A 57,671-nucleotide genomic window follows, 5' to 3' on the forward strand; every position below is an offset into this window, starting at 1 on the left:
ATGGGGAGTTTCAGATATTGACATACAATCCGCCAGCTTAGAAGATACGTTCCTAAGTCTTACCGGTACACATAAACCAACGGTGATACGATAAAAAACATTTTTAGGAGGAAAACAGCTATGTTACATATGTTCGTTGCCCAGACCAAAGCAGAAAGTATTCGAATTGTCCGCAGTCCATTTTTCTTACTCTTCTCCATTGCGATGCCGCTTGCTTTCTACTTCTTATTTGCGAGTATGAATGGGGTAGATCAATCGATTCAATCGACAACTTGGGGCGTCTTTTCATTGATGTCGATGACGGCATTCAGTTTGATTGGTACGGCCGTATCCCAATTCGGTATCCGTCTATCGTTCGAGCATCAAGACGGGTGGGTGCGTCTGGTGAAGCTGACTCCGCTATCTCCCGCAGTCTGGATCGCCAGCAAAATTGTATCGCAAATGGCTGTTCACTTGATCGTCATTGTTGTTATCTTTTTATCTGCCGGCCTCGTTCATGATATACAATTGACAGCCGGGCAATGGATTGCATGCGGATTATGGTTATGGATTGGAAGCATATCTTTTCTGGCGCTTGGTGCCTTGTTAGGAACGCTTAAAAACGCGAATACCTCGGTTGCCATCGGAAATGTGTTACAGATGGGGCTTGCCATTGTGGGGGGGCTTTGGATGCCGCTGAGCACTTTGCCAAGTTGGATGGGCTCGGTCGGGGAATGGCTTCCATCTCACCGTTATGCCAATGGGGCTTGGAATATGATCGCCGGAAAAAATCCAGCAAGTATCGATTTCATAATTTTGACAGGATGCGGTCTCTTCTTTATGCTAGTATCAATCTATATCTATAATCGACGGGATGCGGTCTAATTGAATAGAGAAAAGTGGCGCCTCTTTCCAAAATCGGAAGGAGTCGCTCCTTATATTTTGTTAACAAATGTAATGATACCCATGTACTTTTTGCTTTATGAGCCATCAAGTCTACAGTGGTTTGGCTTTGTTCTGTTAGGCCTATTCGTTCTATCGTTTCGACAATCTTACTTTTATGCAAAGTGGGCCATGCCAATATTGATCGTTCAGGTGGGTATATTTTTAATTTTAGCAGCTGTATTTCACCCTATGTATACGTTTATGGGTTTTATGATCGCTGCTCCGCTGAGCAAACAAAAGCTGCCGATATTACTCTCTATAACGGTCGTTTTTACGGTAGCTATGGGATTTATCGCCGTTCCTTACTTGGACCGGATGGGCAGCCTAGTATGGATAGGGCTGGTGCCTATGTTTGGCATCTGTATTCTGCCGTATATTATTCGAACTTCGACCAGGTTTCAACAGAAGTCTGCGCGGCTGCGGGCAGAAACGGCAGAACGAATGGCACAGCAGGAGGAGCGCCAGCGGATCGCACGTGAACTCCATGATACATTGGGACATACGCTGTCATTAATCGCACTAAAAGGGGAGGTCGTTGAGAAATTGGTCCATCGTAATCCCGAGAGAGCGATCGAAGAGGCTCGTGAAATACGGGAAACGGCACGCGCGGCCTTAAAACAAATGCGAGAATTGGTTACGGAGATGAAAGTTACATATCTCGCTGATGAATATAAGCATGCGGTATCGTTATGTTCCGCTGCGGGCATACCGCTAATATTTCAATATCAATCGATTTCAGATCCCAGACCTTCGAATGTAGGAACGGAAGATGCTTTAGCGAACAATCCGCTTCCGTTGACACCCTTGCAGGAGACGATTTTGGCGATGTGTTTCCGCGAGACGATTACGAATGTGGTTCGGCATAGCCGGGCAACAAAATGCATCGTTCATCTAGACATTCAGGAAGGGGAAGTTCGTGTATCTGTACGTGATGACGGTATTGGGGCAGATCCGGAGCAACTTAATACGAGCAGTAATGGCCTCGCCGGATTGCGGCAGCGGTTGGTTATGATCGACGGGCGTATGTCGCTGTCCTCATCTTCAGGCAAGGGGACGGAGGTCACCTTACATATACCTAGGGTAATACGAAATGAAAAGGTAGGTAGCGCTTAGATGATTCGTATTGTTTTGGCAGAAGATCAAAAGTTATTAAGGGGAGCGCTGGCGACGTTACTCTCGCTAGAAGATGATATCGAAGTCGTCGGTCAAGCCGAAAATGGGGAAGAAGTGATGTCCATGATTCAGCAGTATGAACCCGATGTAGCTGTTCTGGATATTGAGATGCCGCTGAAAACGGGGTTAGATATTGCGGAATGGGTTCAAAAAAACAAATCCGCGTGTCGTGTCATCATCTTGACGACATTCGCGCGTCCCGGATATTTCCAGCGGGCGATGCAGGCAGGAGTTTATGGATATCTTCTTAAAGATACGGGCAGCGATGAACTGGCTGATGCGATTCGTCGGGTCTATGACGGGAAACGTGTCATCAATGCAGAATTGTCGCTCGCGGTATGGGATGATCCATGTCCATTATCACCCAGGGAGCGGGAAGTCATGAAGTTGGCTGCTCAAGGCTTAGTTCTTCAAGATATTGGAGCACAGCTGTTTCTATCCTATGGAACGGTGCGGAACTATATGTCAGAGGCGATGGGGAAGCTCGGGGCAAATACACGGATCGAGGCAATAGACATCGCACGCAGTAAGGGATGGTTGGATTAGGGAGAATTAGGGAGAACTCTGAGAAATTCTGAAAAAGCGGGTCAATTTTAATAGGATTTTACTGAGTCCATATGAACTTCTCTTTTTCCGATGTGATCGTATTCGCAGGGTTTATCGTTGCGTTACTGACCTATATCGACCGAAATAAGAAGTAACCCACTCTTTAAGGTTGGCAAACCGGGGGTTACTTCTCTGGACTAGCATTACCCTGGAGGGAATCCCCACTCAAGAGGTTGTGCTGAGGACGGACTGCCATCCGTCCTTATTTCTACTTTTATCCTATCATACCCGGTTTTAGTCCTCAAGGATCAGCATTAATGAAGGTCCCCCGTATAGTCCAGTGAATAAGTTCATCTGAGCCAGGCCGATTCCTAGTCTTAAGTCTAGGTTCAGACCCCCCCTAAGACGGTTATGTCAGCCCAACAAGGCGGTTATAATGAATTTAAATAACTCGCTGATACGTGATATAGGAAGCCAAAAGGGGTGTTTGAATTTGAACGCAGAAGTGACGAACACGGCACGGGCAGGTAAGGTGAAATGGGTCCTTTTTAATCCAAAAACCTACGCAACGATCCTCTATTTATTGCTATCCCTTCCGTTAGGGATTATTTATTTTGCAGTAGCGATAACAGGACTAGCATTATCGATCGGATTAACTCCCATATTTATCGGAATACCGCTGTTCTTTGGCGTAGCAAAGCTGTTGAACGGGATTGTGCTTTTTGAACAAAGCATGATTAGACAAATTTTAGGTTTGCCTGCTCCTTCCGTTTCGTATTCCTACCATCAACAGCCTGAAACTGGGCAGAACTGGTTTATGCGAATGGTGCGAGGTTTCGAGGGTGGACTATTCATTCGAAATCTGCTGCTCGTATTCTTAAGACTTGTTACTGGCATCGTATTCTTTGTTATTATGGTTACCGTGATTTCGCTGGGACTCGGATTGATTGCTCTTCCGGTCGTGCATATCATACTGATGAATGAAATCCAGCTTGATATTCTAGAGAATAGCTTGTTTAGTTATTTTCATATCGATTGGACTTATAATCAGCAATATCTGCTGTACGTGGGCGTTGGCCTTGTCCTGTTCTGGGTCGCGCTGCGCGTCGTGAATGGGCTCATGCAAATTCAGCGCAGAATCATGTATGTGGATGAGCCATATCAGCAGCCGTCAGTGCCGCCAATGGAAGAACAAATACATGCGTCCGTTCAGTCGCGATATTATGAGTACCAAGAGGATCACCCCTCTCAAGGGATGATGCAGCCAGCCCATAGAGAGCTTTAGAAGCTCTCTTTTTTTTATGACCACTACTTGGCGAACCGTGGATTTACCAAGCCGCTGTTTTTCGCCTTTAAGCATCACACAGGAAAGTTTATGCGGTGTCGTACTTCAGAATGAGGCGAAGGCAATAAAATCGAAACAAATTCAAAACAAACTTGTAAATCAACTCCAGGTGTGTTATAGTTGATTTATTAGAATTTGAACCTGAGATCACATATTGTAGAGGGTTAGATTTTGATTATGTAGCCTTGTACAATATGTGATTTTTTTTTTAAATTCAAAGATCATGTAAAAATAAAATGATGGAGGTAATTGACCATGACACAAGGAACAGTAAAATGGTTTAATGCAGACAAAGGATTTGGTTTTATCGAGGTTGAAGGCGGAGACGACGTATTTGTGCACTTCAGTGCCATCGTTGGCGACGGCTTCAAATCTTTGGACGAAGGTCAAAGAGTCGAATTTAATGTCGTTCAAGGCAATCGCGGCCCGCAGGCTGAGAATGTCGTTAAACTGTAAAACTGTAGTTTGGAAGGTCCCGCACTTCGTGTCGGGGCCTTTTTTTCGCTCATGATTCCAGAAGAGAAAGAGGGATGCTGCTTGTACGATTCACGGAAAAGACTGATGATGGAACTACTTCCAGAGGAAATGACAACGATATGGTCATGCACGAATGAAAAGTGCAACGGATGGATGAGGGATAACTTTGTTTTTTTGATTCAACCGATTTGTGTCCAATGCCATTCCTTCATGGAGAAAAGCGAGAAAATGCTGCCTGTTTTAGAAAATACAAGTCCTAATCAGACGAAGCACTGAATCAAGCGAGGGCCGGTGACACCACAATGGTCGTCAAAAACTATATAAAAGGGCAGTCAGGAGGTATCTTGGCTGACCTTTTATTTTTTTAGGTTCGCATCTAAAGGAGTCATAGGTTATGAAATCTGACCGTATAAAATTCCCGTCGGGATTTTGGGCGGGACTACAACAATTAGGAATTGCCCCGCATGAAGTAGCGAGCAAAGCGCAACTGCCGCTCAGCATGATGACAGAATCGGCTGCCGTCACCGCGGCCCAATATTTTAAAATCTGGCAAGCTTACGCCGATCTCGTTGGTGACATTGCCGTTGGAATCATCAAACTTGCAACCGTGTTTGAAACGGCACAGTACCCGCCGCCCGTCTTGGCGACCTATCATGCGCATGATTATCGCGACGCTCTTTACCGAATGGCCAGGTACAAACAACTGTGCCCTCCGGAAAGCTTGCGTATAACCGAAGAGGGCGAGGTCTGTACGATCGAATTGGAATGGATGCACGGAGAGCAACCCGGACCGCCCGTGCTGGTTGGAGCTACGCTGGCCCTTCTTCTGGAGCTTGGTCGACGGGGCACCGGTTTGCCTTTGACTGCACGGTCCATAGAATTTTCTCACCCGATGGGGGATGTAACGGCCCTTGAGTCATACTTCGGGTGCTCGGTCCGAGCGGGAACAACCGCTAACCGATTGACGCTGCATCGAAGAGACCTGGATCGCCCCTTTATTTCGCATAATAAAGAGTTGCTGGAGATCTTGACTCCTGTATTGGACCAATCATTGGAGGAAGATCGCAACCGTTCAATCGCTGAGATCGTCAGACGGATCCTGAAGCGCAGTTTAATCGGAGGGGGCCTGGACATTCGGGCTGTGGCGAACGAGCTTTGCATGAGCGAGCGTACCTTGCAGCGCCGTCTTACTGACGAAGGTACAACTTTCAAGCGGTTGCTGACACAGGTTCGGCATGAACAGGCTCGGGAATACTTGGCAGAACCCAAGCTTAATATCAAAGAAGTGGCTTATTTAATTGGATATGAAGACCAGAACTCGTTTTACCGCGCCTTTCGCCTTTGGGAAGGCGATACTCCTTCCAATTGGCGTTCCGAATATTTAAGGGCAAATCCAACGTCATAAAATCCCGGCCTAACTCGCTCCTAACATGGCTGGCATTTTCCGGGCTTCATTATATTTGGCGGGTTAAACAAGAAATTCGGCGTTTCACGCTAGTTACCAGGCGGTCCAGACAAAGTAACATAATCCCTATCCGGAGCACAAGGATGTTCCAAGAATAATTGCTAATCAGCTTGCTGCGAATGACAACAAAGGAGACATCTAAGTTATGGATATGGGATTAAAGAACAAGACGGCTTTGGTAACCGGATCGACGAAAGGTATAGGGAAAGCCATTGCCATTGAACTTGCCAGAGAAGGCGTCAATGTTCTCGTTAACGGACGGAAGCATGAAGAGGTAGAACGAACCGTAAATGAATTGAAGTCGGAGTTCCCGGCTACTTCTCCTCAGAATGCAACGGCGGATCTTGTGGATCTGCAGCAAAGAGAAGCGTTGCTCGAGAAATATCCCCACGTCGATATTCTGGTGAACAATATGGGGGTTTATGAAATCATGCAATATGAGGACGTTGACGATGAAATATGGGAAAAATACTTCCGAACGAATGTCCTTGCCGCGAACGGATTATCTAAATTTTATTTGCCTAAAATGTTGAATCACAATGACGGGCGAATCATCTTTATTGCAAGTGAAGAAGCGGTTATGCCATCAGGGCAAATGCCTCAGTATGGTATGACCAAATCCATGTTATTATCGCTGTCCAAAAGCTTATCTAAACTAACGGCAGGAACGGAAGTCACCTCCAATACGATTATGCCTGGACCAACGCTTTCTGAAAACGTATATCAGATCATTGAGAGTATGTTTCCTGATGATATGTCATTTTCGGAAAAAGAGAAAAAATTTATGGCTGCAAACCTGCCCCAATCCGAAATTCAGCGTTTTATCAAGCCTTTTGAAATAGGCAGGCTCGTTGCATTTGTCTGCAGTCCCTATGCATCCGCATTCAAAGGTTCTCCGATCCGTATGGACGGGGGCATGGTGCCTACGATTTTTTAACATCATATGCAGTCTTTAAGAAAGGCCGCTTTCCGAATCAATCGGAGGGCAGTCTTTTTTCTATTAGATCCGGACAGTGTACTTAAGCCACTATCTTTTGAAACGTCCTATAGAGAGCGATATGCCTGTTACAAGCGAACCTATTCATTCAGATACAATTTGAGTCAAAGAACGGCGCTTGACCAAGCTTTAAAAAGCGCCATCAGTATTGTCGAGGGCCCTCCTGGGACAGGTAGGACCCAGACGATCTTAAACATTCTGGCGGATCTGGCGATTATGGAACGGACCTGAGGTTCTCAGTCCGAAAGCACCGATGACGCGTGCAGAGGTGACGGCGCTGATCGCAAGAATGCTGAAGGCGACCGACCTGATCGATAAATAATTCAATATCCGCGGGACAACCATTGTCGACCGATTTCCAGGTCGATGGTGGTTGTCTTTTTTTGTCCATGAACCTTGCAAAACCTAACGTTTGTTGACTACTTTATCATGTTTGTTATCTGGATGAAAGCGCTCTATTTCTTATAAAATTGACTTACAACAAAGCAATATAGGATGACGGAAGAGGTGACAGACATGAGCACTAAGACGAAAGGTAAGCGCTTACGAACGCGATGGCGCAAGCAAGATGCCGAGCTGACGCTTTTGGCGCTGCCGACGACCATATGGTACATTCTTTTCTGCTTCTTACCCATGTTCGGCATCATCATCGCCTTTAAGAACTTTAGAATAAGCGGCGGATTTCTAAGCAACGTCATTAACAGTCCATGGGCAGGGTTCAAGAACTTCGAATTTTTGTTCAAATCCAACGATGCCTGGATCATTATTCGAAATACGCTGGGATACAACATCGTTTTTATCGTCCTTGGCATTGTCATCCCCGTTGCTTTAGCCCTGATGGTCGGCATGCTGCACAATCGGAGGGCGGGCAAAGTGTATCAAACCATGATGTTTTTGCCCTATTTTCTGTCATGGGTCGTCGTTTCGGCGGTAGGCTGGGCATTTTTGAGCTTTGACAAAGGGATTGTCAATCAAATGCTGGTTAGTATGGGCGGCGAGCCGATCAACTGGTATATGGAGTCGAAATACTGGCCTTACCTTTTGATCTTCATGCATGTTTGGAAAAGCGTAGGTTACGGCATGGTCGTTTACTTGGCGACAATCACCGGCATTGATAAAACCTACTATGAGGCGGCCGTCATTGATGGCGCTTCCATCTGGCAGCAGACGCGATTCATTACCCTACCGTTGATGAAACTGGTGATCGTCATGATGTTTATCTTGGCCGTGGGCCGCATCTTCTACACGGATTTCGGATTGTTCTTCCAGGTACCGCGGGATTCGAATTCCTTGTTTAACGTGACCACCACCATTGATGTATTGGTTTATAAGCAACTCAAAACGGCCACTGTCGGCATGGCTTCCGCGGCCGCATTCGTGCAATCCGTGCTGGGTTGTATCACGATTCTAACGGCAAACTGGATCGTTCGCAGAATAGATCCGGATAGCGCGATGATGTAGGGGGTGCGTTTTATGGCAGCAAGAACGGTTTATGAAAGCGGGTTGGATAAATTCAACCGCCCGAGCAAAGGCGTCAACATCGTGTTCAATCTCATCTTTATTTTGCTCGCGTTAGTGTGCGTGGTGCCGATGCTGGTTGTGCTTTCCATATCCTTATCCAGCGAGGATTCCATCCGTCAGACGGGATATCACATCATTCCAACCGCGTTTTCCGGCGATGCCTACAGTTATATAGCACAGCAAGGGACGATGATTCTGCGTGCGCTCGGCATATCGGTATTGGTCACGATTGTGGGCACGGTACTGGGCGTGCTGCTGACCGCCTCCATGGGCTACGTCATCTCCCGGCCGAATTATAAGCTCAAGGGGCTGCTGACCTGGATCGTATTTATTCCGATGATCTTCAATGGCGGTTTGGTTTCCAGCTATTACATCAACGCCAATTTGCTTGGACTTAAGGATACGGTTTGGGCGCTGATTTTACCGCTGGCGGTTTCGTCCTTCAACGTCATTATTTGCAAAACGTTCTTTAAGAGCACGATTCCGGACGGCCTGATCGAATCCGCGGAAATCGACGGCGCGGGCCAGCTGCGTATTTTCTTCTCGATCGTTCTGCCGATTTCCTTGCCGGTTATTGCGACCATCGGACTGTTCCTGTGCTTTGCTTACTGGAATGACTGGTTCCAATCGATGCTGTACATCAACAACCAGGATCTGTATTCCTTGCAGGCGCTGCTGAACAACTTGATGAGCAACGTGGATGCTCTCGCGAAAAATGCCGCCAGTATGGGCGTCAGCTACGCGGTGCTTGCGGCAACGATGCCGAAAGAATCCGCGCGGATGGCGGTGGCGATCATTATCGTGCTCCCTGTAGCTTTTGCTTACCCGTTCTTCCAGCGGTACTTCATTTCCGGCCTGACGATCGGCGCCGTCAAGGGATAAGACGTCGCCCGAAGGCTAAGCATTGGGGAAAAGGTTCCGCTAAAAGCGGTCTGTCTACTTAGAGAATCCGTCGAAAGACGTTTTCTTTTATACATCGCCGTTCTGATCATCACCAACTTGTATACAAAAATTTCAAAACGGCGCAAGAACAACATTTATAAGGGGGAAATACTTATGAAAAAGCCTTTGAAGCTCCTTTCTACTGCTTGCGTTCTGACGCTTCTGATGTCAGCGCTTGCAGCTTGCGGCTCGAAGTCGGATACATCCGCTTCCGATCCGAAGGCTTCCGATGCTTCCAAAACTTCTTCATCTTCCACTGATGTGCCTACTTTGGTATGGTGGACGATCGGCGGCCAGGTTCCGATCAACTTTGACAAGGCTGTCGCAGCGATGAATGAATACACAGCCGAGAAAATCGGCGTCAAAGTGGATATCAAAGTGGCCAGCTGGGGCGAATGGGATACGAAGATCAACACGATCGTAAATACGGGCGAACCTTTCGATATCATGTTCACGAACGGTTCCAAGTACAATCAGCAAGTTGCCATGGGCGCCTTTGCCGATCTCACGGATCTCGTGCAAAGCGAAACGCCGGATCTGTATAAGCTTATTCCCGAGAAGGTATGGGATGGCTCGAAAGTCGGCGGCAAAATTTACTCCGTACCTACGTACAAGGACTCGTCCCTAACCCAGTATTGGGTATTCGATCATAAGTATGTTGAGAAATACGGCATTGACGTGCCAAACATGAAAACGCTGAAGGATCTCGATAAACCTTTCCATGACATGAAAGCAGGAGAAGGAAAAAGCTTCTATCCGCTTCCGATGACGCAAAGCGAAGGCTTGAACGGATTCTTTAACGAATACGACGATATGGCCCTTGGACTCGCTCCGATCGGCGTAAAGGCGGATGATGCTTCGCGTAAGGTCGTATCTGTTCTGGAGCAGCCGGACGTGATGGAGAATTTGAAAATGCTGCATCAATGGTATCAAGACGGCATTATCAATCCGGACGCGCCAACCAAGCCTGAACCGGATAAAGGCAAACCGTTCATGAGCGCTCAAGGGTTCCCTGGCGCGGAAGTGGGCTGGCAAGTCAACAATGGCGTTGAAAAGTACGATATGGTGCAGAATTACGGACCGATCTACACGACGACGACGATCCAAGGTTCTTTGAATGCAATTTCCGCCAACTCGAAATATAAAAAAGAAGCTCTGAAATACCTGGAACTGGTCAATACCGATCCGAAGCTGCGCAACATGCTCGCTTTTGGTGAAGAGGGTGTGGATTACAAGAAAGTGGATGGCGAGAAGGTTGTTGAGCGCACGACAGATACATGGCCGCTCGCTGCCTACACGCAAGGCACATTCTTTGACATGGCAACACAGAAGGATGCCCCTGCAGATCAATGGGAACAGGTTAAAAAGCTGAATGAGCAAGCGTTTGCGTCTTCGCTGCTGGGCTTCTCCATGGATATTTCCAATCTCTCTACAGAGGTGGCGAATACCAAGGCGGTGTGGGACAAATACCGTTATGAATTGCTCACGGGCGCATCCGATCCGGAGAAAATGGTGCCGAAGATCGTGTCCGAACTCAAAGCGGCAGGCATGGATACCCTCATGAAAGCCGCCCAAGAGCAGATTGATGCTTTCTTTAAGTGAGTCATAAAAGCCAACGCCCGACTTGGAAGCCCGAACGGAAGGATCACTTGCCCGTTCGGGCTTCCTTATTTGCCAGAATCCCAATGTCGAAACGGATCGAATTTTGCATCCTCCTGATCCAGGAAAACAGGATATAATGAAATTGCTTTCGTGAAATGGAGTGTTCACCGTTCAGGATTTTGCAAAATCCTCCGTTAAAACCTGATGCAAAGGAGGCGTCGCATGGGTTCTTTTCTGCAGATTAAGATATACCGCGGCAAATTCATTGCGTATACGGTATTTGTGGTGACTTTAGGGTTGGCGCTTGGCATTCTGACTTGTGCGATACTGCTGTATCAATGGATCGAAAACGCCCGAACCGAGGCTGTCAGCGCCTTTGCCCGCATCGAAAACGAGCTTCAGTATGATGCGGACCGCATCGAGGCATACATGCAGCGAATATACTCCAACAATCGGCTGATGACCGATGCCAGATACTTTTTGGGCAACAGCGCGGAGGGGTATCTGACGAACAGGCTGAAAAACAGCCACTTTAACGAACCGCTCGTCTCCTTTCCCGACGACATGAAAGCTTTTTTGTACAGCTCCGGGCAGGGAGACATTACGCAAATCAGCCTCCATACCGCGTCGCGGGGCAATGCGGTTCGCTTTGACAGCAGCGGCAATGACAGCTTTGCGTTCCGCCTGCCGAACACGGATGAAACCTTTCGCGAGACGATCCAAAAGGGATTCGTATACCGCAAAAAGTTATCCGACCCGAACCAGATTTCCCGCCAGATCGGGGAGTTCCGTTTCTTGATCAGCAGCGAGCAGCTGTTCAAAAAAATAAACAGCTACAAATTGGACACGGCTGCAGCCGTAAGCGCTTCCGGCGAGGTGTACATGATCTTAGGCGGGAACCGCCATGCCGGGGAACGGGTCCTTCGAGCGGCGGAAGATGGACGAAACAGCGGCTATCTTTCATTAGGCGGGTTGAATAGCACGTATTTTATGACCTTTTCTTCCACCAAATTTGATTTCCGCTTCGTCGTTCTTGTCGACCTGCCGATGCTTATGCGTCAAAATACCGGCATTATTGCGGCGGTGTTATTCATCATATTGCTGGCGATGATCAGCGTATTGCTTATTATTGTTTACAATCTGCGTGACGACGCGCGATTCCTTCAGCGCATCATCTATTCCATCAAACGCGTGAAAACCGCGGACTTTACGTCGAATTCTCCGGCCCGTTACAGGCGGAACGAATACGGCATGATTGCCCGGGAACTGGATGACATGGTTCTTCAGCTTGATAAACATATCCGCACCGAATATTTGCTGAAACTCAAACAGCAGGAGACCGAAATGAAGGCGCTTCAACATCAGATTAATCCCCACTTCCTGTACAACACGTTAGAGGCCATTCGCTCTACCGCTTTGGTGAACCGCGACGTCGACACCGCCGATGCCATCGCGACCTTAGGCGCTTTATACCGGGATATCGTGAAGAAAGAAAATATTATAGCCATCGGCAGCGAGCTGGAGCTTTTGCAAAAGTATTTGAAAATCATGGAGTTGAAGTACCCGGGGCGGTTTTATTATCAGCTGAATGTGGATGAGGCGCTATGGAACGTGTCTACCGTGAAATTTTGGATGCAGCCTCTGGAGGAGAATTTTTTCGTTCATGGCTTCGATCCGGGCAACGAATTTAATTTGCTGGTCGTCAACGGCTGGGAAACGGATCGGCGCTTCGTGCTCGAATTTGTCGACAACGGAAAAGGAATCTCCAGGGAACGTTTGGACGAAGTAAAGCGGAATCTTTCTAGCCGTGATGATGCTCCTGTCAAGAGCATTGGCCTGCGCAACGTGTATACCCGGCTGCATTTTTTCTATGGAGAGGGCTTTTCCATGGAGGTCGATAACAACGAGGAGGCAGGTGTCAAGATTACCGTAACGATCGCAAAGGAGTGATCAGGCATGTACAAACTTCTTATCGTGGATGATGAACCGCAGATTCTGGAGGGCATGAAGCGGAGTCTGGATTGGGCAAGCTACGGTTTTCACCGGATCGAGACGAGCGAAACCGGAGAGGGCGCATTGTCCAAGGCGGTAGAGCTGCTGCCGGATATCGCCATTTTTGATGTGTGCATAGGGACGGAGCGCGGCTATGAAATCATCGGCAAGCTTAAAGAGATGCGCCTTCCCACCCAATATATTATTATGAGCGGCTATAGCGAATTCGAATACGCCCGGGAGGCGATCCGCTGCGGGGTGAAGGATTATTTGCTCAAGCCCGTCGAACGTTCCAAGCTGCAGCAGGTGATCGAAAAAATCATCGTGGAAGATTTGCACGGCACCCTGGACGGCGCAAGCGGCGAAGATCCGAACACCGATCCGATTTTGGGAATTCCGTACGATCAATTATCGAAGCTGACCAACCGCATCTTGATGATGGTGAAGGCCGAATATGCCCAGAACATCACGCTGAAATCGGTGGCGGAGCGTTTTCGGATGAACAGTACGTATCTTGGACAGCTGTTTTTGAAGGAAGCGCATATGAAGTTTTCGGAATATTTGATGGCCTATCGAATGCTTCACGCGCGGGAACTCATTTTAACGACCAGCGAGAAAATTTCCAGCATCGCGCTTTCCGTGGGATATCCGAATCTGAATTATTTTTACACCCATTTTCAAAGCTATTTCGGCAAGTCGCCTTCGGAAATGAGAAAAAAGAGCCTGGTTTAACGCGGCAAGGGAGGCCTTTGTATGCAGCAACCCACTTTTTGGGGTCGTATCATCCTATATGTTGCCTTAACCGTCATGTTGGCGCTGGCGGGGACGGGGTGTTCCTCTTCTTCGAGCGAAGATGAGGGGAAGCCCGGCGGCGCCATGGTGAATCTCATCTACTACACGATCGGCGAGCCGGATAAGGATTTGAAGCTGGTGAACGACAAAATCAATGAGATCCTGGCCAAAAAGATCGGCGTTTACATCACCTACGTCAAGGTAGGCTGGCAAGAGTATGAAGACCGGTTGAACACGATGATCTCGGCGGGAACCCCTTTTGATGTCGCTTTTGCCCAGGACTTCACGGGTTATGCCAAACGTGGCGCATGGCTGCGGCTGGATGACTATCTCTCTACCGTAGGCAAGGAAATGTACAAGGTCATCGATCCCGTTTTTTGGCAGGGGGTGCGTATGGACGACGGCGGCATTTACGGCATCCCTACCAATAAAGAACTCGCGGTGCGCCAACAGTGGACGTATCCGGATGAACTGGTGAAGAAGTACGATATCGATATTACAAAATACAACACGCTGGAATCGCTTGAACCTTTGCTGCGGATGATCAAACAAAAGGAGCCGGATTATTTGCCCATGGAGCTGGACAAGGACTCGCAGAACTTCTTTGCCTTGGACGGCTACGAATACGTCATAGACAAGAAGCTGCCTTTGATGGTGAAGTCCTTAGATCCAAACGCCCCCGTGGTGAATATATTCGAAACGAAAGAAGCACGGCAAGTGCTGAATACGCTGCGGCGTTATTATAAGGCCGGCTACATCAACGAAGACGCTGCTTTACGGGAGAATCAAAAGCTGAAGAGAGGTTCGAAGTTGTTCTGGAAAGCCTCCGACGGCGGCCCTCTTGCGGTAAACAGCTGGAGCAAGGACCGCGGCTACAAAGTGGTGGCGAACGCCGTAACGCCGGAGCTTGTCACGACGGAATCTTTGCGGGGCGGCATTATGGCGGTCAGCGCAGAAACCAAGCACCCCGTAGAGTCCATTAAATTTTTGAATTTGCTCAATACGGACCCCGAAGTCCGCAATTTGTTCAATTATGGGATAGAGGGCGTGCATTACAGCTTGGACGAGAATGGCCAAGTCGTGCCTATTCCTCCGAAGGACGCCAGCGGGAATCCCATCCCGGATGAAACGCCCGGTTACACGGGGGTCACGTATACTCAGGGCAACTGGTTCATTTTGAAGACGATGGGCGGCGAGTTTCCGGACCCTCTGAATAAATGGGATCAGTTCCGTTCTTCCAACGCAAGAGTCGTTAAATCCAGCATGCTGGGTTTTACGCCCGATCTATCCATGATGCCGATCCAGATGCAGAACATCGAGATGGTATGGCAAAAATATTACCCGAGCCTGATGACAGGCAGCGTGGATATCGATACCGAACTGCCGAAGTTCAACCAAGAGCTGAAGCAGGCCGGTCTGAACGAGGTTCGTGCCGAAGTGCAAAAGCAGCTCGACGCTTGGCGTATGGCGCACAAGCAGCGGCTCTGACCATCCGACCGGATCCATGAAATTTGGTACAGTCCTACGCACTTCCATTCGTAACCCAAACGGGTGCTAAACCGTCTCTTAGATGAAGACTTTCCATTAGGAGCTTATCAATCAGGGCAGTTCATTTTTAGTCATGAGGATGCGGGGAGTCATTTCATCTAAAAATAGGAAAAAGAGGTGCGATGGTGGTGCTCAAACGTTTGGTTCTATCCATGCTGTTATCGTCCGTGTTATGGTCGGCTTGTTCTGCGTATGCATTGGCTGAGGGGGCCGTGCCTCGGGCGAATGTCGCTGGAATCTCCATTTATCCGTATGAAAAAGGAGTCGATGCCGAATTTTATATCCGCTATGGTGATTCGGGCCAAGAGTCCATCGGCAAAGATTTTGTAGGATTATTTATCAACGGCTCCATTATCAAAAATGCGAATGTGGTGACGGAAAATAACAGAACGCTGCTGCCGGTTCGAATTGTGGCCGAACATTTGGGGGCCCAATTCAAGTGGGATTCGAAAGCCCAAAAAGTCACGATTGCCGATGGCGGCCAAACGGTCGAATTATTCATGCACTCCACGCATGCCAAGGTAAACGGCAAAAAAGTCGAAATGACTGTCGCGCCAAAAATCATACACCGTAGCACCTACGTGCCTGCGAGATTTGTGGCCGAAGCTTTGCGCGCCAAAGTGGATTATTTTAATGGAAAAGACCTCTCGCAGCCGCATATGGTTCCCAGACTGCCGCATGTAATGATCAGCCGGTATCCAAGCGATGCCAAGATCCTTTCCAAAGAGGCTGCCATCGACAAAGCCAAAAAGGAATTGGTTACCGCGTATGAATCAAAATTCGGCCCATTGGTTCCGCTTGCCGCGAACGAGAAACCGGGTAGGGAAGATGACAAGGCCATTTTGAGGGATGTCATTACACTTTTGAAAGTCGAATCGGAGAACGACAGGTATTACGTCATCCCTGTGATGTATGATTTTTGGGTCGATAAGTATACGGGAGATGTGTATACCTTTTATAACGGATTGACGATGTCGATTAACAAATTTGATCCGTATGCCGAAAATGCGTTGTCTTTTCCGGGGTGATGGCGTATGAAGGCCCCTTCGCCAGCGGACCAAACTGGCGAACAGTCTGGCAACAAGCTGCCTAACACGGCAACGAACGTTTACAACCTAGGGTTCCTCGGAATAATCATTCTGTTCACAGGATTGATCATTTGGATAAAACGTAAGGTATAATCGTTATATCTGATATGAAGAAAACACTTTTCTGCGCGAAAGGTGTTTTCTTCTATATGAATGCAGTTCACGAAGGTTGTGTTTTTTTTTGTGCTTGCTCCATTTTGCCGAGCCTGTGTCTTTCATGAAAACAGGATAGAGGAGATGTTTACATGCAAACCCTGGAGCAGAAAAATGCGGCTCTCGTCAGCGAATTCATTGAATCCTTTTGGAATCGGAGCGACATGGAAAGCGTGGACCGGTTTTTGTCGGACGATTATCGTGAACTCAGCTACCAATCCAGGGAGGGATTGAAGCAGTTTGCGATGAAAATCCTTGGTGCTTTCCCGGATAAACGCTACATGGTGGAGGAAATGGTCGCCCAAGGCGACAAGGTTCTCGTTCGAATGGCCGTGAAAGGCACGCATGAGGGCATGTTTTTTGGCACAGCGCCGACAGGCCGTCAGATCGATGTGACGTTGTACCGTCAGTATCGCGTGTCGGATGGGCGGATTGCCGAACATCGCGGCTGGATCGATATGGTTACGATGTGGAGCCAGATCCGCGGCACCGCAGCCCAAGGATAATGCCACCCACGGATCAATGAAAAAGCCCTCACGCAGACAGGGAATACCGCTTCATCCGTCTGCTTGAGGGTGCTTCCTAACCTATTTCCATGTCAATTGAACAATGTGCCTACAGACGACATATTTAAAATACTCTCCCGCCGTCTATCTCCTCTGCTCCGAATCCGTCCCCGATTCATGGATCATCGCATGTTCTTCATGCCACCACAGTGCTTCTTCCGGTTCTTTCAGCAGCTCCTTGATTTCGTGCTTCTCCTCGACGGCCGGCGGGGAGCCGCGCAGCGATTTGCCCGAAGTGTCGGTAAACCAAAACGTGACGACGACCAGTCCGATGATCGATGTGGCGATCAAAAAATAAGCCGGAACGAGATTGTTTTGGGTCAAATTGATCAGCCAGGCCATCACAAGGGGGGTTGTGCCGCCGAACAGGGACGCCGAGATATTGTACGTGATCGCCAGCAGGCCGTACCGGACATCGGTAAAAAACAGCGCGGGCAGCACGGAAGGCATCGTCCCTTCGAAGCAGGTCAGGAATACCGCTAGGATCAGCAATCCGAGGAATACGAGCCCGAGCTTGCCGCTGCTGATCCACATGAAAGCCGGGAGGGACAGGACGAGCAGGCCGGCCAGGCCGATCTGCATGATCCTTTTGTTGCCGATCCGGTCGCTGAAATAACCCATGGCCAGCACGATCGGAATCATGATGAACATGACGATCAGGATCAGGAGCAGCCCTTCCGCTTCCCCGTAACCCAGTACGGCGGTCAGGTGTGACGGCATATAAGAAAGCACCATGTAATCGACGACGTTAAAGAAAAAGACGAGCACGGTACAAATCAGGATGACTTTCCAATGCCTCGAGAACAGTTCCCTGAGCGGCGTTTTCGGTTTATCCTCATCCTTGGCCTGCTCCATTGCTTCAAAAGCCGGCGTTTCCTCCAAATGGCCGCGGAGATACAGTCCGACCAAGCCGATCGGCGCCGCGATGAAAAACGGAATCCTCCAGCCCCAAGCAAGCATTTGCTCGGAACCGAGGAGATAGGTCAGCAGCGTGACCAAACCCGAGCCGGCAATATAACCGATCAAGGTGCCCACTTCCAGTCCGCTGGATAAAAAGCCTCTTTTTTTGTCGGGCGTCGATTCGGCGATAAAGGTCATTGCCCCCGAGTATTCCCCTCCGGTGGAGAATCCCTGTACCAGCCGTGCAAGCAAAAGCAGCACCGAAGCCGTCGTTCCGATGGAAGCATAACTCGGGATGAGGCCGATGCAAAGCGTCGAGATGGCCATCATCAAAAGCGTGATGGTAAGCACTTTTTTACGGCCCCAACGGTCGCCGAGACGCCCGAAAAACAATCCGCCGAAAGGTCTCACGATAAACGCGATGGAAAAAGTGGCGAACGTATAGACGAGCTGCACCGAACCGCTCATTTCCGGAAAAAACACTTTCCCGATGACGACCGCAAGATAAGAATAGATCCCGAAATCGAACCACTCCATCGCGTTCCCGAGAGCCGTGGCAATCACGGCCTTTTTCGCCATTTGTGCATCGACGATCGTAATGTCGTCTTTGTGCAGCTTGGGCCCCGAGCGTTTGCCGATCAGCGGCCATTTATGCTTTGGCTTATCATGACTGTTCATCGTTCCCGATCTCCTAACGAAAAATTGGTCATTTCGCTGTTAGTATTCGCTGGAAATGGGAGGATGATGCGCGAAAGCGGGATATGCCGAAGTTTTTTGGTTCATTGATGGCTTCACTTGCCGGACGGGAGACGGATGTTAAATGTATCGGCCAGAACCCTTTCGAAGTCTCCGGGCCTGATCGATTCTTTGGTTTTCAGTTCGTTTTGAACGACCGTCAACGAATGATCATGCAGCGTGACGCGCCCTTGCTCGGTCAGGATCATCGCCACCGGCACTTTGTTGAACCTGGACTCCTCGCCGTATTGGGTCATGATGAATACATCGTAAAAATCGGTCAGTTGTTTCGCTGCGGCCGGATCGAATTGATATAACGTATCCCATTCCGATCCTTCACGTCTCTCAAGGACAACCGTACCCTCCCGGTCACTACAGAGGCGAAGCCGGTAGGAGCCTCCGTCCGCATCATGCACCTCCTCGCCGGTCAGCGGCACCGGCTGTCTTGGAGTTCTTCCGCCGAATCCGACGTCGACCAAATAATTGGAGCCGTCGACCCGTACCATGTTGATGGCATGGGAGCCTGTCACAAACCATCCATCCTCCGTTTTGACGGTAGCGGCGGTCAGCGACACGCTGAAACCGAGCTCCCGGAGCAGCGAATGAAACAAGCCGTTTAACTCGTAACAGACGCCGCCCCTTTTGCGCGACACGATTTTGTCGAACTGCTTGTCGGCTTCCAGGGAAAGGGGGACCCCGCCGACGATATCCAAATTCTCGAACGGAATGCGCGTGACATGGCCGTGCTGAAGCCGCCGGAGAAAATCCAAGGATGCCTGGCGGGGACCGTCGATGCCCAATCGTTCCAAATATGCGTTTATATTCATAGAGTCAGCTCCTTTTATCGTTCCATTCATTGATACAACACCCGGCATCTCAAAAGTACGATAAATCAGGCGAACCCACCATGCCGTTTTAAAACAACTGTATCGGTACAGTTCAAAATTCAGGTATACTATGTACCACAGCATGCCCTATGCTGAAATGGAGGAATGGATCGTGAAAAAATATGCTGCCATTTTGGCGGATATCGAAGAGAAAATCGAGCTGGGGCAGTTTGCTCCGGGCCAAAAGCTCGCTTCCGTCCGTGCCGCGGCCGCGCATTACGGATGCAGCGTCAGCACGGTGACCCGCGCCTACGCCGAGCTTGAAAAACGCCACGTTATTTACGCCGCCCCGCAAAGCGGATTCTATGTCGTGGACAAACCGGCGAAAGAAGGGGACGGTCGGGACGACGGCGTCCTGGATTTGGCCTCGGCATTGCCGGATATCGACTTGTTCCCGTACCTGGATTTCCAGCATTGCCTGAACAAGGCGATTGATACATACAAACATGATCTGTTTACCTATGGCAGCCACCAAGGGATGGAGAGTCTTCGCCGTACGCTGGTGAACCATTTGGCCGATGATCAGGTGTTTGCCAAAGCCGAACAGATTTTTATTGCCTCCGGCGTCCAGCAGACGCTGGAAATGCTTGCGAGAATGCCGTTTCCGAACGGAAAAGAGGTTATTTTGGTGGAGCAGCCGAGTTATGACATCTATTTGCGTTTTCTTGAAACGGAAGGCCTGCCGGTCCGGGGAATTGCTCGTACCGCAGACGGCATCGATCTCGCGGAATTGGAGGAGACGTTTCAAAGCGGAGGAATCAAATTTTTTTACACCATGTCCCGGTACCACAACCCGTTGGGCACGTCGTATACGGTTCGGGAGCGGGAAGCGATCGCCAGGCTGGCGGACAAATACGATGTTTACGTCGTGGAAGACGACTATATGGCGGACCTCGGGGAGGAGCGCTGTTTTGATCCGATTTTTGCCTACAGCCGGAAAGGGCATGCCATTTATTTGAAGAGTTTTTCGAAAATCATTTTTCCCGGCCTTCGCTTGGGGGCTGCCGTCTTGCCTCTGCATCTTGTGGAAACATTTCACGGGTACAAAAGTTATCCGGACACTTCGCTGCTTTCCCAAGCGGCGCTAGAAATTTATATCAAAAACGGCATGTATGAGCGCCACAAGCGTCACATTTGCAGCCAGTACGCCGCGCGGATCCGGGCCGTGAACGAAGCCATTCGAAGGCATAACCGGGAGGGGCTCGTCGAAGCTTCCAACGTCAATTCAGGGATTTATATCCAGCTGAAGGTGCAGCCTACGGTCAATTTGGAACGCCTCATTGCGCGGCTTGAGGAGCGGGGCATTCGGGTCGTGTCCGGCAAAAGGCATTACCTGTCGGATTTCCGGGAGCGCGAAAAATTTATCCGGATCAGTATCTCCCGGGCCCTCCCGGAGCGGATCGACGAAGGCATACGCGCCATTATTGAAGAGATCAAGCGGGGTGGAAGTTGGTAGGCCGTTAATACCGCCCCGGCAAACCGCAAACAGCGCAGCCTGTAAGCAGGGTGCTCTGTCTTGGTTTTAGCGGAGTTCGTTCAAAATTTGATTTTAAGGCTGTCGCCTTCGACGTATACGCCCTCCGAACGGTTGATCGGCAGCTTCTGTTCGGCGCTGAAGCCGATCGTTTCCCCGTCTTTCAAAGTCACGTTGTGTTCGATGACATAACCGCTGATGTCGATCAGGAAATCGCGCAGGTCGGAGGGGGAGGCTTGGGTGTCCAGCACCTCGATTTCGTCCTTGCCGAAGGATTTCAATCCCAAGGTGTAGCCGCTGACGCCATTCTCCGAACGGACAAGGCCAAAATGCACCAGGTTCAGCAGCGGGAACATGTCATCGTCCGTTTTCATCAATTCCGCAAAATCCACGAACAGCCCGGGGTGAAAGACGGTGCCGGAGGAATACAACCCGACCGCGTTCGGGAGCTTCAAGCAGCTGGAAGCCAGCTTCGCGTATAGCTTGCCGCTGTCGAGCGGGGAACCGGAGCGGGTAAATACGGCCAGGATGATTTGAGCCACATGGGTTTTCGTTTTTTCCACGGCGTCTTTCCAGAGGTAGTTCCACTGAGCGTTGCGTTCGGCTTCTTCATCCGGGACGGGAGCATTGACAAAGCTTAACGCCACGGTGAAGCCTTCCGTTTCGAAGACGAGAATGCCTTCCTTTTCTTCCTTGGAGCGTTCCTCGCTTTCTTGCGAGCAGGAGATATTCCAATCCTCCCATAGATTCTTTTTGATCTGCTCCATGTCGCATTCCGGGGAATCCAGCAGCACGAACCCGTTAAACAGACCCCCATTGTCATTTTGAGTTGCTCCCTGAGGTTCTTCATTTTGCTCCGCCTCGAGCGCCGCCGCCTGCTTCATCCAGAACTCGCGGATCATTTCTACCATGACGATGGCCTCCTGTTGGGCCGTGGCAGGATCATAGGGCTCCATTTCGCTGAACACATGGCCGCAATGTTCGGTATCCAAGTCATGTTCATAGCCGCCGCACACGCCGAGCAGCCATTTTCCGAGCAGGGTCTTTTTATACTTGAATATGTAATAGCGCATACCGTGCAAATCAAATTCTCCCGCAAGTTCGATTTTGCTAGGCTCCCGTCCTAGTTCGCGTTCATCCGCCAACCAGTCGATCATGGACTGCATGGCTGCTTGCCGTTGGGTCGTCATTATTTCCGCTCCTTTATCGAAATTAGTCTTTAAAGGTACATTCTACCAACCGCAGGAGCCGAATTCAAATTCATAGATTGGGGCGTGAAAGCTTGATCAGGCGCGCGTTTTCTCTAACATCTTGTGAAGTATGTCATAGGAGGCGGGAAAGTAGATTTTGAATAATAAGGGGAGAGGCTTGGCCTGGAAGAAATGGAGTATAGTTACGGGAGAGGGGGAAAACCGATGTCAGCCGGATGTGAGCAGGATTATATGATCGAGCGCGTAAGCGAGGCTTTTGCGTGCAGGGTGTTGTGGTGCGAAGGGCGTCCATGTGTGGAGTACGGCAGCAGAGAGGAGCTGGACCGCATATCCGCTTACGTCAAAACCGAGTTCGGCAAAGAATTGCTGGACGTGTTTTTTACGGCCGTTGAAAGCCTTCCGCCGGAATCTTGAACTACTGGTTCGATAACCCTGAGCCGTAAGAGAGACGTTTAGTGTAAGAAAAAACTCATCATGCTGTCGGAATGACTCAGAGAGGAATAGATAGAACCGGCCCGGTTGGCTGGTTCTTTTGACTTTAGGGCGTTATTTCACGTTTGCCTTCCGTATGGTACCTCGAGCAGGATTACAGTTATATTTTACAACTAGTTTTTTGTGAAAATTAGTATATATTTATTCTGCTATCGTCGAACGAACCCAATATCTACCAAACGGCAGGGAAACGCCGGTCACTGATGCCCAGGAGTGATTATGATGAAATTCCACTATTATCGCAATCTAAATAAAAATGAGAGATACGCTACTACTAGACGGCATCGTTAACAGCCAAATACTACTTAATATCAAACAGTGGATTCAAGCACAAATGAACAAACCGGATACCTCCATTTTAGGCGTTGAACAACTTATTGTAGAGTGGAATGGCAAAGAACATTTGGTTCATAAGGTAAGGTTCTTATAGAATCGTTTCTAAAAGGAACAATATTTTCGAAAAGAGCGATAATATTAAAAAGTGAGTGTATGAAATTATATGAAAATTATGCAAACAAGAACTGGATTAAGAGTAAGAAGCCTTCCGGGTGTTCATCCTGAGGTTAGAAGAGCATGCTTGGAGTTTGCAAGCTGGATTAGGGGCAATATGGAATTTCCAATTAGAGTTGTTGTCTATCTAAGAAAAGACTACTATATAATGACTATGCTAAAAGAGAAAGTTTCAGAATTCAATGAAGTTAGGCAAACGTCCCCGCCATCGCTTGACCCATCGGCCCCAGTCCGATGACGGTTACCCCTTTGTGATGTCCAGTTTCCAACGTCAAAACCCCTTTCGGAATGAAATTACATCCATCATAAAGGGTGACGCTAGTGGTAAAGTCAACGCCCAAAATAGCAAAAAGACGCCTTCGGAGCGCAATCGAAATCACGATCCTTGGACGTCCTGAAAAGGTTATTTTTTTCGGCGCACCGTATTTGCGATTTGTTTTTCCAAAAGCCCCTTCCATTGCTGCAGAGCTTCGATTTGACCGTTTACGTTGCGGAGCTTCTCGTGATAGGTCGCCAACATTTCCTCGCAATATTCGTATTCGTCGGGCTCGGCTACTTCCGTCTTAAACAATGTCCCGATTTCTTCGGTCGTGAGTCCTAAACGCAAATACAGCCGAATGGCGTTGACCCGTTCTACGGCCGATTCGCTGAACTCCCTGTAGCCGTTCTCCAACCTCCGGGCCTCTAGCAGGCCTTGATTTTCATAATGCCGAATCGACCGTATGCTGACTTGGCTCAAGCTTGCAAGTTCGCTGATTTTCAAGGCGGGTGACCTCCTTATGGGGAAGACGATATCATTTCTCGATAATAAGAGGTTATCTGAAAATCGCCAAAAAAGAAAGCATCGCGCATCGGTGCTCGAAAATATATGTTCGGCGTCTTTTCGAATAGCAGGGGGCCAAAAGTACGGCACAACTTTGGTAGGAACCGCTGCGGCGGCCATTGCGGCCAAACGCTAGGCGAAAAGAATCGTTTTTCCGGGACATTCCGCGAAATGGGTTGTGCGCCGGGCGATGTTTATATACGATCAGGCCAAGTCTTTTTTCGTTAAAACGACTAAGCATCAGAACATGACGGAAAACGGAGGGAAAACATGAAATTGTCAAAGGCCATGATGGCAGCGGTGATGTTGGGAGGCATTTGTTTGTTGGGCACCGGTTTTTCGAACCAGGAATCGGACAAAGCAGTGACGCTTGGGCAATCCGGGCAGAACGGCGGCGAAATTCGTATCCCGCACAATGAACGGCTGCTTCTGTCCACCGACGAGAGATGGATCGCAAAGGAGGGCCATCAGTCCGACCTGATCCGGCTGCAATGGACGGCGGACCGGGCTAAGCCGGCGATCGCCTGGGCCGATGAGAACGGCATTGACAAGACGGCGATCATTTCCCACGATAAAGCAAACAACCCGGAGCAGCACGATCATAAGCATATGTCGTTTGAGACGACAATGTCGCCAACGGGACCCTATGCGAATCAGCTGTTCACCCGGTTGGAAATCCCTTACGACACCGACGTCAGCGAAATCCGCACCCATTCGTCCAACTTTAATGTGATGAACGGCATTTTGAGGGTAGCAGGAGAAACCGGGTCGAACCGTGACCTTCAGTTCAGCGTGGCCGGCAACGATAACGAGACGACGCCAAGATGGGCCGTCCGTGCGGACGCTTCGCAGGAAGCGGGGGATAACGCCGGCTCGAATCTGCAGTTCGTCCGTTACGGCGATGACGGCGAAGCGTTTGATGCCGCGCTCACCTTGCAGCGCAGCAGCGGCAACATCGGAATCGGCACGGACAGCCCCGATACGAAGCTCGATGTGAACGGGGACAAGATCCGCATTCGCGAAAAGCATACGCCTGCATCGTCCAGCGAGCCTTGCAGCCAGGGGCAAATGGCTTGGGACGAGCAGTATGTGTACGTTTGCGTTGCCAAAGACAGCTGGAAAAGGACGGAGCTCTCGTCCTGGTAAATCGGAGGAATGAGTTTGCCTGCATTCTCGTAATTACGCCCAATTTTCCAAGTTTCTCATGATATAATAGACCAAGGACTTAAAGCGGTGGAGCGGCCACGGCGCAGCACACTCCGAAAGGAGGTGTTGCCATGGCCGCACTTGTGGCGCTGCTGGATATCCTAAAATGGATCGCTACCCTACTAAGCCTAGTGTTTAGTATTCGGAAGCTCTATCGATGGATCAAACGGAAGCTAAACAAGCGAAAACCCACCGCTAAAGGTTGAGCGCCTTCGGTGGGTCTTCGTTAAGCTAATTTAACTTAGCGCGCCGTGGGGTTCCACAGCCTTTCTGTCCTTCGAGCCTTTGCCGTTCCCGCGGCAAAGGCTCTTTTTATTATATGTCGGCAATTTGTTTCTTTATACTTCAATTCTATCATTTGTCCGGTGCTGGATCAACCGATTTGAGGTGAGGGGGATATAACACGAAAGAAAAGCAAGTTCGATCCGCATTTTGCTGCGAATAAACCTGCATCTTCTCCTTGAGGCTCCCGGCGCTTCTCTTCAAACCTCCTCATCCGCCTCCAACACCCCGTACCGCTCCAGCGCCTTCGTCGAAGCTTCCACCATCCGCTTTTTGACGTAATCACCTTCCAAAACTCTGACCCGTTTTCCCAAAAAACGCAGCTTGGAAAGCAGATATTCGATTTCTTCCCCCAGGAGGCATACCTTGACGGTATATAGATTCCGGTCCGCGTCATAGGCGACTTCCTTCTCGAAACAGGAAAATGCGTATAGAATGCGGGACAGTTCGCGGTTATACATAGGAAGGATTTCGATAAGGACCTTCGTTTTGCGCGACTCAAGGGTGAGGCGGGTCCGTTCCAGCATCCGATCGACCCGTTCGTGCGAGAGGTCCGCTTCGGCGATGAACAGGATTTTGTCCAGTTTCGTTTTCATGAGCGCGTGATGCCGCACGCGGTGCCACAGCAAATACCATTCCCGTTTGACCATCGAATACTCCAGCTTGTAGGGCACGCCCAATTGATCGGAAAAGATCCGGTCGCCCCGGACCCTGTACGACAGCCGAATGCCATGGCGGTTCAGGATCAGGCGGCGGATTTTTCCCAGCAGGGGATGGTATACCTGCTTTTCCCGGCTGCGGGCTTTTTCGATCAGATGAGGATGGGGATCGAAGGAATCATCCGGGTCCAGCATTGATTCCAGTTTGGCCAACGTTCCGGCCGTAAACGCTTGGGCTGCCGCGGGATGCGCCAGCGCCGTTTTGAGCCAGGCCCGCTCGTGGGCGGTTGCCATGAACGTCCCGGCATCGTCCAGGCGCGAAATGATCTGGTAATTGAAAATTTTTTCAAACGGATTCATAGTAGGCCCGAATCTCCTTCCATTCCGCGATCAGCTCCCGGCGCAGCTGCACAGGCTCCAGCACCTCGCAGCTCGACCCGAAGCTCCGCAGCCAAGGTTTGATTTCCTGCGTGCCGTTCACCGTGATCTCATAGATGAAAGAGTCTTCGCTTTCCTCGACGATTTCTCCCCACTGCCCCTGCAAGAGCACGCGTTCTTTAATGAAATTCGGCTCCGACCCGCCGGGACTAAAAAATCTGGCCCGCACCGTCACCGGCCGCCCCGTGTCGATCAGCCAGCTGTAACGAATCCGGTCCATCAGCTCCGCCTGCTTTTCCTCGAACCAAGCCTGCGCCACGGGCTCCCCGGTTTCGACCTGCGTCATGCCCTCCATCCGGTATTTCCGGATGCCTTCCCGTCCGTAACCAAGCACATACCATCTTCCGTATTGGTGGTCATACACCACCTTCAGCGGCAGCGTCGTTTCAAGTTTCCCCTGGGATTCGCGCTCGAACAGCGGGTTCGTGTTTTGCGAGGCGTAGCTTTTGTCCGATTTGGGCGAGAAGTACAAGAACTTCATTTTGCGCCGGCCCCGGATCGCATCCAGAATGGCGAACAAATGGGCTTCGTCCAGGATTCGCGAATGGTAGTGGTATTTGTACAAAAAGGGTTCGACCGCCTCTTTTTCCGCGCCGCTGCGTACGAGATGTTTTTTGAGCCCGTCGCGCAGCAAATATCCTTGTACGGAGGGGATTTGCGTATTGGCCATCACGTCCACGAAATCGTATAGATCGAGAAGCTCCTCATCCGTCAGCTCATGGATCAGCTCGTTCCGGATGCGGTATATATACGGCCTTGCCCCGTTCTCCTTTTGAATGACGCCGACTTCCTCCAGGTATTTCAAGTCTTTGCGTAACGTTTTTTCGTCCGGCAACGAAAGGTCCGCGGGGAGATCGGCCATGCAGCAGTCGAGCAGCTCCGACGCGGTCATCGACCGGCCGTTCAGCGCCGCGAGCACCAGCGACAACCGCCGGCTTTCGGACTCTTTAAGCGACTTGGCCCGGAACAGGAACAGCAGCATCGGGTCGGCCGAATCGTCGTACCGGTACCGGATCGCTTCGGCGAACTCTTTGCCCTGCTCCTCCGGCATCTGTTGGTACGTGGCGTGCACGATGTCTTTTAATCGGCGGAGCGTTTTGTCGAAGGTGTTGACGGAGATGCCGAGCCGTTTGGCAAACTGCTGCCTGTTGTAAGCCCCGCTCGTCAGCGCGAGCATGCGCAGAAACTGGATTTCTTTGTCGAAGCTTTCTTTCGCCATCCGTTTTCCCTTCTTCCGTAAAAAATGCTCCTTTCATTGTATCAGTGGATGGAGATGGGGAAAATGCCAAACTTTTTTCCTGTCGTAATACTTCCGCCATGTTCGCGCGGCCGGAAATACGCGATGATTACAGCACAGGAGGGAGTTACCGATGGCAATCGTTCAAGTGAAATCGACCAACCCGCAATTTTCGTATCTCATCAAAAAAAATCCGGGTTCCGGCATGATGCTGCGGAGCATCCGTCAGGGAATCGCGTACGGCTGGTATACCGACGAAAACACATATAACGTTTATTTCAAGGACGCGGACAATGAAATTTCCTATAAACAGCACCAGCAGGAAACCTTCGAATATCTTAACGTTTCGCGATATCATACGCCTTTATTTCCGCTGAACGCGATCGGGGAATTTTTTTCGGCCCCGCTGAAAACGCAAGACGAACGGGATGCGGAAGGCTATGAACATACCTTTTACATTCCGATGATCCATATCGAGTTGACCCGCTATATCGATTTTTTTGCGAAACATCTTCCGGAATTTACGTTTACGACCGTCCATCTGGCGCATAAAAGCTATTCGTTAACCGTCACGACGCAAAAAAGCCTGTATCAGCTTCTGCATGTGGTCAGCGTATTGTGTTTGTTCCTGTCCATGTTCGGCAACGAATACATCGATATTTCGGAAAAGGTGCTGGAGAAGTACATCCGGAGCATGCACGTCATCGACGCGCCGTTTTATATCCGGAGCCTGTTCGTTCGCAACTTTTTGTCGTCCAAGGAACGGTTCGGCCGATACAAAGCAGAGCTCGAAAAAACGGACCGCTACAGCATTCAATTTGCGTACGGGGGGACGGCGCTGCAGCGGCGGAATTTCATCGGGGGCGTGCTGCCTTTCGACAAATCCATTCTGGATGTGGGCTGTGGCGAAGGGTTTTACGCTCTTCCGTTCGCCGGCAAAATCGACGGCACGTATTATGCGGTCGACGTCGACGAAGAGGCGCTTTACAAAATGACGCGCAGAGCGGAATCGAAGCAGGTCGCCAACATTGCGGCTTTTGGATCGATCGGCCATTTCCTCGCGGAATACAGCGGCGAGCGGGTGGACGTCATTTTGACCGAAGTGATCGAGCACATGAGCGAAGGGGAGGCCGCGGAGCTGATCCGCCAGATTGGGCGAGAGGTCGATTTCGGCCATTTTGTGATCACGACGCCGAACAAGGACTTTAACCGGTTTTACGGACTTGCGGGTTTCCGCCACGACGACCACAAATGGGAGATGGGACGGGAGGCGTTCCGGCTATGGCTGCTGGACGCGATCCGGGACGCGGGCCTTTCATGCGAATTCGTGGACATCGGGGACGAGGTGGACGGCATCCGCACGACGCAGGGGGCCATCCTGAAGAAAAAGGAGGTTTAATCGATCATGGAAATCCGGACGAAAATGCATACGATCTTCATGCTCGTCGGTTCGACGGAATGCGGCAAAACGACCTTTGCCAAGGAAGTGCTTATGCCGGGACTGCGGTTTGAAGACGCGGATAAAAACATCAAAGCGAATATTCAATACCTGTCTTCCGACCAAATCCGGCAGGAGGTGCTCGGGCATGACTACGATAAATACGACCAGGTGATGCTGGAGGCAAGCGAGCAGGCGTTTCACCTGTTGTTCGAGAAGCTGAACATGGTGACGACGTTTCCCGTCAACGCGGAGTTCGTCGTCGTCGATACGACCGGGCTGGCCGAGGATTTCCGCGCCAAGGTCAAGGATATTGCCCGCCGCAACCATTACCATCTGGAAGTCATCGTGTTCGATTACCGGAAACGGGAGGATTATTACGCCTCGGAACGTTCGAAGCGGCTCATCACGAACCATATCAACCGCCTGAAAAAGGAGGTGCTCGGAGCGCTTGCCCGCGAGGGGTACGACCAAATCCATAAAGTGCGCGCGAAGGATTTTTACCGGCCGGAGGCGGGTGTACGGAATCCGGAGTACAGCGTGGTCATCGAGGATCTTGACGCCTATCTGGACACGGTGCTGCCGCAAAACCGGCAGTATATCATCGTCGGCGACGTCCATGAACGCGTGGATGAACTGCAAGGGTTGCTGCTGAGCTACGGGTACCGGATCGAGGCAGGCAAGCTGATCGCCGGAGACCGGGTGCGGGACGCGAAAATCATCCTGGCCGGCGACTGGATCGACAAAGGGACAAAAACGAAAGAAATCGTGGAGTTTTTGCATGCTAACCGCGAGCATTTCCTGTTTGTGATGGGGAATCACGAAAATTTCGTGCACAAATATGTGCAAGGCGAAATCAGCGGCGCGGATCCAGAGCTGCTTCGCACGTATTTCGATTCCGCCGGGACGCTGCAGGCCGATCCGGAACTTTGGGACAAATTCGAGTGCCTGGTATCGAAGGCGAAGCCGTTTTACCGTTATCTTGGCGTGAACGGCCCATCCTATTACGTGACCCATGCCCCGTGCAAAAAGAAATATATCGGCAAGCTGGACGCAAACGCCGTCCGCCATCAGCGCAACCTGCGGATCGACCGCGAAGCGCCGCTGGAAGGGCAGTTGTCGTTTTTGCAGGAGGAAGCGGTCGGGAACCATCCGTACCATATTTTCGGCCATATCGCCGCGAAGCGCGCTTTCCGCATCCGAAACAAAATCCATATCGATACCGGGGCCGTCCATGGAAATGGACTGACGTCTGTCATGATCACGTTCAAGCCGTTCATGAAGTCGCATTCATCGCGCACGGCCGCGACGGCGGAAGAACTGCCGGTATTGTTCCGGGAAGAGCGCAAGGTTTCGGTGCAGGATTTGGGAGAGGACGAAATGCGCCGGCTGCATTACTGCTCGCGTCATCACATCAATTATATTTCCGGCACGATGTCCCCCGCGGACAAGGACCCGGAAAGAAACGAGCTGGAGTCGCTGAAAAAAGGACTGGATTATTTCCGCGGGCACGGCGTCCGGCAGGTCGTTTTGCAGCCGAAATATATGGGCTCCCGCTGCAACGTCTATTTGCATCAGGAACCGGAGCAATGTTTTGCCGTCAGCCGGAACGGCTATAAGGTGAAGCAGGCGGACTTGACGGAGATTTATCGGAAACTTCTGGACCGGTTCGGCGGATACATGAAGCAACACGGGATCTCCATGCTGCTGCTCGACGGGGAATTGCTGCCGTGGAAGGCGCTCGGAGAAGGGCTGATCGAACGCCAGTTCAAGCCGATCGAAAAAGCGCTGGAAACGGAGCTGGCGTTTTTGCGGCATAACGGATTCGAGCCTGCTTTGCAACAGCTGATGGAACAATACGACACCAGCGGGTTCGAGCAAGACCAATACCGTACCGCCAAAAGCGTCTTAAGCGAAAAATACGGCGCCAGCGTGTATCAAACCTATAAGCACCTGCATGACGTCCGGGAGAGCAGCGTGCCGCTTGCCGAACATGACCGGGCGTACGAAGTCTATAAGAAGCAGCTGGAGCTGTATGCGGAAGATGCGGAAATGGAGTATAAGCCGTTTGCCGTGCTGAAAATCGTATACGACGATGGACGGGAGCAATTTCCGGCATGGAGCACCTCGGAGATGTACCGTTTCCTTTCGGAGGATGAAGCGATCACGCTGGATTTGTCCGATCCGGATAGCGACGCCCGGGCCGAAAGCTTTTTCGGCAAGCTGACCACGGAAAAGCATATGGAAGGAGTCGTCATCAAGCCGGAGACGTGGAATGGCCGGACGGTGCCCTACATGAAGGTGCGCAATCCCGACTATTTGACGATCGTATACGGCTACGATTACCGGTTCCCGCACAAATACCGCAAGCTGATGAAGCAAAAAAGCATTATGCGCAAGCTGCGGACATCCTTGAACGAACATCAGCTTGGCGTGCGGATGCTTGAAGTCAAATTCGGGGAGATTTCCCCTCAGCATCAGGCCTATCAGGAAATCGCCGCCAATCTGCTGTTCGAAGTCGGCCAGGAACGGGAGATCGATCCGCGGCTGTAAACGAAGAACAGCTTGACATCCGCCCCCGAACGTTACGTTCGGGGGATTGCTGCAATCAGCGCGTTTGCTGTTTCCATTGCTCATACCACGCCAAGATTCTCGGGGGAAAAACAAGCTCCAGCTCCCGCATTCTGGTGGCAAGGAGCCAGTACTGCTCTTCGACGCTGCTTGCGTCGCCGAGGCTGTCGTAAAGCGTCATTAGGGTCAGATACGTTTCTTCCCGGTCGGGCAGCTGCCGCTGAATGCGCAGATTCACGTCAATCGCTGCTTTCCTTTTCCCGCGGTCCATATAAAACCGGGCCAGGTTTTCCGCGTGCTGCAGCCACAAGAGCCGGATTCGTTCCCGTTCGTATTCGGCCCACAGGTACTCGTATTCCCCCAGATAATTCCCTTCGAACTGATCGAGGACCTGCTCGTATTCCTCCGCGTTCGTGAGGTCTATAGCTTCTAACCGCTTAAGCCGCTGCTCCCATTCCTCGACGTCGACCCGGGCTCCCCCGATGGTGAGCCGGTATCCGGCTTCAAGTTCTCCTTTGATGATGCGGATCATCGTCAGGCCGGCCTTGGACAGGGTTTGGCGGATATGATAGATGGTCGTGTACAGCTGCTGGGTCGCCCGGGACACATCAAAATCGGGCCATAAAAGCTCGATTAACGTGCCGCGATCGACCGTACGCTCGCGGTGGTGAAGCAAATAAGCGAACAGCTCCTGCGCTTTGTTCGTGCGCCATTTCAACGTTTGCGGCTCCATTCCGGGAAGCTGGACCCGAAGCTGATTGAAGCACAGGAAAAGCGGCGTTTTCGCTTTGCCGGACGCTTCGGGGTCTTCCTGAAGCCTTTCGCGCAAACGCTGAACCGTCAGGCGCAAGCGGTCCAAGCGCACGGGTTTCATAATATAGTCCAGCGCATAAAGCTCAAAGGCGCGTACGGCATATTGGTCGTAGCCCGTCACGAAGACGATTTCAGTGTGCGGAACGGCAGCCTGCAATTGTTCGCCGAGCTCAAGTCCGTTCATTTCAGGCATATGGATGTCGAGAAACACGACGTCGGGCCGCTGTTTGACCGCAACCCCAACCACCTGATAAGGATTCGAACATAAGCCCACGACGTTAACGCCACCGATATCGTATTCAAGTTTCTTTTTAAGATATTCCAGAGCTAATGGCTCATCGTCGACTAGTAAAGCCCTCATCCTGATTGATTCCACCTTTATTCGTATTGCCTTCCTTGCGGTTATGCAGGAAAAAGAAAAAACCTCCGTCAAGCAGCAGGCATGCTAAATAGGACGGAGATTCCCGTCGTATTCGGCAGCTGGCTGGCATTGGCATTTGCTGCTATGGCAAAACCGTTAGCCCCTGTAGCTTTGCGTCCCCGTTTTTCAATCGGGTGTGCCATTATCGTACGAGCATATATTCAAGCAAGAGTGAGTAAACAAATGAATTATACAAGAACCGTCTGAATATTTTCTGAACTTGGTCTGATCGGCGGGATCGGCGGCTCTGAAACATGCTGATATTAAAACAACCATTGCCGAAAATCCGGTCAATGGTTGTTTTTTGCAGCGCTGGTTATTTATCGATCATGTCGGTTGTTTTCAGCATTCCGGCAATCAGCGTTTAAATTTTTACAATATGCCTCAAAGATAGTTTAGCAACCGGATCTATACAAAACCTATACAAATCTCGAAAACCTTCCTTTATATAAGGGGCTTATTAAAGATCGCTGATTTAAGAATCCTTCTTGCATTTCATGGTTTATTTACATATACTCATATACATAGTAATTCGATATATCGTAAATCTAGGTATAAGGAGATCGTCGGATGGCAGTCAATAAAGAGCTGCTGAAAGGCAGCACCGCTATTTTAGTGCTCACGTTGTTGAACAAGAAGGAGATGTACGGTTACGAACTGATCAAAGAGATCGAGCGAAGCTCGGAGGGGGTATTTTCGATGAAGGAAGGAACGTTATACCCCATCCTGCATTCCCTGGAGGCCGAAGGTTGGCTGGATGCCTATTGGAGCACGCACGACGGGCGCAAACGCAAGTATTACCGCATTACCGACCGGGGCAGAGGCCAACTGAAAGAAAAGACGCAAGAGTGGGTCCAATTCCGGACCGCGGTGGATCGGGTTATTGGGGAGGGAACATCGTGAACCAGCTTGAACAATGTGCGGCCGTTGCCGCATTTTTGAACCGGGTATGCAGACACGTTCGCGCCAGGGAGCTGCATGCGGATATCCGCGAGGAGCTTATATCCCACGTGGCAGAACGAATGGAGCTTTTGCTTGAGGAAGGGATGCCCGAGGAAGAGGCTGCCGCGGAGGCGGTCCGCCAGATGGGGGACCCGGATGCGATTGGGCGCAACCTACACCAGGCTCATAAGCCTGCCGTGGAATGGAAGATGTTTGTTATTATAGCGGCGATGGCGCTTTTGGGCATTTTCGGAGTGTTTGCCGCCCAGCAATCGGGAATGTACCCGAAATTCGGCACGAGGCTTGTCGAAAATAAAGTGCTGTTTACTCTTATGGGCATGGCCTTCCTGATGGTGTTCTACTTTATCGATTACCGCAAAATACAAAAGCATTCGGCCGTGCTGTTTTACGGCATGTTACTTCTGATGTTGCTTACCCTTTTTGTAGGGATCGACCTCAACGGAAGGAAGGTGTTTCTCGCGTTTGGACCGTTTGGCGTCAATATCATGGCCGTTTCGCTTCCGATCCTCGTCTTGGGGCTGGCAGGCATGAAGCCGGCTAAGGATTGGCGCGGAGCGGAGCATCTTGTTCAGCTGGTCGGCAGGGGAGCGCTTCCCGTTGTATTGTTTTCCTTAGGGTCTTCCTGGTTTTACGGCCTAATCTATCTCGCTGCTTTCTTCTTGCTGACTTGGAAAACGAAAAAGAGCGGCGCCCAATTTTTGTTGCTGGCCCTTCCGCTGCTGTCTTTATACATTTTCGTTCTTGCCCAAGCCAGCCAGTTATACCATCGTCTTCATGCGTTTTTATATCCGGCGGGGGAGGGCAGCCATCAGTTGCTTCAAACCAAGGCGGCGATTCTTTCGGCGGGCTGGTTCGGGCATGGATTTGCCGCGCGGTTGGATACGCTCCCTTATGCGTACGCGGACTCTTTGTTTCCGTATCTGATTTATTGTTTCGGCTGGGGATTCGGCATCCTTATCGCTGGGCTGGCGTTCTGGTTTATGGTCCGGGTCTGGAAAATGAGGGACCGCATCCATGACGAATATGCAAGAAGAATCGTCGTCGGATTCATGAGCCTCTTCGCCATCCGGATGTTCTGGCCGATTCTCATGTCCTTCGGCATCGTCCCGATTGTCGGCGAGGTGCTGCCTTTCATAGGGTACAGCAATATGATGCAAGTCTTCGATTTTGCCGCTGCAGGGCTGCTGCTGTCGATTTTCCGTCGGAAAAACATGATTCCGAGGGAGATGGGAGAAGCGTTGAAAAGGCACTGACATCTTGATGTCGGTGTCTTTTTTTGGCAAAGGGGACATATTAATCTCGATTTTAAGTATTATTTGTATTACAATGGATAATACATAAAAGCGAATGAAGGAGTGAAGAACGTATGGTCATTTCCTTGCAATTGGATAGCGACACCCCGCTTTATGAGCAGCTGCGCAATCAGATCGTGATCGGCATTGCTACCGGAGAACTGGAACCGCAGGAGAAACTGCCGACGGTCCGGCAGCTCGCCGAAGAGCTCGGCATCAACACGATGACGGTCAATAAAACCTATTCGCTGCTGAAGCAGGAAGGATATATCGTGATTGACCGGCGTCATGGCGCCAAAGTTAATCCGCAAATGCCAGGCGATCCGGAGCCGACCCCGGAACTGGAGGAAAAGCTGCAGTTGATCATCGCGCAGGCAGCGATCCAGGGTATCAACGAATCCCGGTTCCAAACCTTGTGTTCGCAGATTTTTTCCAAAATGACTTACAATCCGCTGAAACCTCACCCTGCAGAATGAGGAGGTCCTCATGTTAACGATCATTCTAATGCTGATATCCGTCATTTGCTACTCCGTCATCCTCGGCATGTACAAACCGCAAGCTGCCTACAAAAACGGCATGCTGTTTGCCGTCAAACTGCCGGAAGCAGCCGCGGGGCACGAGGAGCTGAAACAAGTTCAGGCCAGCTTTAACAAGCAGTTTCTTTATGCAAGCCTATGGATGGGCGGCGCTCTGGTCCCGATGCTGTTCCTGCACGACTTGTCGGCTTTTCAGGTTATTTATTTTTTCGTATGGTCGGCCGTGTTATCGGTTGTGATGGCCATGCCATTCCGGAAGGCCTTCGCCCGTACGCTGGCTTTAAAACGGGAGCACGAATGGTTTGTGGGAGATAAGCGAGTCGTTCTCACCGACCTGCGGGTAGCCCAACATAAAAACGCCCGTTCGGCGCCGTTATGGCTTTTTATCTTTCCTTTTGCCATGTCGATCGGCTTGCTGCTGTGGTCCTTTAGACAAGATGACCAATCGTATGGTGTGACGGCATGCGGCATATTTCTTACTGCGCTGTTCTTTTTGGTGTCGCTATACATGCGCAAAACGAGAGCGAAAGTGTACAGCATGAATACCGAGATTAATCTCGTGCTCAATCAGGCCAAACGCCGGGCTTTATCCTATCTGTGGCTGTGGATGGCGGTTGCGGAGAATGTCCATGTTTTCCTGATTTTTATGCTGGTGAACAACGAAACCGGAAATATGGAAGGCGCATGGCTGGCGGTCATCGTGCTTTTTGCCGCGATTCCTGTCGGCGCGATCTATGCCGTATACCGCAAAATCCAAGCGCTGGAGCGGGACATGCTGGAACATGACGGCAAAACGGTATATACCGACGATGACGAATACTGGGTGAACGGCTTTACGTACCACAATCCCCATGACAAAAGCGTTTTTGTTCCCAAACGGATCGGAATGGGAGGAACCGTCAATACGGCGACTGTGCCAGGCAAAATCATCAAGTGGGGATCTTTTGGGCTTATCGCCGCGGTGGTCGTCGGCGTTTCGTTTATGCTGATCCGGTCCGAGCTCACTTCCCCGTCGCTAGCCGTAACGCAGGATGACAAGGTAGAAATTCATTACCCGATGTACTCCTTTGATTTCAGCCTTGCGGATATTAAGGAGTTAACGCTGGTAGACGCGATTCCCGGCGGCACCAAAACGAATGGCGAAGCGACGAATCAGTATGCCAGGGGACACTTCCGGCTGAAGGAAGCGGGCAAAGCGCGGCTGTACGTTTTCAAAAATAATCCGCCGTATATCCGAATCAAGCTTGAAGGTGTTACGATTTACTATAACGAAAAAGATTCGCAGCAAACGAAAAAGTTGTTCGAGTCGCTGCAGCAAGCCGGCCAATAAACAAACGACTACGGAGGGGAAACCTCATGGACATTCATCATATTTCGATTCAAGGCGTAGGAGAGTGGAATGAAGACGCCGTCATATGGCATCCGGACGCACGGATTTTTGGCGTGGTCGACGGGGCGACGTCGCTGATCCCCTACCGGGGACCGTATGGCGAAACCGGGGGCAGACTGGCTTCGCAGCTGATCAAACGGCATTTCGAGCAGCTCCCCGCAGACGAAACCCGCAATCTCGAGACGTTTGCCAAAGAAGCCAACCTCAAGTTAGGCGAGGAAATGCGGGCAAGCGGCATCCGGACGGATCGCAAAAGCGAACTGTGGACGGCCGCCATGGCTGCCATTCGCATTCATGATCATCACATCGAATACGTTCAGGCGGGAGACTGCATGGTGATCGCCTTGTACCGGGACGGTTCGATTCGGACCCTCACGCGGGATCAGGTTGCCCATATCGGAGAAGAGTCGCTGGCGATTTGGAGGCAGGGCATCGAGGAAGGCATACATACGAAAGCCGAATTGTGGGAAAGGGTCAAACCCCGGCTGCTTCAAAATAAAGAGAAAATGAATACTCTTGAAGGTTACTCCGTGTTCAACGGATTGCCGGAAGCGGAAAATTTTTTGGAATACGGCAAAATCAACCGGATCGGCTTGGCGGGACTGCTGCTCGTGACGGACGGGCTTTTTTACCCGGAACCTTGGCCGCTTCAGGATGACGAAACCGGAAATCCGGAAGAGAAGCTGCTGCGCCAGGTCGCTGCGGAAGGCTTGGAAAGCTACGCCAAGTGGCTGCTGGCCCTGGAACAAGACGATCCGGAGTGCATCCGCTACCCGCGTTTCAAATCATCGGACGATAAGACGGGGATCTGGATCACGTTTAAAGAAAATTCCAAAGATTTCACATGATGGCTATTGACAGCCAATTTTATTTTGGTTTATATTTGTCAATGGTTCCCACGGCCTAACATTCGAAAGATCAATGCAATGGATTTTCGCGTTAGGCATTGCTGCAATAACGACAATCTGATATTTGGCACACTAGTCGAAAGATTAGGTCGCAAAGCCTTGGAGTCTAAGAGTCCTTATGACTTATGATCGTCCGGCTGCAATTAACAATTCGTTAATGCAGCCGGGCTTTTTGCTTTTCGGGAACAATTCAAAGGAATAAGGAGGACGAGATGAAACGAGGTTTAAAACTTGTAGCATCATGGCTGTTGGTTTTGTCGGTGTTGACGGGACTGATCCCGGGCAACCTGTTCCTAAACTCGGCATCGGCAGCATCGAATGAGCTGATCTGGCCGAATCCGGGAGCGATCAATCTGAACAAAAAAGCCGAACCCGCGGGAAAAGGCCAATGGAAAGTTACGTTGACCGTCGAAGGCAAAAACATTCAATCGTCATCGGATGTCGTGCTGGTGATCGACCGGTCCGGAAGCATGAGAAATTCGAACCGGATGGTCAACGCCAAAGAGGCAGCGACTAAGTTCGTCGATAACCTGTTGATCAAAGATTCGACGACGAGAATCGCAGTTGTGACTTTCGATAAGACGGCTGACGAAAAATCTTCCTTCCTGGGATTTAGCCAGAAGGACAGCCTAAAAAACAAGATCAAAGGCATTACCGTAAGCAACGAAGGCACCAACATTCAAGCCGGGCTGAATAAAGCCCGCACGATGCTGACCGGAAGCCAGGCGCAAAACAAGATCATCGTGTTGTTGAGCGACGGCGCCCCGACATACAGCTACAAGGCGTCGCATGCCGCAGCTTACAATTGGCCGCAAAACAAGTACGACTATACCTTGAATGATTTTAACTATAACGGTAAGGTGCTTGGAAGCGGATCGAGCTATTACTTAGGATGGACTCAGGCATATACCGTTGACCGCAAAGATGTAGAAGACAACGGCATTGCAGCATTGTCCGAAGCAAAACTCGCTTGGGACGGCGGCATCGGCATGTATTCGATCGGCCTTGAAGTCGGGAATGATAAAGATGCCAAATACGTGCTGAATCATGTTCAAAACAAAGGCTATTATTCGTCCAACAGCGCGGATTTGGGCAAGGTCTTCTCCGAACTGTCCAGCCAAATTGCTTACGCTGCCCAGGACGCTATTGTGACCGACCCTATGGGCGACATGTTTAATCTGGTCGGCGAACCGACCGTTTCGCAAGGAACCATTACCTTGGACAAAAAGACCGAAACCTTTACATGGAACGTCGGCAACATCATGGAAGGTTCCCCGGCGACCTTGACTTACATCGTCGAAATGGATCAATCGAAAAATCCTGATCCAAATCAGCTTTACCCAACGAATGGAACAACAACCATCGATTATACCGACATCCATGGGAAAGACGTAACCAAAAACTTCGAGGTTCCCCAAGTAAGCTTCGGCAAAGGCTCCATCACCGTCAAAGGCTACCGTGTAAATGCGGACGGTCAGCCGGTTAATGCGGAGGGCGTTGTTGTCGATAAGCCCGAGCTTGCGGAGCAGCTGTACAATCAGAAGTTCAAGCAGGATGGAAAAGACTCGCTGGACATCGACCAAACATATGCCGTGAGTGCCCCAACCATTGATGGGTATCAACTTGAAGTCGGTATCGACCCGACCAACGTAAAACTGACCATGAGCGAGCCGACTCCGACGGTGTGGTTCGGATTCATGGAAGCGGTAGAGCAGCACGTAACGGTCAAGTATTTGGACAAAGGAACGAATAAAGCGCTGGCTGAGCCGGCCGTCGTAAAAGGACTCAAGGGCAAGCAGATTGAACTTGAAGCGAAGAAAATCCCTGGCTATACCCCTGAAAAGGCAAGCGACAAGTATACCTTTACGGGCAAAGACGGCCAAGAGTACGCATTCCACTACACGGCCGATAAGCAAACGGTGACGATCCGCTATGTGGACCAAGATTCGAAGCAGGAAATTAAAGACGCAACAACGCAGGAAGGCGTAACCGATCAGGAGATCAAGCTGACTGCACCATCGATTGATGGCTACACGCCAGTGAAATCGGAAGTCGCGTACAAATTCACTGCCGACGAAAAACAAGAAGTTGTTATTTTCTATAAAGCAAACGAACAACAAGTCACAGTACAACATCGGGTAGAAGGCACGGACAAAGAGCTGGTTCAGCCGACGACCCACAAAGGCCATAAAGGCGAGGAAGTTAACGTAGCGGAAAAAATTCCGGGCTACACGCCGGTAACAGACACCGAGACGTATACGTTCACAGGGGAAAAAGACCAGAAGCATACCGTGTACTACACGGCCGATAAGCAAACGGTGACGATCCGTTATGTGGACCAAGATTCGAAGCAGGAAATTAAAGACGCAACAACGCAGGACGGCGTAACGGATCAGGAGATCAAGCTGACTGCACCATCGATTGATGGCTACACGCCAGTGAAATCGGAAGTTGCGTACAAATTCACTGCCGACGAAAAACAAGAAGTTGTTATTTTCTATAAAGCAAACGAACAACAAGTCACAGTACAACATCGGGTAGAAGGCACGGACAAAGAGCTGGTTCAGCCGACGACCCACAAAGGCCATAAAGGCGAGGAAGTTAACGTAGCGGAAAAAATTCCGGGCTACACGCCGGTAACAGACACCGAGACGTATACGTTCACAGGGGAAAAAGACCAGAAGCATACCGTGTACTACACGGCCGATAAGCAAACGGTGACGATCCGTTATGTGGACCAAGATTCGAAGCAGGAAATTAAAGACGCAACAACGCAGGACGGCGTAACGGATCAGGAGATCAAGCTGACTGCACCATCGATTGATGGCTACACGCCAGTGAAATCGGAAGTTGCGTACAAATTCACTGCCGACGAAAAACAAGAAGTCGTGATCTACTACACGGCCGACAAACCGGCACCTGAAATGCGCACGATTATTGTGAAATACCTTGAAGAAGGAACGAATCAGCAGCTGCTGGAACCTGCCAGCTTGCAAGGCGAAGTAGGCAAGGAAGTGCTGCTCAAAGCTCCGAACATCGAAGGTTATGTCCCGGCAATACCTGAGATTTCATATCCGGTATCGCCTGAAAGCAACCAGGAATATGTTTTCTATTACAAGAAACAAGTTTCTGAACCTGAGGAACGCACCGTATCTATCCACCATGTCGATCAAGAGACGAACGATCGGATCGCAGAAACAACGACGCTGACCGGCAAGGTTGGAGAAACGCTGCGGTGGAGCGAAAAGCCGATCACCGTTCTAGACGCCGTATATTCGCCTTTGGAAATCAACCATGAGTATCTCATTACCGACGCTCCGGAGCAGGAATATACCGTATATTACAAAAAGGGCCAAGACGAGACGATTGTGCAGCTTCTGGTCAGATTCCTGAACAAGTTAACGAATGAGGAATTGGGGCAAAAGACGTATTCAGGAAAACCTGACGAAGCCATCACGATCAAACCGGATCCGATCACGGTCAGCGGAGCGGTTTACAAACCGGAGCAAGCCGAGTATCCTTACCGGTTCACCGGAGAAGCGCTTCAGGAATTGATCGTTTATTTTATCCCGGATACGGCACCGGTTGAAAAAGACCAAGAAGTCACCGTGAAGTATCTGGAACAAGGAACAGGCGCCGAACTGGCAGCTTCGACCGTTCTGAAAGGCAAAGCCGGCAGCTCCGTGACCTTGACGGCTGTTCCTGTAACCGGCTATACGCCTGTGAAGTCTTCCGTCGTCTATCAGTTTGAGGATCAAAACGGACAGGAGTACATTTTCTACTACACGAAAAATGCTCCTCCGGTAACGCCGCCTATCGATCCGAGTCCAAGCAATCCGGGATCGTCTTCGGGCAATTCCGGCAGCGTAACGCCGCTGCCACCGGCACCGCCTGTTGTGCCGCCGTTGCCGCCTGCGCCTCCGAAGCTGGATACGGCCAACCATTTCAACTACATCAACGGGTATCCGGACGGCATGGTCAAACCGGAAAACAACATCAGCCGCGAAGAGGTTGCGGCCATTTTCTACCGACTGATGGATGACGCAACGCGCAGCGATTACATGAAGAGCACCAGCTCTTACAAAGACGTGGCTGCTACGCGTTGGTCCAGCAAAAACATCGCTACGATGGAAAATGCAGGCATCATTACCGGCTATCCGGACGGAACCTTCAAACCGGGCCGTTCAATCACGAGAGCCGAGTTTGCGGCAATTGCCTCCAGATTCGACGATTTGGATCAGCAGGAAAATACGATGATCTCGGATATCAAAGGCCATTGGGCCGAAAAGTATATCGTATCTGCCGCCAACAAAGGTTGGATCAAGGGTTATCCGGACGGCACGTTTAAGCCGAATCAATACATTACCCGTGCGGAAGCGATGGCGTTCATCAACAGCGTATTGAACCGCAAGGTCAAAGTAGAAGGCATTCATAAGGATGCAAAAGCATGGCCGGATAATACGCTGAACAAGTGGTATTACGCCGACGTGCTCGAAGCGACGAACAACCATGATTACAGCAGAAATGCCGATGGAGCTGAAACTTGGGAACAAGTTAAGCCGGATCGCGTATATCCTTAAGTTAGATCCAACGAGAAAGACCCCTCGCCTGAGGGGTCTTTCTCAGGCTGTCGAGAAACCCCCTGTTTTTTTGCAGGGGGTTTAAAATTGCCTCGTCGGTCACTGAAGTAGGGTTCTCAGAGCGCTTTAAATCGATTTTTATTTTAAAAGATATGATTCCCCATATAAAAAATAGAGTGTCGAAAAGTCCGTTGGACTTTCTCGACACTCTGAGAAAGACCCCTCGCCTGAGGGGTCTTTCTTTTTATTGGTTAAACAATTTGTCCAAATATTGATACGTTAACGGGGCGTTCGCTTTGAGTTCGCTGCGCGTGTTTTCGTTGTATACGTACAAGCTGGCCGCTTCCGCAAAGTATTCTTCGGTATAAGCCGAAAAGTAGCCGTCGTTGCCGAATTCGGCAGCGGCTTCCTGGTTAAAGATGCGTTGGAATTCCGCGCTTTGGCTGGCATTGCCGAACACGAAACGGTCCACGGCATGCATGGTTTCATGGATTTCGAGATTAAACGAATTATGGCCTTCGCCTTTTTTGCTGTAGCCGATCCGGACGACGACGTTTTTCTCGCTGACGCCGGGCACGTCATCCCAAGTTAATCCCGTTCCTTCCCAGCCTCTTGGGGTTTTCCCTTTCAAATAGCTGAGCTCGGGTACGTTTGTGATGGCGTCGTTCGTTAAAATGACTTTGACCCCTTTATCGTGCAAAGCTTCAAGGACGGGGGCGGGAATTCTCTCCAGGCGGCCCATCATGGCCTTGGCTTCTTTTGCGTTATAACTGCCCGTCGGCAAGACCACTAACTGCTGGATGACCGATTCTCGCGCATGGGCCTCGGTTTTCGGAAACGCGCCGACCAACGTGAAAACAATAAGCAGAGCGAGTATTTGCTTTGTCCATTTCATCCCGATCATTCCTCCAAAGCCTGCTTCCGGAAAGGAGCGAGGCTTTCAAATTGGTAGCTGGCTAGCGTGGCGACGATCATGCAATCGCGTTAGCTCCTATAGCTTTGCGCCCCCATTTTTCAATGGGTTTGCCTTTGTCAATAACGGAGTCGAACTTTGTAACCGCAGGGCGCCATCAAGCGCCAAAAAGCCCTTCTTACCGAAATAAGAAGGGCTATGCATCATAAATAACGCAGTCTTATGTCGGCAACTGGCTGGCATGGCGAAAAATCGCGTTAGCCCCTGTAGCTTTGCGTCCCCATTTTTCAATAGGTTTGCCTTTATCATTTTTAGGATGGAAAATAAATCTATAATCTACCATTATATTAAGTCCGCTCGATTTAATAGTCAAGAAAAAAGTCTAATTCGCTAGAACTATGGATCATTGTAGCGAGCAGACCCTTTTTCCCGGTATGCATGGCGAAATATGGCGGATATCGTGACGTTGGACCGGCGGATCGGCAACAGGATACTCGGCGGAGACCAAACCTCCCTTCGTTTCGTTGCTGAGGTCATGACACTGTTCCATGCGAAAAGTCAAAATCGGAGCGAATCTGATCAAAATACCGTCAAAGCGCTGGCGGTGTTTTTTTTATACTTAATTTACAGGAAAACTTGAATCTATCAGGAAGTCGAGGTGTTACGCATTGGAACCAACGAGGGGGATGCCCGGGGCCAACAAGCCTTTATCCGTCCGGGAGCGCAGGTTACGGACGCTGCGGCGGAGCGAAACGATATCCGGGTTTTTGTTCGTCAGCCCGATGCTGATCGGCGTAACCGTCATGGTGCTGATTCCGATTATCGCGACGCTGCTGCTCGGCTTTGCCGATTGGAACTTCGTGCAGGGATGGGACGGGATCAAGTGGGTCGGCCTGGATAACTTCCGAACGTTATGGCAGGACGAGATGTTCCGCAAATCGCTGCTGAACAACATCGTTTTTTTGCTGACAGTGCCCGTTTACATGCTGATTTCCATGGTGCTGGCCATCCTCATCGACCGCTATGTGTATTTTAAGGGATATTTTAAGGTCGCTTATTTTGTTCCCTACATTTCAATGACCGTCGCGGTCGCGGTCGTATGGCAGGTGCTGTTCCAGCCTTCCTACGGACCGATCAACGAGCTGCTGAAATCGATCGGCATCGCCAATCCGCCGCAGTGGATCGCCGACCCGAACTACGCCCTCATCTCGATCATGATGATTTCGGTGTGGATCTCGATCGGGTTCAATATGATCGTCTACATCGCCGGGCTGCAGTCGATCCCGAAGGATTTGTACGAAGCCGCGGACATCGACGGCGCGAACGGCTGGACGAAATTCCGGAGAATCACGTTTCCGCTCCTTTCCCCGACTTCGTTTTTTCTGCTGGTCACGGGCATCATTTCGACCTTCAAAGTATTCGATATCATCGCGGTCATGACGCAAGGCGGGCCGATCGGGTCGACTTCGATGCTGGTGTGGTATTTGTACGATACCGCCTTCGTGAACCTTAAGGTCGGTTATGCATCGTCCATCGCCGGCGTGTTGTTTGTCCTGGTCATGCTGATTACGCTCGGCCAATGGGCCGCCCAGAAAAAATGGGTCAACTACTAGGAAAGGAGTGGACATATGCCAACGTCTCGCGAGTTTCGGTGGAGCCGAACCGTCGTCACCCTGTTTATGTTTGCGGGGAGCATCCTGTTCCTGCTGCCGTTCGTCTGGATGCTTGTCACTTCCTTCAAAATGGAAACCGACGTTTTTACGTATCCGATTCAATGGATTCCGAAAAAATGGAACGCCGTCGCCAATTACAAGGAAGTCTGGTTCGGGGGTTATCCGTTTTACCTCTATTACTGGAATTCCATTAAAATCAGCGTGCTTACCACGTTAACCTCATGCACGGTGTCGGCCTTGGCCGCCTACGGCTTTTCCAAGATCAAATTCGCGGCCAGTTCGTGGCTGTTTATGATCGTGCTGGTCACCTACATGATTCCGGGGCAGGCAATCCTCATTCCGCAGTTTATTTTATACCGCAACATCGGGCTGTTCGACAGCCATTTCGGCATGATCATCCTCGGCAGCTTCAGCGTGCTGGGCACCTTTATGCTGCGCCAGTTTTTTATGGGAATTCATCAGGATTACATCGAATCGGCCAAAATGGACGGCGCCGGGCACGGACGCATTTTCCGGTCGATCGCGCTTCCGCTCGTGAAGCCGGCGGTGGCCACCTACGCGATTTTGCGGTTTATCTGGACCTGGAACGATTACCAGAATCCGCTCATTTTCCTGCGGACCGACAAGCTGTTCACCCTGCCGCTGGCGATGCAGAAGTTCACGTCCCTGAGCGGCGAATTTTATTCCCTGATCATGGCGGCGGCGGTGTCGGCCATCCTTCCTTTGCTCATCGTATTTATCATCGGCCAGAAAAACGTCATTGCCGGCATCGCCATGGGCGGCGTCAAGGGATAGTCCGCGCAAGGACGGAAAGTCAAAATAGTTGAAAAACCGGTCAATATAGTTCCATCGCTCGATCGGGCCGGATTCTATAATAATGCTATATGAAAGCGTTGTATTAACAGGCTTTTTGCAAAGCCGAACTATAAAGGAGGGTTATCCGGAATGAGAAAAAGAGTGTGGGCCGGAGCCGTTTCCGGCATGCTGCTGCTAGGACTGCTTGCAGGCTGCGGAGGGGGCAGCGCAAAAACCGCGGAAAACGGGGCCGAACCGAACGGGCAGGCGGCGGGGGAGAAGGGGGAAGGGAACGATAAGGTGAACCTGAGGCTCTATACGTACGGCACGGAGGAAGCATACAACTGGAACAAGACGCTGCAGGCTTACGAAGAAAAGAACCCGGGGGTGAAGATCGAGCTGGTGCAGCTGAGCGAAAAAGGGGACACGCAGGAAGCGATGAAAAAGCTGGACCTGGAAGCAGCCTCTTCGGCCCAGATGGACATCCTCATGTTCAGCGACGCCGCCGGTTACGCCCAGCGCGTGGCGCTTGGCATGGCCGAACCGCTGGACGACTACATTGCCAAAGACGGGTTTAATGTGGAGGAAGACTATAAGGTCGACACCCATTTGGGCGATAAAGTGTACGCGCTGCCGGGGAAATTCAACCCATGGTACGTGATCCTGAACAAAGACCATTTGGAGGAAGCCGGACTTGCGGTTCCGACGGATTGGACTTGGGACGATTTTGCGGACTACGCCAAAAAGCTGACAAAAGGCGAAGGCGCCCAAAAGCGCTACGGCACGTATTTCCACGGTCCGCAGGGCGGAGGCTGGATGGAATTTTTGAAGCTCAAAATGGAAAACCAGCCGCAAAACTCCGAGTTTTTGAAGGCCGACGGCACCTCGAACCTGGATGACCCGAACTTCAAGGCAACGCTGGAACTGCGCGTCAAAATGGAAAAGGAAGACCAGTCCTCGGTGCCTTACACCGACATGATCTCGCAGAAGCTGGCGTACCGGACGCAGTTTTTCAATCAATCGGCCAGCATGCTGCTGATCGGAAGCTGGATGAACACGGAGCTTGGCGGCACGGAAAAGGTACCGCTCAACTTCAACGTCACCGTGGCGCCTTTCCCGAAAAACAACCCCGGGGATGAAAAAGGGCTGACCCCCGTCACGACGGACTATGTCGCGGTGGCGGCCAAATCGAAGCATAAAGAGGAGGCCTACCAATTCGTCCGCTGGTACACGACGGAAGGCCAAATCGTGCAGGGGAAAAACATCCCGGCATGGAGCAAGGTGACGAATGACCAGGTGGCGAACATTATCGATACGATCTTGTCCGGCACGAAAAGTCCGGAGAAGGTGGACAAAAAGGCGCTGGTGGATACGCTGATCGCGTCCAAAGCCTCCGCCATCATTCCGCCGGCAACCTACCAGAGCGAAGTGTACAAGGCGATCAACGAAGAATACGAGAAGCTGATCCTCGGCAAACAGGACATCGACGCGACCGTCAAAAGCGCGCAGGAACGGGTTCAAAAAATCATCGACTCCAATAAAAAATAAGATATAATATCCCGAAAAGGGGGCGCTTCCCGCCCCCGCTTTTGCATATTTGGGGGGGGAGCGCCTTAATCAAACGCATCCGCGGGCTTGCGCCGACGTCGATCCGCCGCAAGCTGATGCTCGCCATGGTGGTGTGCGTTCTCGTTCCGGCATCGCTGACACTGATCATCTACAATTCGCTGACGCAGCAGGCCGTCAAAAAACAGGCCATCGCCAACGTGGAGGATTCGCTGATGCTGGTGCACGGCTCCGTGAGCAACCGCCTGAAGAGCATGCTGAACATTGCCAATTACATTCAAATCAATTCCGGTTTGAGATCTTATTTCAAGCTGGTCGCTTCCGGGAACGACGAGGGGACCGAATACGACAAATTTACGGAATGGAACCGGGTGCTCGAACAGCTCGACAGCCTGACGGCCGCGGGGGAAAAGAGCTACGTGACCGTCCTGCTGTCGAACGGGTCCTATTTCATGAATTATTCGGTAAGCGATTACAATCCCTTGAACATTCTAAAAACGCCTTGGTTCGAGCATTTAAAGGAACTGAATGGCGTAGAGTCCTACTGGATCGGCCCGGAGCCGACCGTCTATAACTACGACAAGTTCGACCATCCCTACCAAATTTCCGTGGCCCGCACGCTGCGGCTTGACGGCACGGAGATTTACGGGTATGTCGTGGTGACGATGATGGAGGATCAGCTGCACCAAATTTACGGGGATCTGTCTGCCGATCAGAAGGTGCTTCTCCTTGACGAAAAAGGCGTCATCATCTCCAGCGCCGATCCGAAGCAGGTGGGGACCGTTTTCCCGTTCGCCGATGCGGACGGCAGCCGAAAATCGACGTCGATTCGGACGATCGAAGGCCAAAAGCATCTGGTCTCCCAACATAACGTGCTGTTCACGGGCTGGCGGCTTGTCCTTGTGCAGCCCTATCAGGATGCGATCGTCAACATCAGCTCTATTTTTAACCGCGTCTTTATCCTGCAGCTTATGTTGTTTGCGTTGTTCACGCTGCTGTTTATCGCGCTCATCCGGGCGTTTACGAAGCCGCTCGTTCGCCTGGGCAAGGTCACGTCGGCGGTTCAGCGGGGCAACCTGTTCGTGCGTTCGGGCGTGCGCGGCAACGATGAAATCGGGCGCCTCGGGCTGCTGTTCGACCAGATGCTGGACCGCGTGCAGGACATGATCAGCGAAATTTCGGAGACGCAGGCACGCAAAAGGCGGGCGGAGCTGAACATGCTTCAGGCCCAGATCAATCCGCATTTTCTGTTTAACGTGCTTAATTCCATCCGAATGAAGGTGATGCGTCGCGGCGACCCGGAAAGCGCGCAAATGATCGGATCGCTGTCCATCCTGCTCCGGATGACGATCAGCCGCTATGAGGACGAAATTTCCCTGCATGAGGAGATCGATCTGGTATCCCATTACGTGGGGCTCATGAACATGAGGCAGAAAGCGGAGGTGGCGCTGGTCACGGACATCGCTCCCGAAGCTTTTTATATTGGGGTTCCCCGGTTCGTGCTGCAGCCGATCGTGGAAAACGCGATCATTCACGGGCTGAAGAAGCAGGGCGGGGAAATCCGGATCCGGGCGCAGGTCGAAGCCGGTTTCATCAAGCTGTCGATCGAGGACGACGGGCAGGGCATGGCGGAAGCCGAACGGCTGCGCGTTGAGGGCAAGCTGCGGAGCCGGGAGACAGCGGAACGGGAGGCGGACGGCGGAAATTTTTCCGGCATCGGCCTCGAAAACGTGGCCGAGCGGATGCGGCTTCTTTTCGGGGAGGCTTTTCGGGCGGATGTGTTCAGCCGCCGCGGCGAAGGGACCGTCATTGAAATGCATATACCGTTGAGGGAGGGATTGCGGGATGTATCAGGCGATGCTGGTGGATGACGATTATCCCGTCATCGAACTGTTGTCGGAGATCATCGACTGGGGCGGACTCGGCTTTAAGCCGCCGGGTACCCATGAAAACGGGGAAGATGCATGGGAAGAGGCGCGGAAGCAGCCGCCGGACGTGCTGATTACCGACATCGGGATGCCCCGGATGAACGGGATTGAGCTTATCGCCAAGATCAAGGCGGTCAAACCGGATGTGAAGGTCGCGATTTTATCCTGCCACAGCGAGTTTCAATATGCGCAGCAGGCGATGCGCCTCAACGTGCAGGATTACTTGATCAAAGATGCTTTGGACCCGCATGAGCTCTCGCGGCTGCTGTCCCGGTTCAAGGAGATGATGGACGGCGAACGCCGGACGGGCTGGGAGCATACCCGGATGAAGCATCTCATGGACGGAACTCGGGAGCTCCGCAAGGAGCAATGGTTCAAGAACTTCATCCACCAGCCGCTGCTGGCTGAGGACAAACGGCGTGAAGAAGCGGAGGAGTACGGCCTGTTTCAGGAGGGAACGTCATGCTTGCCCGTCATCGGTTTCGTGGAGGATTACCGGCAGGTGAAATACCGGTTTGCCTCGGATCAGACGCTCCATTTTGCGCTCGGAAACGTCATGAACGAAGTGCTGCGCGAGAGCCCTCTTCCCGGCCTGCATGTCGGTTACGATGTGCGTACATCGCTGCTGCTGTTTTCCTACCGGGCCAGCCTGAAGGTGAACATCCATGACGAAGCTGCGGCTTGCGTCCGGACGACTCGGGAGACCGTCATGCGCGTTTTGAAGATTCCCATGTCCTTTATTTGCGGCAGCGTCAGCCGGGGACCGGCGGAACTGAAGCAGGAACTGAACGAGCTGCTGGAAAGCCGGGAACAGCGCTTTTACCTGGAACGGGGTGAAATCGCGAAGAAGGCCCGACCTGCCCCGAAGTCTTATGAAAGCAGCTTGTTCGCTTACTATGACCAGGCTTGTTCGGAGCTTAGGGACGCGCTTTTGCGAAAGGACGAAACGCAGCTCCGGAAGCTGGTAGACGGGTGGATGGAGCTCATACGACGGGGCAAATACCCTGCCGAAACCGTCAAGGACTGGACGCTGAAGCTGCTGCTGAACGTCAAGCTGAAGCTGCATGCGCTCCCCCGCCTGACGCCCTCCAATTCCGCCGACATGCTGCATAAGGAAGCCGCCGATCTCGACTCCTTGCACGACCTTCGCGGCTGGCTTATCGCGCATTTGGAGTCCCTTGCCCGCGCTCAGGCCGCTTCCGTCCGCCCGGAAGTCACCGAGGCGTGCAACTACGTGGCGCTGAGGCTTGGCAGCCGCATTACGCTGGATGAGGTAGCCGCGCATTTGCATTTGAATCCGAGCTATTTCAGCCGGTTATTCAAAAAGGAAACCGGAATGACCTTCATCGAATACGTGACGAAGCAAAAAATGGAGCGGGCCAAGGAGCTGCTGGACGGAACCCGGTTCAGCGTCGGGGACATTTGCGAGCAGCTCGGATATGACAATCAAAGTTATTTCATTAAAACGTTCAAACTGCACACGGGTCAGACGCCGGTGGGATACCGGGGATGAAAAGGGAGGGGACGAAAGTGGCGCATTTGCTGGAGATCGTGAAAAATATGGAGCCTGTTGATGAACGGCTGTACACCCGGAATTTGAATGCCGCCGATGTGCGGCATTATTTTTCTGAAGCCGATTGGCTGCAGGAGGAATGGAAAGAAATCGAAGCGGAAGGGGAGCGGCTGTTGCAGGCTTGTACGCCGGAACTGACCTATACCCTGTTCGATTTGTACGCCAAGACGGGATCAAGACGGGAGTACGAGCAGGCCTATTTCGAACGGCGCCGGAGGTTAAACACGTTTGCGCTGCTGACGCTTCGGTCGCCGGAGAAGTATCTCGATCCGCTGCTGGATATTTTGTGGGCGATATGCGATGAGTACAGCTGGTGCGTTCCGGCCCACCTGCCCGACCGTCTGGCTGACAACGAAATCGATCTGTTTGCGGCGGAAACCGGGTTTGCGCTGGCCGAAATTTTCGTCCTGATGCAGTCCCGGCTTCCGACGCTCATACGGGATCGAATCCGGAGCGAAGTGGAGCGGCGGGTGCTGACGCCCTTCCTTGCGCATGGCCCTTATGCCTGGGAAACCGCGACCCATAATTGGTCGGCGGTATGCGCGGGATCGGTCGGGGCGGCTGCGCTGCTGCTGGAGCAGGATGCCGGCAGGCTCGCGGATATTTTAGCCAGAACGGAACGAAGCATGGAATATTACCTTTCCGGTTTCGGTGCGGACGGGGCGTGCCTGGAAGGGATCGGGTATTGGCGGTACGGATTCGGTTATTTCATGTATTATGCGGAGTTGCTGTCTGCAAGAAGCAAGGGCCGGCTGGACTGGTTCCGGCGCGAAAAGGTGGCGCAAATCGCGGCCTTCCAGCAGAAATGCTTTCTGTGCGGAGATCAAGTCGCCAACTTTTCCGATTCCCATCCACGAAACCATGTACATCTGGGGCTGTCCCACAAGCTGGCGGAACGGTTTCCCGGCGTGACGCCGCCGCCGGCGCGGCTTCGGGCGCCGTATACGGAAGACCATTGCAGCCGCTGGGCGCCGGCGCTGCGCAATCTGCTATGGACGCGGAACGGGATCGGCACGGACGATTGGGAGAGCGGAAGCAGCTATTTGCCTGATGCGAAGTGGCTCGTGGCAAGGCATCGCAGCGGGGGAGGCGTGTTTGGTTTTGCGGCCAAAGGCGGCTGCAACGACGAGCCGCATAACCATAACGACCTCGGGCATTTCATGCTGGTCGCGGAGGAAACGGTTTTTTTATGCGATCTCGGCGCCGGGGAATACCGCAAGGGTTACTTCGGCGATGAGCGTTACGTCTACGATTGCAATGGCTCCCAGGGACACTCGGTCCCGATCGTTAACGGCAGCTGTCAAGCGCCGGGCGCGGAAAGGCGGGCGGACGTGCTCGAAGCGGCGGCAGGCCCGAGGCGGGACCGGTTGAAGCTGGACATTTCCGGGGCTTACCCGGACCAGGGGCTTGAGGCGCTCGATCGTGATTTGGAGTGGGAGAAGGGGGAACTACCTTCCCTGAAGTTGGTGGATGAGTTCCGTTTTACGCTTCCGCCGGAGTCGATCGCGGAACGGTTCGTCACGCAGATCAAGCCGCAGTTTCAGGATGACGGCAGCATCATTTTGATAGGAGCGGGCAGACGTTCCTTGAGGATCGATTTTGATCAGGATTTGTACCGGGTGGAAATGACGGAGCACAGCTTTACGAACCATTTCGGGGTGGACGAGGGGTGGTACGGCATCGATTTTCATGTGCTGCGCCCGGCTATGAACCAGCGGCTCGAATTCGCTTTTCGTTTCGAATGAGCCGCATGGGTTTTTACCAATTTGCAAGTCAACAGATGGGAGATGAGTGAATGGTCGGGACAGAGAGTAGGCCGGAATGGCTGGAGGAAGCGTGGTCTAAAGCGTTGGACAAAACGCGGTTGAACGCAAGCCGGATCGGGGCGGCATTTCCGCATGCAAGCCATGGGGGCCAATACACCCGGGAGCAGCCCTATTGGTGGACGGCCGGGTTCTGGCCGGGCCTCCTATGGCTGATGTATAACGACTGCGGAGACGCCAAATTCAAGGAAATTTGCGAGACGTGCGAGGATCGGCTGGACGAAGTGCTGGACGGATTTGCGAGGCTCGACCACGATCTCGGCTTTATGTGGACGCTGACGAGCGTAGCGTCGCATAAGCTGACAGGCAAGGAAATCTCCAAAATCCGCGCGCTGAAAGCGGCCAATTACCTGGCGGCGCGCTTTAACCTGAAAGGCCGGTTTATCCGGGCATGGAATCCATGGTTCGAGGGCGAGGACAACCGGGGATGGGCGATCATCGATTGCGCGATGAATATGCCGCTGCTGTTCTGGGCTTCCCATGCGACGGGAGATCCGCGTTACAAGCATATTGCCGAGGCGCACATGGATACGGTGCTGGAGCATTTTATCCGGCCGGACGGCTCCATCTATCACATCGTGCGGTTCGACCCGGATACGGGGGTATTCGTCGAAGGCGTCGGCGGGCAGGGGTACGACGCCGATTCCGCCTGGTCCCGCGGCAACGCCTGGGCGATTTACGGTTTGGCGTTAGCTTATCATCATACCGGCAAGACCGCTTACCTGCACGCGGCCCAGAAGGCGGCGCAGTTTTTCCTGGCCAGGCTGCCGGAGGACCACGTGCCGCACTGGGATTTCCGCGCGCCTGCGGAAGAGGAGGCGCCAAGGGATTCTTCCGCCGGTGCCTGCGCGGCCAGCGGGATGCTGCTGCTCGCCGGGCTGTCGGGGGAGACGGAGGCGCCCGTCTACCGGAAGCCGGCGATCCGGATGCTGGAGTCGCTCTACCGGAATTACGGCACATGGGATGATCCGGAGGAAGAAGGGCTGATTCTGCATGGCACGGGCAACCTGCCTCAGGGGCAAAACACCGGCGTGCCGCTGATCTACGGCGACTATTTTTACGTGGAAGGATTTGGCGCGCCTTCGGAATAAGGGTCTATTTTATTGGGAGTAAGGAGCTTGGGGGAGCGGGCGAGGAAGCCCGTTCTTTTTTTCTTTAGGTTTCTTAAGTTTTCCTTTATCAACGTTTATTTTTCGTTTCGAAACGCTTAATTTCCCCTCCTTATAATAAAAACATCTTAAGCGGGCGGAACGGCGCAAGGCCTGATGCCCGGAAGCGATGAACGGGGGAGAACCTGATGAAATTAACGCGGAAAACGACGGTCGCGGTATTATTCGGCGGCTGCTCGACGGAATATGGCGTATCGCTGCAGTCTGCGGCTTCGGTGATCGATCATTTGGACAGGGATAAGTACGACTTGGTGCTTGTCGGAATTACGCAAGAAGGCGTGTGGCTCCGGTACGGCGGCGGCACGGACGACATCCGGGAGGACCGCTGGCAGCAGCATTCCAGCTGCATTCCGGCATTTTTGCCGCCAAGCCGGGACATGGCCGGGCTGGTGGAGCTGGTCGGCACGGAATACCGCGTGACGCCGGTCGATGCCGTGTTTCCGGTGCTGCATGGCAAAAACGGCGAAGACGGCACGGTGCAGGGCTTGCTGGAGCTGTCGGGCATTCCGTTTGTCGGCTGCGACACGTTGTCTTCGGCGGTATGCATGGACAAGTCCATTGCAAGCAAGCTGGTGAAGCTGGCCGGCGTGGATACGGCGGAGTCGATCGTCGTTCATGCCGGGGATGATCTATACGGCGCGGTCAAAAAGGCTGAGCCTCTGGGGTTCCCGCTGTACGTGAAGCCGGCCCGTTCCGGCTCCTCCTTCGGCATCGCCAAAGCTTACGACAAGCTGGAGCTGATGGAAGGCATAAGGTCCGCCTTGTTGCATGACGATAAGGTGGTCATCGAGCAAAACGTTCCCGGTTTCGAGGTCGGCTGCGCCGTGCTTGGGCATGCTGCCGATCCCTTGATTGCCGAAATCGACGAAATCGAGCTGCACGGCGAATTTTTCGACTATGAGGAGAAGTATTCCCTTGCGACGTCCACGATCCATCTGCCTGCCCGAGTTTCGGAGGATGCGGCGGCCAGCATCAAAGAGGCGGCCAAGCTTATTTACCGCACGTTGGGCTGCACGGGCCTGGCCCGGGTGGACATGTTTGTCTGCCCGGACGGGCGCATCGTGTTTAACGAAGTCAATACCATGCCGGGATTTACGGCGGCCAGCCGGTACCCGAACATGATGCGCGCAAGCCATATCGGCTACCCGGAGCTGATGCACCGTCTGATCCAGCTTGCGTTATCCAAGGAGGCAAGAGCATGATGGTTAAGCGAGCGATACGTCTGCAACCGAAAATGGTCCATCGCGGACCTCTAGTGCTGGTGAACAGGGAACATCCGCTGCAGCATGCGATCCACTCCAGTTATTTGGCTTCCGTTGAGGGGGTCGCCCGGGCCAGCACGGAAGAAGCCTGCATGCGCCTCGAGCGGACATGCCTGCGGCAGCTGAAGGCATTGCTTGCGGCCTGCGGCGGCGCAGAGGCCATCGGTATCGTCAGCGGTTACCGGACGCGGATGGAGCAACAGCGCATTTACGACCAGTCTTACGCAGCCAACGGGCCGATTTTTACGGCCAGCTATGTCGCGCGGCCGGGCGAAAGCGAGCACCAGACCGGACTCGCCGTCGACGTCGGGGAAATGGACGCGGGCGTGGATTACATCTGCCCGTCGTTTCCGGAGGACGGCGTATTCGCGGAATTCCGCCGCAGAGCCGCGGAGTTTGGTTTTATCCAGCGATACCGGGAAGGGAAAGAGCATCTCACCCATATCGCCTGCGAGCCGTGGCATTTTCGTTACATCGGCGTGCCTCATGCGATCATCATGGACCAATATGGGATGTGCCTTGAGGAGTATACCGAATATATGCGGCAGTTTAGGCCTGACGGACCGCATCTCTTCAAAAAGTACAAGGATCATTTGATCGAGATGTTCACCGTGGAGGTCGGAGAGGAAGGAGCCGAGATTGCCGTCCGCACGGAGCCGGGTGCGAAAGTGGAGATCTCGGGCAACAACGTCAATGGATGCGTCGTCACGATTTATCATGAATGCAAGGGGCCAGGAGGCGCGTCCGGTCCGGAACATGGAACAGGCCTGGGGTTCGGGAAGGAGCAAGCCGTCCGATGAAGACCTGGGCTCTTATGGACCGGCTGCTGATGCTGCTTATTCCGATGGCGGGAAAAAAAGAAGCCCCAAGCCGCGGCCACCGCGCTTGGGCGGAGATCAACCTGACCCATCTGAGGCATAACGCGGCGGAGCTGAAGCGGGTGCTGCCGCCGCAATCCCGGATCATGGCCGTCGTCAAGGCGAATGCTTACGGGCATGGAAGCCTTGAAGCCGCGCGGGAGCTGAGCCGGGAAGGCATTGCCCACTTTGCCGTCGCCGAGATCGGGGAAGGGATCGCCCTGCGCAAACATGGCGTACGCGGCGACATTCTCGTTTTGGGTTACACGTCTCCGGAGCGAGCCCCCGAGCTTGCCCGTTACCGCCTGACCCAAACGATGGTCAGCAGGGAATACGGCGAGGCGCTGAATGCGTATGGAGTGAAGCTGAACGTGCACGTCAAAATCGATACCGGCATGAACCGTTTGGGCGTGCCGTGTCATGACCCGCATTCGATCATGGCATGTTACCGGTTTTCGCACCTGAACGTAACGGGGACGTTCAGCCATTTGTCCATGTCGGACAGCTTGGGGCAGGCCGAGACCCGTTTTACGCAGCAGCAGCTGGACCGTTTTGAACTGGCGATCGGGCAGCTGAGGGAGGCGGGGATCGATCCCGGACTTGTGCATATCCAGAGCAGCTACGGCATCCTGAATTACCCGGAGGTGAGCTGCGATCTGGTCCGTCCCGGCATCGCGCTGTACGGACTGCTGAGCCGCGAGGAAGACGAGGTGCGGACGAAGGCCGATTTGCGGCCCGTCCTTTCCTTAAGGTCGGTTGTGACTCAAGTGAAAGAGGTAAAAGCCGGCGATCCGGTGGGATACGGACGGAACTTTATTCCTTCCTGCGACCTTCGGATCGCGACCGTGTCCATCGGCTATGCCGACGGGATTCCGAGGTCGCTTTCCGAACATGGCGGGTACGTGCTCATTCGCGGGCAGCGGGCACGCATCGTCGGCAGCATCTGCATGGATCAGCTGACCGTCAACGTGACCTCCATCGCCGGCGTCCGGCAGGGCGATCCGGTCACGCTCATCGGACAAGACGGGGCGGAGACGATCACGGCCGGACAAATCGCCGCGCGGTGCGGCACCGTGGCGAACGAGATTCTAAGCCGCTTGGGCAGCCGGTTGGAGCGGGTCTATCGATACGATTAAGATGGACTGATAAGTTTCTTTTTAGGGTTCGATATGAGAACAAAAACGGATCTTTCCTTGTCGCATCCGGCAGGGGAAA

Annotated in this window: 47 protein-coding genes, 1 pseudogene and 4 riboswitches (1 of these 52 running past the window's edge); of the genes and pseudogenes, 40 read left to right on the forward strand and 8 right to left on the reverse strand. The window is 52.0% G+C overall.

Translation table 11 applies throughout. The features are described from left to right. The 19 genes from NYE48_RS00965 to NYE48_RS01050 form a co-directional block, all read left to right on the forward strand. Window positions 1-94, forward strand: partial view of an ABC transporter ATP-binding protein gene (locus tag NYE48_RS00965; RefSeq protein ID WP_340996294.1) — the 3' end only. The gene continues 812 nt to the left of window position 1, outside the view; only the last 94 of its 906 coding nucleotides appear in the window; its start codon lies off the left edge, out of view; it ends in the stop codon at window positions 92-94. Window positions 95-120: 26 nt separating this feature from the next. Next, complete coding sequence (locus NYE48_RS00970; protein WP_340996296.1) at window positions 121-864, forward strand: ABC transporter permease; 744 nt, start codon at window positions 121-123, stop codon at window positions 862-864. After that, window positions 865-2,037, forward strand: a complete 1,173-nt coding sequence (locus NYE48_RS00975; protein WP_340996298.1) for a sensor histidine kinase — start codon at window positions 865-867, stop codon at window positions 2,035-2,037. It begins immediately after the preceding gene. After that, window positions 2,038-2,643: a response regulator transcription factor gene (locus NYE48_RS00980; protein WP_340996300.1), complete on the forward strand. Its 606-nt coding sequence runs from the start codon at window positions 2,038-2,040 to the stop codon at window positions 2,641-2,643. It abuts the gene before it with no gap. Between the two features lie 487 nt (window positions 2,644-3,130). After that, complete coding sequence (locus NYE48_RS00985; RefSeq protein WP_246536957.1) at window positions 3,131-3,928, forward strand: sensor domain-containing protein; 798 nt, start codon at window positions 3,131-3,133, stop codon at window positions 3,926-3,928. A gap of 315 nt (window positions 3,929-4,243) precedes the next feature. Further along, on the forward strand, window positions 4,244-4,444 hold the full coding sequence (locus NYE48_RS00990) for a cold-shock protein (RefSeq protein ID WP_036711062.1): 201 nt from the start codon (window positions 4,244-4,246) through the stop codon (window positions 4,442-4,444). Between the two features lie 108 nt (window positions 4,445-4,552). Further along, window positions 4,553-4,741, forward strand: a complete 189-nt coding sequence (locus tag NYE48_RS00995; RefSeq protein ID WP_445324052.1) for a cold-shock protein — start codon at window positions 4,553-4,555, stop codon at window positions 4,739-4,741. A 118-nt stretch (window positions 4,742-4,859) separates the two neighbouring features. Continuing rightward, window positions 4,860-5,870 (forward strand): helix-turn-helix transcriptional regulator, encoded by a 1,011-nt coding sequence (locus NYE48_RS01000; protein WP_340996303.1) that lies wholly within the window; start codon window positions 4,860-4,862, stop codon window positions 5,868-5,870. A 205-nt stretch (window positions 5,871-6,075) separates the two neighbouring features. Beyond that, entirely contained in the window at window positions 6,076-6,867 is a 792-nt protein-coding gene (locus tag NYE48_RS01005; RefSeq protein WP_340996305.1) for an SDR family NAD(P)-dependent oxidoreductase, read from the forward strand. 6 nt (window positions 6,868-6,873) lie between these two features. Further along, window positions 6,874-7,158 (forward strand): AAA domain-containing protein, encoded by a 285-nt coding sequence (locus NYE48_RS01010; RefSeq protein WP_340996306.1) that lies wholly within the window; start codon window positions 6,874-6,876, stop codon window positions 7,156-7,158. A gap of 285 nt (window positions 7,159-7,443) precedes the next feature. Then, entirely contained in the window at window positions 7,444-8,388 is a 945-nt protein-coding gene (locus NYE48_RS01015) for an ABC transporter permease (protein ID WP_340996308.1), read from the forward strand. 12 nt (window positions 8,389-8,400) lie between these two features. Then, on the forward strand, window positions 8,401-9,330 hold the full coding sequence (locus tag NYE48_RS01020) for a carbohydrate ABC transporter permease (RefSeq protein ID WP_036711069.1): 930 nt from the start codon (window positions 8,401-8,403) through the stop codon (window positions 9,328-9,330). A gap of 174 nt (window positions 9,331-9,504) precedes the next feature. Beyond that, complete coding sequence (locus NYE48_RS01025; RefSeq protein ID WP_340996311.1) at window positions 9,505-10,992, forward strand: ABC transporter substrate-binding protein; 1,488 nt, start codon at window positions 9,505-9,507, stop codon at window positions 10,990-10,992. A gap of 222 nt (window positions 10,993-11,214) precedes the next feature. Beyond that, the gene (locus NYE48_RS01030; protein ID WP_340996312.1) at window positions 11,215-12,942 is read left to right on the forward strand and encodes a sensor histidine kinase; all 1,728 of its coding nucleotides are present in this window, start codon (window positions 11,215-11,217) and stop codon (window positions 12,940-12,942) included. Between the two features lie 6 nt (window positions 12,943-12,948). Further along, a complete protein-coding gene (locus tag NYE48_RS01035; protein ID WP_340996313.1) occupies window positions 12,949-13,716 on the forward strand; it encodes a response regulator transcription factor in 768 nt (255 codons plus the stop codon). A gap of 21 nt (window positions 13,717-13,737) precedes the next feature. Beyond that, on the forward strand, window positions 13,738-15,264 hold the full coding sequence (locus NYE48_RS01040; RefSeq protein WP_340996314.1) for an ABC transporter substrate-binding protein: 1,527 nt from the start codon (window positions 13,738-13,740) through the stop codon (window positions 15,262-15,264). Between the two features lie 188 nt (window positions 15,265-15,452). Then, window positions 15,453-16,352 carry a copper amine oxidase N-terminal domain-containing protein gene (locus NYE48_RS01045; RefSeq protein ID WP_340996316.1) on the forward strand — a complete coding sequence of 300 codons (900 nt, stop codon included), beginning with the start codon at window positions 15,453-15,455 and terminating at the stop codon, window positions 16,350-16,352. A 6-nt stretch (window positions 16,353-16,358) separates the two neighbouring features. Further along, window positions 16,359-16,505, forward strand: coding sequence for an LPXTG cell wall anchor domain-containing protein (locus tag NYE48_RS28155; protein WP_081992433.1), 147 nt, complete (start codon window positions 16,359-16,361; stop codon window positions 16,503-16,505). 152 nt (window positions 16,506-16,657) lie between these two features. Continuing rightward, entirely contained in the window at window positions 16,658-17,071 is a 414-nt protein-coding gene (locus tag NYE48_RS01050) for an ester cyclase (RefSeq protein WP_340996317.1), read from the forward strand. Between the two features lie 144 nt (window positions 17,072-17,215). Here NYE48_RS01050 and NYE48_RS01055 read toward each other — a convergent pair whose 3' ends face one another. Both NYE48_RS01055 and NYE48_RS01060 read right to left on the reverse strand, forming a co-directional pair. Continuing rightward, window positions 17,216-18,709 carry an MFS transporter gene (locus NYE48_RS01055; protein ID WP_246536951.1) on the reverse strand — a complete coding sequence of 498 codons (1,494 nt, stop codon included), beginning with the start codon at window positions 18,707-18,709 and terminating at the stop codon, window positions 17,216-17,218. 113 nt (window positions 18,710-18,822) lie between these two features. Further along, on the reverse strand, window positions 18,823-19,593 hold the full coding sequence (locus NYE48_RS01060; protein WP_340996319.1) for an arylamine N-acetyltransferase family protein: 771 nt from the start codon (window positions 19,591-19,593) through the stop codon (window positions 18,823-18,825). A gap of 172 nt (window positions 19,594-19,765) precedes the next feature. On the opposite strand from NYE48_RS01060, the gene NYE48_RS01065 reads away from it, so the two are divergent. Beyond that, complete coding sequence (locus NYE48_RS01065; RefSeq protein WP_340996321.1) at window positions 19,766-21,109, forward strand: aminotransferase-like domain-containing protein; 1,344 nt, start codon at window positions 19,766-19,768, stop codon at window positions 21,107-21,109. Between the two features lie 80 nt (window positions 21,110-21,189). Here NYE48_RS01065 and NYE48_RS01070 read toward each other — a convergent pair whose 3' ends face one another. After that, complete coding sequence (locus NYE48_RS01070; protein ID WP_340996322.1) at window positions 21,190-22,317, reverse strand: DUF4261 domain-containing protein; 1,128 nt, start codon at window positions 22,315-22,317, stop codon at window positions 21,190-21,192. Between the two features lie 225 nt (window positions 22,318-22,542). Here NYE48_RS01070 and NYE48_RS01075 point away from each other — a divergent pair, with 225 nt between their 5' ends. After that, the gene (locus NYE48_RS01075; RefSeq protein ID WP_340996323.1) at window positions 22,543-22,752 is read left to right on the forward strand and encodes a hypothetical protein; all 210 of its coding nucleotides are present in this window, start codon (window positions 22,543-22,545) and stop codon (window positions 22,750-22,752) included. 991 nt (window positions 22,753-23,743) lie between these two features. On the opposite strand, the gene NYE48_RS01080 is transcribed toward NYE48_RS01075, so the two are convergent. Next, window positions 23,744-24,103: a MerR family transcriptional regulator gene (locus tag NYE48_RS01080; RefSeq protein ID WP_340996324.1), complete on the reverse strand. Its 360-nt coding sequence runs from the start codon at window positions 24,101-24,103 to the stop codon at window positions 23,744-23,746. A 330-nt stretch (window positions 24,104-24,433) separates the two neighbouring features. Here NYE48_RS01080 and NYE48_RS01085 point away from each other — a divergent pair, with 330 nt between their 5' ends. After that, entirely contained in the window at window positions 24,434-25,309 is an 876-nt protein-coding gene (locus tag NYE48_RS01085) for a hypothetical protein (RefSeq protein WP_340996325.1), read from the forward strand. A 542-nt stretch (window positions 25,310-25,851) separates the two neighbouring features. On the opposite strand, the gene NYE48_RS01090 is transcribed toward NYE48_RS01085, so the two are convergent. Then, window positions 25,852-26,670: a WYL domain-containing protein gene (locus NYE48_RS01090; protein ID WP_212950571.1), complete on the reverse strand. Its 819-nt coding sequence runs from the start codon at window positions 26,668-26,670 to the stop codon at window positions 25,852-25,854. Further along, a complete protein-coding gene (locus tag NYE48_RS01095; protein WP_340996328.1) occupies window positions 26,657-27,967 on the reverse strand; it encodes a helix-turn-helix transcriptional regulator in 1,311 nt (436 codons plus the stop codon). Before NYE48_RS01095 ends, NYE48_RS01090 begins: the two co-directional genes overlap by 14 nt. A 151-nt stretch (window positions 27,968-28,118) precedes the next feature. On the opposite strand from NYE48_RS01095, the gene NYE48_RS01100 reads away from it, so the two are divergent. Then, entirely contained in the window at window positions 28,119-29,384 is a 1,266-nt protein-coding gene (locus NYE48_RS01100) for a methyltransferase domain-containing protein (protein WP_212950568.1), read from the forward strand. Between the two features lie 6 nt (window positions 29,385-29,390). After that, window positions 29,391-31,976 (forward strand): metallophosphoesterase, encoded by a 2,586-nt coding sequence (locus tag NYE48_RS01105; protein ID WP_340996331.1) that lies wholly within the window; start codon window positions 29,391-29,393, stop codon window positions 31,974-31,976. Window positions 31,977-32,031: 55 nt separating this feature from the next. Here NYE48_RS01105 and NYE48_RS01110 read toward each other — a convergent pair whose 3' ends face one another. Next, on the reverse strand, window positions 32,032-33,168 hold the full coding sequence (locus tag NYE48_RS01110; RefSeq protein ID WP_340996333.1) for a response regulator: 1,137 nt from the start codon (window positions 33,166-33,168) through the stop codon (window positions 32,032-32,034). Window positions 33,169-33,279: 111 nt separating this feature from the next. Further along, window positions 33,280-33,379: riboswitch (cyclic di-GMP riboswitch) on the reverse strand. A gap of 419 nt (window positions 33,380-33,798) precedes the next feature. Between NYE48_RS01110 and NYE48_RS01115 the strand changes: the two genes are divergently transcribed. The 6 genes from NYE48_RS01115 to NYE48_RS01140 all read left to right on the forward strand — a co-directional run bounded on the left by NYE48_RS01115 (window position 33,799) and on the right by NYE48_RS01140 (window position 42,897). Further along, entirely contained in the window at window positions 33,799-34,131 is a 333-nt protein-coding gene (locus NYE48_RS01115; protein ID WP_212950562.1) for a PadR family transcriptional regulator, read from the forward strand. Beyond that, window positions 34,128-35,444 carry an FtsW/RodA/SpoVE family cell cycle protein gene (locus NYE48_RS01120; protein ID WP_340996335.1) on the forward strand — a complete coding sequence of 439 codons (1,317 nt, stop codon included), beginning with the start codon at window positions 34,128-34,130 and terminating at the stop codon, window positions 35,442-35,444. Before NYE48_RS01115 ends, NYE48_RS01120 begins: the two co-directional genes overlap by 4 nt. Window positions 35,445-35,557: 113 nt before the next feature. Beyond that, on the forward strand, window positions 35,558-35,959 hold the full coding sequence (locus NYE48_RS01125) for a GntR family transcriptional regulator (RefSeq protein ID WP_340996336.1): 402 nt from the start codon (window positions 35,558-35,560) through the stop codon (window positions 35,957-35,959). A gap of 10 nt (window positions 35,960-35,969) precedes the next feature. Further along, window positions 35,970-37,349, forward strand: a complete 1,380-nt coding sequence (locus tag NYE48_RS01130; protein WP_340996338.1) for a DUF5808 domain-containing protein — start codon at window positions 35,970-35,972, stop codon at window positions 37,347-37,349. Window positions 37,350-37,375: 26 nt separating this feature from the next. Further along, window positions 37,376-38,257: a protein phosphatase 2C domain-containing protein gene (locus tag NYE48_RS01135; RefSeq protein WP_340996340.1), complete on the forward strand. Its 882-nt coding sequence runs from the start codon at window positions 37,376-37,378 to the stop codon at window positions 38,255-38,257. A 116-nt stretch (window positions 38,258-38,373) separates the two neighbouring features. Further along, a riboswitch (cyclic di-GMP riboswitch) is annotated at window positions 38,374-38,462 on the forward strand. 67 nt (window positions 38,463-38,529) lie between these two features. Beyond that, window positions 38,530-42,897 (forward strand): MucBP domain-containing protein, encoded by a 4,368-nt coding sequence (locus NYE48_RS01140; RefSeq protein WP_212950554.1) that lies wholly within the window; start codon window positions 38,530-38,532, stop codon window positions 42,895-42,897. A 244-nt stretch (window positions 42,898-43,141) separates the two neighbouring features. Here NYE48_RS01140 and NYE48_RS01145 read toward each other — a convergent pair whose 3' ends face one another. Continuing rightward, a complete protein-coding gene (locus NYE48_RS01145; protein WP_036711162.1) occupies window positions 43,142-43,792 on the reverse strand; it encodes an anthrax toxin lethal factor-related metalloendopeptidase in 651 nt (216 codons plus the stop codon). 49 nt (window positions 43,793-43,841) lie between these two features. Continuing rightward, a riboswitch (cyclic di-GMP riboswitch) is annotated at window positions 43,842-43,935 on the reverse strand. 99 nt (window positions 43,936-44,034) lie between these two features. Then, window positions 44,035-44,121: riboswitch (cyclic di-GMP riboswitch) on the reverse strand. Between the two features lie 375 nt (window positions 44,122-44,496). Here NYE48_RS01145 and NYE48_RS01150 point away from each other — a divergent pair. The 10 genes and pseudogenes from NYE48_RS01150 to vanT all read left to right on the forward strand — a co-directional run bounded on the left by NYE48_RS01150 (window position 44,497) and on the right by vanT (window position 57,592). Next, window positions 44,497-45,423 carry a carbohydrate ABC transporter permease gene (locus NYE48_RS01150; RefSeq protein ID WP_036711136.1) on the forward strand — a complete coding sequence of 309 codons (927 nt, stop codon included), beginning with the start codon at window positions 44,497-44,499 and terminating at the stop codon, window positions 45,421-45,423. A 15-nt stretch (window positions 45,424-45,438) separates the two neighbouring features. After that, on the forward strand, window positions 45,439-46,278 hold the full coding sequence (locus NYE48_RS01155; RefSeq protein ID WP_036711138.1) for a carbohydrate ABC transporter permease: 840 nt from the start codon (window positions 45,439-45,441) through the stop codon (window positions 46,276-46,278). A 150-nt stretch (window positions 46,279-46,428) separates the two neighbouring features. Then, window positions 46,429-47,826, forward strand: a complete 1,398-nt coding sequence (locus tag NYE48_RS01160; RefSeq protein WP_340996341.1) for an ABC transporter substrate-binding protein — start codon at window positions 46,429-46,431, stop codon at window positions 47,824-47,826. Window positions 47,827-47,867: 41 nt separating this feature from the next. After that, window positions 47,868-49,715 (forward strand): cache domain-containing sensor histidine kinase, encoded by a 1,848-nt coding sequence (locus NYE48_RS01165; protein ID WP_340996343.1) that lies wholly within the window; start codon window positions 47,868-47,870, stop codon window positions 49,713-49,715. Then, window positions 49,690-51,285 (forward strand): AraC family transcriptional regulator, encoded by a 1,596-nt coding sequence (locus NYE48_RS01170; RefSeq protein WP_340996345.1) that lies wholly within the window; start codon window positions 49,690-49,692, stop codon window positions 51,283-51,285. Before NYE48_RS01165 ends, NYE48_RS01170 begins: the two co-directional genes overlap by 26 nt. A 17-nt stretch (window positions 51,286-51,302) precedes the next feature. Further along, a complete protein-coding gene (locus NYE48_RS01175; RefSeq protein ID WP_340996348.1) occupies window positions 51,303-53,090 on the forward strand; it encodes a hypothetical protein in 1,788 nt (595 codons plus the stop codon). A gap of 50 nt (window positions 53,091-53,140) precedes the next feature. Beyond that, window positions 53,141-54,281, forward strand: a pseudogene (locus NYE48_RS01180) (glycoside hydrolase family 88 protein). A gap of 184 nt (window positions 54,282-54,465) precedes the next feature. Next, window positions 54,466-55,539: a D-alanine--D-serine ligase VanG gene (vanG, locus tag NYE48_RS01185; RefSeq protein WP_340996350.1), complete on the forward strand. Its 1,074-nt coding sequence runs from the start codon at window positions 54,466-54,468 to the stop codon at window positions 55,537-55,539. Beyond that, window positions 55,536-56,399 (forward strand): D-alanyl-D-alanine carboxypeptidase family protein, encoded by an 864-nt coding sequence (locus tag NYE48_RS01190; RefSeq protein ID WP_340996352.1) that lies wholly within the window; start codon window positions 55,536-55,538, stop codon window positions 56,397-56,399. The genes vanG and NYE48_RS01190 overlap by 4 nt, the downstream gene beginning before the upstream one ends. Continuing rightward, window positions 56,396-57,592, forward strand: a complete 1,197-nt coding sequence (gene vanT / locus NYE48_RS01195; RefSeq protein WP_246536819.1) for a serine racemase VanT catalytic subunit — start codon at window positions 56,396-56,398, stop codon at window positions 57,590-57,592. Before NYE48_RS01190 ends, vanT begins: the two co-directional genes overlap by 4 nt. The last annotated feature ends 79 nt before the right edge of the window (window positions 57,593-57,671 follow it).

Origin of the sequence: Paenibacillus sp. FSL M7-1455 (genome assembly GCF_038004655.1) — a bacterium.
In the GTDB taxonomy this organism is placed as follows: Bacteria; Bacillota; Bacilli; order Paenibacillales; family Paenibacillaceae; genus Paenibacillus_AQ; species Paenibacillus_AQ cookii.

Coding starts and splice junctions, on each gene's coding strand:
- NYE48_RS00970 (WP_340996296.1), top strand. CDS start 121: ATGTTACATATGTTCGTTGCCCAGACCAAAGCAGAAAGTATTCGAATT.
- NYE48_RS00980 (WP_340996300.1), top strand. CDS start 2,038: ATGATTCGTATTGTTTTGGCAGAAGATCAAAAGTTATTAAGGGGAGCG.
- NYE48_RS00990 (WP_036711062.1), top strand. CDS start 4,244: ATGACACAAGGAACAGTAAAATGGTTTAATGCAGACAAAGGATTTGGT.
- NYE48_RS00995 (WP_445324052.1), top strand. CDS start 4,553: ATGGAACTACTTCCAGAGGAAATGACAACGATATGGTCATGCACGAAT.
- NYE48_RS01000 (WP_340996303.1), top strand. CDS start 4,860: ATGAAATCTGACCGTATAAAATTCCCGTCGGGATTTTGGGCGGGACTA.
- NYE48_RS01005 (WP_340996305.1), top strand. CDS start 6,076: ATGGATATGGGATTAAAGAACAAGACGGCTTTGGTAACCGGATCGACG.
- NYE48_RS01010 (WP_340996306.1), top strand. CDS start 6,874: ATGCAGTCTTTAAGAAAGGCCGCTTTCCGAATCAATCGGAGGGCAGTC.
- NYE48_RS01015 (WP_340996308.1), top strand. CDS start 7,444: ATGAGCACTAAGACGAAAGGTAAGCGCTTACGAACGCGATGGCGCAAG.
- NYE48_RS01020 (WP_036711069.1), top strand. CDS start 8,401: ATGGCAGCAAGAACGGTTTATGAAAGCGGGTTGGATAAATTCAACCGC.
- NYE48_RS01025 (WP_340996311.1), top strand. CDS start 9,505: ATGAAAAAGCCTTTGAAGCTCCTTTCTACTGCTTGCGTTCTGACGCTT.
- NYE48_RS01030 (WP_340996312.1), top strand. CDS start 11,215: ATGGGTTCTTTTCTGCAGATTAAGATATACCGCGGCAAATTCATTGCG.
- NYE48_RS01035 (WP_340996313.1), top strand. CDS start 12,949: ATGTACAAACTTCTTATCGTGGATGATGAACCGCAGATTCTGGAGGGC.
- NYE48_RS01040 (WP_340996314.1), top strand. CDS start 13,738: ATGCAGCAACCCACTTTTTGGGGTCGTATCATCCTATATGTTGCCTTA.
- NYE48_RS28155 (WP_081992433.1), top strand. CDS start 16,359: ATGAAGGCCCCTTCGCCAGCGGACCAAACTGGCGAACAGTCTGGCAAC.
- NYE48_RS01050 (WP_340996317.1), top strand. CDS start 16,658: ATGCAAACCCTGGAGCAGAAAAATGCGGCTCTCGTCAGCGAATTCATT.
- NYE48_RS01055 (WP_246536951.1), bottom strand. CDS start 18,709: ATGAACAGTCATGATAAGCCAAAGCATAAATGGCCGCTGATCGGCAAA.
- NYE48_RS01060 (WP_340996319.1), bottom strand. CDS start 19,593: ATGAATATAAACGCATATTTGGAACGATTGGGCATCGACGGTCCCCGC.
- NYE48_RS01070 (WP_340996322.1), bottom strand. CDS start 22,317: ATGACGACCCAACGGCAAGCAGCCATGCAGTCCATGATCGACTGGTTG.
- NYE48_RS01075 (WP_340996323.1), top strand. CDS start 22,543: ATGTCAGCCGGATGTGAGCAGGATTATATGATCGAGCGCGTAAGCGAG.
- NYE48_RS01085 (WP_340996325.1), top strand. CDS start 24,434: ATGAAATTGTCAAAGGCCATGATGGCAGCGGTGATGTTGGGAGGCATT.
- NYE48_RS01090 (WP_212950571.1), bottom strand. CDS start 26,670: ATGAATCCGTTTGAAAAAATTTTCAATTACCAGATCATTTCGCGCCTG.
- NYE48_RS01095 (WP_340996328.1), bottom strand. CDS start 27,967: ATGGCGAAAGAAAGCTTCGACAAAGAAATCCAGTTTCTGCGCATGCTC.
- NYE48_RS01100 (WP_212950568.1), top strand. CDS start 28,119: ATGGCAATCGTTCAAGTGAAATCGACCAACCCGCAATTTTCGTATCTC.
- NYE48_RS01105 (WP_340996331.1), top strand. CDS start 29,391: ATGGAAATCCGGACGAAAATGCATACGATCTTCATGCTCGTCGGTTCG.
- NYE48_RS01110 (WP_340996333.1), bottom strand. CDS start 33,168: ATGAGGGCTTTACTAGTCGACGATGAGCCATTAGCTCTGGAATATCTT.
- NYE48_RS01115 (WP_212950562.1), top strand. CDS start 33,799: ATGGCAGTCAATAAAGAGCTGCTGAAAGGCAGCACCGCTATTTTAGTG.
- NYE48_RS01125 (WP_340996336.1), top strand. CDS start 35,558: ATGGTCATTTCCTTGCAATTGGATAGCGACACCCCGCTTTATGAGCAG.
- NYE48_RS01130 (WP_340996338.1), top strand. CDS start 35,970: ATGTTAACGATCATTCTAATGCTGATATCCGTCATTTGCTACTCCGTC.
- NYE48_RS01135 (WP_340996340.1), top strand. CDS start 37,376: ATGGACATTCATCATATTTCGATTCAAGGCGTAGGAGAGTGGAATGAA.
- NYE48_RS01140 (WP_212950554.1), top strand. CDS start 38,530: ATGAAACGAGGTTTAAAACTTGTAGCATCATGGCTGTTGGTTTTGTCG.
- NYE48_RS01145 (WP_036711162.1), bottom strand. CDS start 43,792: ATGAAATGGACAAAGCAAATACTCGCTCTGCTTATTGTTTTCACGTTG.
- NYE48_RS01150 (WP_036711136.1), top strand. CDS start 44,497: ATGCCCGGGGCCAACAAGCCTTTATCCGTCCGGGAGCGCAGGTTACGG.
- NYE48_RS01155 (WP_036711138.1), top strand. CDS start 45,439: ATGCCAACGTCTCGCGAGTTTCGGTGGAGCCGAACCGTCGTCACCCTG.
- NYE48_RS01160 (WP_340996341.1), top strand. CDS start 46,429: ATGAGAAAAAGAGTGTGGGCCGGAGCCGTTTCCGGCATGCTGCTGCTA.
- NYE48_RS01170 (WP_340996345.1), top strand. CDS start 49,690: ATGTATCAGGCGATGCTGGTGGATGACGATTATCCCGTCATCGAACTG.
- vanG (WP_340996350.1), top strand. CDS start 54,466: ATGAAATTAACGCGGAAAACGACGGTCGCGGTATTATTCGGCGGCTGC.
- NYE48_RS01190 (WP_340996352.1), top strand. CDS start 55,536: ATGATGGTTAAGCGAGCGATACGTCTGCAACCGAAAATGGTCCATCGC.
- vanT (WP_246536819.1), top strand. CDS start 56,396: ATGAAGACCTGGGCTCTTATGGACCGGCTGCTGATGCTGCTTATTCCG.